At 69.3% G+C, this 56,930-nt stretch carries 50 protein-coding genes, 1 tRNA gene and 2 pseudogenes (1 of these 53 running past the window's edge); 40 read left to right on the forward strand and 13 right to left on the reverse strand.

The window, feature by feature from the left end; translation table 11 throughout:
• From tuf to polA, 33 genes and pseudogenes are all read left to right on the forward strand, one after another.
• Positions 1–135, forward strand: a pseudogene (gene tuf / locus K8556_RS18020) (elongation factor Tu); the annotation flags it as partial.
• Between the two features lie 94 nt (positions 136–229).
• A complete protein-coding gene (gene rpmG, locus K8556_RS18025; protein ID WP_002617522.1) occupies positions 230–394 on the forward strand; it encodes a 50S ribosomal protein L33 in 165 nt (54 codons plus the stop codon).
• Positions 395–416: 22 nt separating this feature from the next.
• Positions 417–492, forward strand: a tRNA-Trp gene (locus tag K8556_RS18030).
• A gap of 88 nt (positions 493–580) precedes the next feature.
• Complete coding sequence (secE, locus tag K8556_RS18035; RefSeq protein WP_223741317.1) at positions 581–1,024, forward strand: preprotein translocase subunit SecE; 444 nt, start codon at positions 581–583, stop codon at positions 1,022–1,024.
• Positions 1,024–1,572, forward strand: coding sequence for a transcription termination/antitermination protein NusG (gene nusG, locus K8556_RS18040; protein ID WP_014397772.1), 549 nt, complete (start codon positions 1,024–1,026; stop codon positions 1,570–1,572). Before secE ends, nusG begins: the two co-directional genes overlap by 1 nt.
• A gap of 108 nt (positions 1,573–1,680) precedes the next feature.
• Positions 1,681–2,127: a 50S ribosomal protein L11 gene (rplK, locus tag K8556_RS18045; protein ID WP_120596209.1), complete on the forward strand. Its 447-nt coding sequence runs from the start codon at positions 1,681–1,683 to the stop codon at positions 2,125–2,127.
• Positions 2,128–2,155: 28 nt separating this feature from the next.
• The gene (gene rplA / locus K8556_RS18050; RefSeq protein WP_223741318.1) at positions 2,156–2,869 is read left to right on the forward strand and encodes a 50S ribosomal protein L1; all 714 of its coding nucleotides are present in this window, start codon (positions 2,156–2,158) and stop codon (positions 2,867–2,869) included.
• Positions 2,870–3,266: 397 nt separating this feature from the next.
• On the forward strand, positions 3,267–3,788 hold the full coding sequence (gene rplJ / locus K8556_RS18055) for a 50S ribosomal protein L10 (protein WP_206793013.1): 522 nt from the start codon (positions 3,267–3,269) through the stop codon (positions 3,786–3,788).
• A gap of 89 nt (positions 3,789–3,877) precedes the next feature.
• Positions 3,878–4,249: a 50S ribosomal protein L7/L12 gene (gene rplL / locus K8556_RS18060; RefSeq protein ID WP_120587545.1), complete on the forward strand. Its 372-nt coding sequence runs from the start codon at positions 3,878–3,880 to the stop codon at positions 4,247–4,249.
• Between the two features lie 181 nt (positions 4,250–4,430).
• Positions 4,431–8,657: a DNA-directed RNA polymerase subunit beta gene (gene rpoB, locus K8556_RS18065; protein ID WP_223741319.1), complete on the forward strand. Its 4,227-nt coding sequence runs from the start codon at positions 4,431–4,433 to the stop codon at positions 8,655–8,657.
• A gap of 139 nt (positions 8,658–8,796) precedes the next feature.
• Positions 8,797–13,008 carry a DNA-directed RNA polymerase subunit beta' gene (gene rpoC / locus K8556_RS18070; RefSeq protein WP_223741320.1) on the forward strand — a complete coding sequence of 1,404 codons (4,212 nt, stop codon included), beginning with the start codon at positions 8,797–8,799 and terminating at the stop codon, positions 13,006–13,008.
• A 178-nt stretch (positions 13,009–13,186) separates the two neighbouring features.
• Positions 13,187–13,648, forward strand: a complete 462-nt coding sequence (locus K8556_RS18075) for a hypothetical protein (RefSeq protein ID WP_223741321.1) — start codon at positions 13,187–13,189, stop codon at positions 13,646–13,648.
• Positions 13,649–13,752: 104 nt separating this feature from the next.
• Positions 13,753–14,103 carry a phasin family protein gene (locus K8556_RS18080; RefSeq protein WP_223741322.1) on the forward strand — a complete coding sequence of 117 codons (351 nt, stop codon included), beginning with the start codon at positions 13,753–13,755 and terminating at the stop codon, positions 14,101–14,103.
• Complete coding sequence (locus tag K8556_RS18085) at positions 14,100–14,861, forward strand: lytic transglycosylase domain-containing protein (RefSeq protein ID WP_223741323.1); 762 nt, start codon at positions 14,100–14,102, stop codon at positions 14,859–14,861. Before K8556_RS18080 ends, K8556_RS18085 begins: the two co-directional genes overlap by 4 nt.
• A gap of 161 nt (positions 14,862–15,022) precedes the next feature.
• Positions 15,023–15,706 (forward strand): hypothetical protein, encoded by a 684-nt coding sequence (locus tag K8556_RS18090; RefSeq protein WP_223741324.1) that lies wholly within the window; start codon positions 15,023–15,025, stop codon positions 15,704–15,706.
• A 23-nt stretch (positions 15,707–15,729) separates the two neighbouring features.
• Entirely contained in the window at positions 15,730–16,194 is a 465-nt protein-coding gene (locus K8556_RS18095; RefSeq protein ID WP_171413696.1) for a social motility and stimulation tgl protein, read from the forward strand.
• Between the two features lie 23 nt (positions 16,195–16,217).
• On the forward strand, positions 16,218–16,976 hold the full coding sequence (tgl, locus tag K8556_RS18100) for a social motility TPR repeat lipoprotein Tgl (protein WP_223741325.1): 759 nt from the start codon (positions 16,218–16,220) through the stop codon (positions 16,974–16,976).
• Positions 16,977–16,997: 21 nt separating this feature from the next.
• Positions 16,998–17,384, forward strand: coding sequence for a helix-turn-helix transcriptional regulator (locus K8556_RS18105; protein WP_223741326.1), 387 nt, complete (start codon positions 16,998–17,000; stop codon positions 17,382–17,384).
• A gap of 9 nt (positions 17,385–17,393) precedes the next feature.
• A complete protein-coding gene (recO, locus tag K8556_RS18110; protein WP_120587552.1) occupies positions 17,394–18,128 on the forward strand; it encodes a DNA repair protein RecO in 735 nt (244 codons plus the stop codon).
• A 32-nt stretch (positions 18,129–18,160) separates the two neighbouring features.
• Positions 18,161–19,165: a carbohydrate kinase gene (locus tag K8556_RS18115; RefSeq protein WP_223741327.1), complete on the forward strand. Its 1,005-nt coding sequence runs from the start codon at positions 18,161–18,163 to the stop codon at positions 19,163–19,165.
• Between the two features lie 78 nt (positions 19,166–19,243).
• A complete protein-coding gene (locus K8556_RS18120; RefSeq protein WP_223741328.1) occupies positions 19,244–20,533 on the forward strand; it encodes a DNA polymerase beta superfamily protein in 1,290 nt (429 codons plus the stop codon).
• Positions 20,530–21,318, forward strand: a complete 789-nt coding sequence (locus K8556_RS18125; RefSeq protein WP_223741329.1) for a DNA polymerase beta superfamily protein — start codon at positions 20,530–20,532, stop codon at positions 21,316–21,318. Before K8556_RS18120 ends, K8556_RS18125 begins: the two co-directional genes overlap by 4 nt.
• A 96-nt stretch (positions 21,319–21,414) precedes the next feature.
• Entirely contained in the window at positions 21,415–23,685 is a 2,271-nt protein-coding gene (locus tag K8556_RS18130; protein ID WP_223741330.1) for a serine/threonine-protein kinase, read from the forward strand.
• An 89-nt stretch (positions 23,686–23,774) separates the two neighbouring features.
• Positions 23,775–24,767, forward strand: a complete 993-nt coding sequence (glyQ, locus tag K8556_RS18135; protein ID WP_223741331.1) for a glycine--tRNA ligase subunit alpha — start codon at positions 23,775–23,777, stop codon at positions 24,765–24,767.
• On the forward strand, positions 24,757–26,856 hold the full coding sequence (glyS, locus tag K8556_RS18140) for a glycine--tRNA ligase subunit beta (protein WP_223741332.1): 2,100 nt from the start codon (positions 24,757–24,759) through the stop codon (positions 26,854–26,856). Before glyQ ends, glyS begins: the two co-directional genes overlap by 11 nt.
• Positions 26,857–27,023: 167 nt before the next feature.
• Positions 27,024–28,553 (forward strand): YncE family protein, encoded by a 1,530-nt coding sequence (locus tag K8556_RS18145; protein ID WP_223741333.1) that lies wholly within the window; start codon positions 27,024–27,026, stop codon positions 28,551–28,553.
• Between the two features lie 2 nt (positions 28,554–28,555).
• Positions 28,556–30,784, forward strand: coding sequence for a hypothetical protein (locus K8556_RS18150; RefSeq protein ID WP_223741334.1), 2,229 nt, complete (start codon positions 28,556–28,558; stop codon positions 30,782–30,784).
• A gap of 63 nt (positions 30,785–30,847) precedes the next feature.
• Positions 30,848–31,705 carry an FHA domain-containing protein gene (locus K8556_RS18155; RefSeq protein WP_223741335.1) on the forward strand — a complete coding sequence of 286 codons (858 nt, stop codon included), beginning with the start codon at positions 30,848–30,850 and terminating at the stop codon, positions 31,703–31,705.
• 112 nt (positions 31,706–31,817) lie between these two features.
• Positions 31,818–32,354, forward strand: a complete 537-nt coding sequence (locus tag K8556_RS18160) for a prepilin peptidase (protein WP_223741336.1) — start codon at positions 31,818–31,820, stop codon at positions 32,352–32,354.
• A gap of 46 nt (positions 32,355–32,400) precedes the next feature.
• Positions 32,401–33,849 (forward strand): type II and III secretion system protein family protein, encoded by a 1,449-nt coding sequence (locus K8556_RS18165; protein ID WP_014397747.1) that lies wholly within the window; start codon positions 32,401–32,403, stop codon positions 33,847–33,849.
• Between the two features lie 149 nt (positions 33,850–33,998).
• Entirely contained in the window at positions 33,999–35,750 is a 1,752-nt protein-coding gene (locus K8556_RS18170) for an ATPase, T2SS/T4P/T4SS family (protein WP_223741337.1), read from the forward strand.
• 7 nt (positions 35,751–35,757) lie between these two features.
• Positions 35,758–37,980 (forward strand): FHA domain-containing protein, encoded by a 2,223-nt coding sequence (locus tag K8556_RS18175; protein WP_223741338.1) that lies wholly within the window; start codon positions 35,758–35,760, stop codon positions 37,978–37,980.
• 59 nt (positions 37,981–38,039) lie between these two features.
• Positions 38,040–40,745, forward strand: a complete 2,706-nt coding sequence (gene polA / locus K8556_RS18180; RefSeq protein WP_223741339.1) for a DNA polymerase I — start codon at positions 38,040–38,042, stop codon at positions 40,743–40,745.
• A gap of 297 nt (positions 40,746–41,042) precedes the next feature.
• Here the strand turns inward: polA and K8556_RS18185 are convergent, their stop codons facing one another.
• From K8556_RS18185 to K8556_RS18205, 5 genes are all read right to left on the reverse strand, one after another.
• On the reverse strand, positions 41,043–41,585 hold the full coding sequence (locus K8556_RS18185) for a hypothetical protein (RefSeq protein ID WP_223741340.1): 543 nt from the start codon (positions 41,583–41,585) through the stop codon (positions 41,043–41,045).
• A gap of 182 nt (positions 41,586–41,767) precedes the next feature.
• Positions 41,768–43,051 carry a hypothetical protein gene (locus K8556_RS18190; RefSeq protein WP_223741341.1) on the reverse strand — a complete coding sequence of 428 codons (1,284 nt, stop codon included), beginning with the start codon at positions 43,049–43,051 and terminating at the stop codon, positions 41,768–41,770.
• 8 nt (positions 43,052–43,059) lie between these two features.
• Entirely contained in the window at positions 43,060–43,359 is a 300-nt protein-coding gene (locus K8556_RS18195; protein WP_223741342.1) for a DUF167 domain-containing protein, read from the reverse strand.
• Positions 43,360–43,369: 10 nt separating this feature from the next.
• A complete protein-coding gene (locus K8556_RS18200) occupies positions 43,370–43,897 on the reverse strand; it encodes a DivIVA domain-containing protein (RefSeq protein WP_014397740.1) in 528 nt (175 codons plus the stop codon).
• Between the two features lie 88 nt (positions 43,898–43,985).
• Complete coding sequence (locus K8556_RS18205; protein ID WP_223741343.1) at positions 43,986–44,555, reverse strand: HEAT repeat domain-containing protein; 570 nt, start codon at positions 44,553–44,555, stop codon at positions 43,986–43,988.
• Positions 44,556–44,701: 146 nt separating this feature from the next.
• On the opposite strand from K8556_RS18205, the gene K8556_RS18210 reads away from it, so the two are divergent.
• Positions 44,702–45,217, forward strand: a complete 516-nt coding sequence (locus K8556_RS18210) for a J domain-containing protein (RefSeq protein ID WP_223741344.1) — start codon at positions 44,702–44,704, stop codon at positions 45,215–45,217.
• On the opposite strand, the gene K8556_RS18215 is transcribed toward K8556_RS18210, so the two are convergent.
• Positions 45,133–46,143 carry a stage II sporulation protein M gene (locus K8556_RS18215; protein ID WP_223741345.1) on the reverse strand — a complete coding sequence of 337 codons (1,011 nt, stop codon included), beginning with the start codon at positions 46,141–46,143 and terminating at the stop codon, positions 45,133–45,135. The two genes, K8556_RS18210 and K8556_RS18215, sit on opposite strands and share 85 nt — an antisense overlap.
• A gap of 1 nt (position 46,144) precedes the next feature.
• Positions 46,145–46,909 (reverse strand): RDD family protein, encoded by a 765-nt coding sequence (locus tag K8556_RS18220; RefSeq protein WP_223741346.1) that lies wholly within the window; start codon positions 46,907–46,909, stop codon positions 46,145–46,147.
• A gap of 484 nt (positions 46,910–47,393) precedes the next feature.
• On the opposite strand from K8556_RS18220, the pseudogene fruA reads away from it, so the two are divergent.
• A pseudogene (fruA, locus tag K8556_RS18225) lies at positions 47,394–48,079 on the forward strand (response regulator transcription factor FruA).
• 61 nt (positions 48,080–48,140) lie between these two features.
• On the opposite strand, the gene K8556_RS18230 reads toward fruA, so the two are convergent.
• Positions 48,141–48,368 (reverse strand): MbtH family protein, encoded by a 228-nt coding sequence (locus K8556_RS18230; RefSeq protein ID WP_014397734.1) that lies wholly within the window; start codon positions 48,366–48,368, stop codon positions 48,141–48,143.
• Between the two features lie 189 nt (positions 48,369–48,557).
• Here K8556_RS18230 and K8556_RS18235 point away from each other — a divergent pair, with 189 nt between their 5' ends.
• On the forward strand, positions 48,558–49,565 hold the full coding sequence (locus K8556_RS18235) for a DUF4105 domain-containing protein (protein ID WP_223741347.1): 1,008 nt from the start codon (positions 48,558–48,560) through the stop codon (positions 49,563–49,565).
• A gap of 19 nt (positions 49,566–49,584) precedes the next feature.
• On the opposite strand, the gene K8556_RS18240 is transcribed toward K8556_RS18235, so the two are convergent.
• Positions 49,585–50,334, reverse strand: coding sequence for a hypothetical protein (locus K8556_RS18240; protein WP_223741348.1), 750 nt, complete (start codon positions 50,332–50,334; stop codon positions 49,585–49,587).
• Positions 50,335–50,392: 58 nt separating this feature from the next.
• Here K8556_RS18240 and K8556_RS18245 point away from each other — a divergent pair, with 58 nt between their 5' ends.
• Positions 50,393–51,025, forward strand: a complete 633-nt coding sequence (locus K8556_RS18245; RefSeq protein ID WP_223741349.1) for a YdeI family protein — start codon at positions 50,393–50,395, stop codon at positions 51,023–51,025.
• Between the two features lie 19 nt (positions 51,026–51,044).
• Here the strand turns inward: K8556_RS18245 and K8556_RS18250 are convergent, their stop codons facing one another.
• Complete coding sequence (locus K8556_RS18250; RefSeq protein WP_223741350.1) at positions 51,045–51,713, reverse strand: hypothetical protein; 669 nt, start codon at positions 51,711–51,713, stop codon at positions 51,045–51,047.
• A gap of 58 nt (positions 51,714–51,771) precedes the next feature.
• Here K8556_RS18250 and K8556_RS18255 point away from each other — a divergent pair, with 58 nt between their 5' ends.
• Complete coding sequence (locus K8556_RS18255; protein WP_223741351.1) at positions 51,772–52,245, forward strand: NUDIX hydrolase; 474 nt, start codon at positions 51,772–51,774, stop codon at positions 52,243–52,245.
• 152 nt (positions 52,246–52,397) lie between these two features.
• Positions 52,398–52,772 (forward strand): hypothetical protein, encoded by a 375-nt coding sequence (locus tag K8556_RS18260; protein ID WP_223741528.1) that lies wholly within the window; start codon positions 52,398–52,400, stop codon positions 52,770–52,772.
• Between the two features lie 27 nt (positions 52,773–52,799).
• Here the strand turns inward: K8556_RS18260 and K8556_RS18265 are convergent, their stop codons facing one another.
• On the reverse strand, positions 52,800–53,696 hold the full coding sequence (locus K8556_RS18265) for a cyclic nucleotide-binding domain-containing protein (protein ID WP_223741352.1): 897 nt from the start codon (positions 53,694–53,696) through the stop codon (positions 52,800–52,802).
• Between the two features lie 213 nt (positions 53,697–53,909).
• Between K8556_RS18265 and K8556_RS18270 the strand changes: the two genes are divergently transcribed.
• Entirely contained in the window at positions 53,910–54,905 is a 996-nt protein-coding gene (locus tag K8556_RS18270) for a hypothetical protein (RefSeq protein ID WP_223741353.1), read from the forward strand.
• A gap of 13 nt (positions 54,906–54,918) precedes the next feature.
• Here K8556_RS18270 and K8556_RS18275 read toward each other — a convergent pair whose 3' ends face one another.
• Both K8556_RS18275 and K8556_RS18280 read right to left on the reverse strand, forming a co-directional pair.
• On the reverse strand, positions 54,919–56,088 hold the full coding sequence (locus K8556_RS18275) for a right-handed parallel beta-helix repeat-containing protein (protein WP_223741354.1): 1,170 nt from the start codon (positions 56,086–56,088) through the stop codon (positions 54,919–54,921).
• A gap of 137 nt (positions 56,089–56,225) precedes the next feature.
• Positions 56,226–56,930, reverse strand: the 3' portion of a protein-coding gene (locus K8556_RS18280; protein WP_223741355.1) for an alanine racemase. Its footprint extends 390 nt past the window's final position; the window shows 705 of its 1,095 coding nt (coding positions 391–1,095); its start codon lies off the right edge, out of view — the gene reads right to left on this strand; it ends in the stop codon at positions 56,226–56,228.

The following is a 56,930-nucleotide window of genomic DNA, read 5'->3' on the forward strand; positions in this document are numbered from 1 at the left end:
GTCATGCCGGGCGACAACATCGCCATCGAGGTGGAGCTCATCACCCCGGTCGCGATGGAGAAGGAGCTCCGGTTCGCCGTCCGCGAGGGTGGCCGTACGGTGGGCGCCGGCGTCGTTGCGGAGATCATCGCCTAGTCGGCTTCCCGCCGACCGGCTTTCACGGGCACTGAGTTGCGGAGGGGAGGGCTGCTTTTGTAGCCTTCCCTTCTCGCATCTGGTGAAATGAACCATGCCTAAGGGTAACCGTTCCATCATCTCGCTCGAGTGCACCACGTGCAAAGAGCGGAACTACACGACCACGAAGAACAAGCGGAAGAGCCAGGACAAGCTTGAGCTGAGCAAGTTCTGCCCTCGCTGCCGCAAGCACACGGACCACAAGGAAGGCAAGGTCTAGGTCGTCGGTTTCATGAAGGTTTAGGCCAGTAGCTCCAACGGTAGAGCAGCGGTCTCCAAATCCGCGTGTTGGGGGTTCGAATCCCTCCTGGCCTGCCAGCTTCAGTACAGGGACCCCCGGTACCGAGCGGTGCCGGGGGTCCCTGCCTTTTCGCAGTCCCGCTTCCGCAGTCCCTCGTGAGGCACCATGGCGACGGCATCTGAGGCCAGCCAGCAGGCTAACCGCTCGGGCATCGACCCCAAGCGGCTCGTGGTCATCTTCTATCTCGTCTCCGGCATCGTCCTGGCCCTCTTCCTGGAGCACGTCTTCGGGTTGCTCTGGAGCCGGTTCGGCTGGAGCGACGCGGAGCTCTTCGAGGGCCTCGGCTGGCGCGTGTCGACCCTGGTGGGCTACGCGGCCGGCCTGGCCGTGGTGCTGGCGGCCTACTTCCACCCTCGCACGCACGCCCTCTCCATTGACGTGGCGTCCGAGCTGATGAAGGTCACCTGGCCTACCTGGTCGGAGACCCGCGCATCGACCATGGCCGTGGTCGTCGCCTCGCTGGTGGCGGCCGTTCTTCTCTTTTGCATCGACACCGTCGCCTACAACTTGATGGTGGAGTGGCTGCCTGCGCTGTGGGGGAAGCTGTAATGGCGAAGAAATGGTTCACGGTCCAGACCTACTCGAACTACGAGAACCAGGCGAAGAAGAACCTGGAAGAGCAGGTGCGTCTCAAGGGCCTGCAGGACCAGGATCTGATTGGTGAGATCCTCATCCCCATGGAGCAGGTCGTGGAGATGGTGAACGGCGAGAAGAAGACCACCCGCCGCAAGCTGTTTCCGGGCTACATCTTCGTCCAGATGGAGCTCAGCGACACCACCGTCCACCTGGTGAAGAACACCTCCAAGGTGACGGGGTTCCCGGGCGTCGGCCAGAACGAGCAGCCCCGGCCCATGTCGGACCGCGAGGTCGAGCGCCTCACCGCACAGGTCACCGAGGGCGCCCACAAGGCCAAGCCCAAGGTCCAGTTCGAGACCAGCGACACGGTGCGCGTCATCGACGGCCCGTTCGCCAACTTCAATGGCACCGTGGAAGAGGTCAACCCGGAGAAGGGCCGCGTGCGCGTGCTCGTCAGCATCTTCGGCCGTGCGACCCCCGTGGAGCTCGACTTCATGCAGGTGGAGAAGACCACAGGCTAGTTTCACAAGTCTTCCGCGCCCGGGTGACGGGCGCGGATCAACGGGTGGGAGGGTCGCCCCGTCTGGCGGCCCGTCGGAACCACCCTCTCGAAAGGCAGCAGTCCGCCGATGAAGAAGGTCACAGGTCAGGTCAAGTTGCAGATCCCCGCCGGCAAGGCGAACCCCGCCCCGCCGATTGGTCCCGCGCTCGGTCAGCAGGGCGTGAACATCATGGAGTTCTGCAAGCAGTTCAACGCCAAGACGCAGGCGGAGGCCAAGGAGGGTCTGATCATCCCGGTGATCATCACCGTGTATCAGGACCGCTCCTTCACCTTCATCCTGAAGACCCCTCCCGCCGCCATCCTCATCAAGAAGGCCGCGGGTCTCCACACGGAGAAGAAGAAGGGTTCGGGCGCGAAGAAGCCGGGCAAGGAGAAGGTGGGGCAGATCACTCGCAAGCAGCTCGAGGAGATCGCCAACAAGAAGATCCAGGACACCACCGCCGCGTCCATCGAAGCCTGCATGAACACCATTGCTGGCACCGCGCGCTCCATGGGCATCGACGTCGTCGGCTAGCCCGCCCTCTCTCTCAAGGATTCCTGCAATGGCTAACTCCGGAAAGAAGTTCCGCGCGTCCAACGAGCTGGTGGACCGCAACAAGCGCTACCCCGTCGCCGAGGGTTTCGCGCTGCTGAAGAAGACGGTCGAGGCCCGCGCGACGAAGTACGACCAGACGGTCGACGTCGCCATCAACCTGGGCGTGGACCCGAAGCACGCGGACCAGATGGTCCGCGGCGCCGTGGTGCTCCCGCACGGCACCGGCGCCACCGTGCGCGTGGCCGTGTTCGCCAAGGGTGAGCGCGCCACCGAGGCCGCCAACGCCGGCGCGGACATCGTCGGCGCCGAGGACCTCCAGAAGCGCATCGAGGAGGGCTTCCTCGACTTCGACACCGTCATCGCGACGCCGGACATGATGGGCATCGTCGGCCGCCTCGGTAAGGTGCTCGGTCCCCGCGGCCTCATGCCGAACCCGAAGGTCGGCACCGTGACCATGGACGTCGCCAAGGCCATCCGCGACTCCAAGGGCGGTAAGGTGGACTTCCGCGCGGAGAAGGCGGGCATCGTCCACGCCAAGATGGGCAAGGCCTCCTTCGCCTCGGACAAGCTCGAGGCGAACTTCAACGCGCTGGTGGACCTGGTGATGAAGCTCAAGCCGGCCACCGCCAAGGGCGTGTACCTGAAGGGCATCGCCATCTCGACGACCATGGGGCCGGGCATCAAGCTCGACACCCAGGAAATCCTGGCGCGTCACCGCTAATCGCGGGTGTCAGGACGGGCAGGGAAGGGTGCGCTCCCTCACAGGGAGCGCCAGTCCTGTCGCCCGGAGAACGTCATCCAGATAGAAAGTGCTGGATCTTTGCGAAAGCCGGGGGTATAGGCCCCCGGCTTTTGCAATTGGAGCGCCATGTCGAGAGACGCGGCGTTCCGACCTGGTTCATGACAGCAGGGACCTGGATTGGGGAAGGCGCGTCCGTTGGGAACCGGGCAACCGGTCGGGCCGTCCATCCACTCCTGGTTCAAACGGCCGCAAGGCCAGCCCTGCCGAGACTGGAGGTGCGGTGTGGTGCCTCTCGGAGGCTCCTCTCTCGCTCTGCCACTTTGGCCCAGGCATCACGCCCGACCGTCAAGTCGGGCCATGAAGGAGGTGAGTCAAGGTGCTGAAGAGCGAGAAGGAAGAGATGATCAAGGAGCTTCACGAGAAGTTTTCGCGGACCAAGACCGCGGTGCTCGTGGAGTCCTCCAAGGTGAACGTCGAGACCGTCACCAAGCTGCGTCGCAAGTTCCGCGAGGGCAAGGTCGAGTACAAGGTCATCAAGAACACGCTGGCGCGCCGTGCCGCTCAGGGTACGACCGTCTCCGCGATTTCTGATGACTTCACCGGTCCCGTGGCGCTGTGCATCAGCTACGACGACGAGGTGGCTCCTGCGAAGATCCTGATGGATTTCATCAAGGACATGGAGACCATCAAGGTCCGTAGCGCCGTCGTCGCCGGTAACAAGGTCGACGCCAACGGCGTGAAGGCGCTGGCGAAGCTGCCGGGCCTCAATGAGCTGCGCGGGATGTTGCTCGGCATGCTCAACCAGCCTGCAGGCAAGCTGGTCCGGACCATCGCGGCCCCCGGGTCGCAGCTCGCGCGCGTCATCCAGGCGCACGCGGACAAGGCGCAGGGGCAGTAATCGTCCCGAGAAGTTTTTCTACCGCAACCTCTTCGGCCGAGCCGCCCAAATGGGTCGCCGGCCGTTAGTCAACCAGAAGGAACAGTTCCATGGCCGATTTGAACGCGATTGCTGAAGAACTCTCGAAGCTCACCGTCCTCGAGGCGGGCGAGCTCGTGAAGCTGCTGGAGAACAAGTGGGGCGTTTCCGCCGCCGCGGTGGCCGTTGCCGCCGCCGGCCCCGCCGCCGCCGCCGCTCCTGTCGAGGAGAAGACGGAGTTCAACGTGGTGCTGGCGAACGCCGGCGCCAACAAGATCAACGTCATCAAGGAGATCCGCGCCATCACCGGCCTGGGCCTGAAGGAGGCCAAGGACCTGGTCGAGGGCGCGCCCAAGACGGTCAAGGAAGGCGTCAACAAGGACGACGCCAAGAAGATCAAGGACCAGCTCACCGCGGCTGGCGCCACCGTCGAGATCAAGTAATTCTGTACAGGGGCTGCCCTGTTCTTCCGGGAAATCCCGGGTAGCCGCCTGATCGGATGAGCAGGCCGGCGCTCCCTTTGCTGGGGCGCCGGCTTTGCCCATTTGACATTTGCCAAATTTCCCGGCGCCGCCGCGCGTTACTGAAGTTTGCCCCGCCCGAGCAGCCGTCCCCGGAGACCGAATGCCGACGCAGATCCAGAACAATTTCCGCGTGCGGAAGACCTTCGCGAAAATCGCGAAGATCATCGACATTCCCAATCTCATCAACATCCAGAAGCAGTCCTACGAGAAGTTCCTCCAGGCCGACATCGCCCCGGAGAAGCGTGAGGACCTTGGCCTTCAGGGTGTCTTCAAGTCCGTCTTCCCGATCCGGGACTTCAACGAGACCTCCTCGCTGGAGTTTGTGAGCTATCACCTGGAGAAGCCGAAGTACGACGTCGATGAGTGCCACCAGCGTGGAATGACCTACTCGGCGCCTATCAAGGTCGTCGTGCGCTTGGTCGTCTGGGACAAGGACGAGGAGACCGGCGCCCAGTCCATCCGCGACGTGAAGGAGCAGGAGGTCTACTTCGGCGAAATCCCGCTGATGACCCAGAACGGCACGTTCATCATCAACGGCACCGAGCGCGTCGTGGTGAGCCAGTTGCACCGCAGCCCGGGTGCGTTCTTCGACCACGACAAGGGCAAGAGCCACTCGTCGGGCAAGCTGCTCTACAACGCCCGCATCATCCCGTACCGCGGCTCGTGGATCGACTTCGAGTTCGACCACAAGGACCTGCTGTACGTGCGCATCGACCGGCGCCGCAAGCTGCCGGCCACCGTGCTCATCCGCGCCCTGGGCGCCGTCGGCGACACGGCGAAGAAGAACCCGCTCGACTTCAAGGGTTCCACCGAGGAAATCCTCAACTACTACTACGCCACCGAGACCATCTACCTGCAGAGCGCCGCGGACTTCGAGAAGTCCGTCGAGCTGGAGCTCCTGCCGGGTCAGCGCGCCACGCGCGACATCAAGACCAAGTCCGGTGAGCTGATCGTCAAGAAGAACCGCAAGTTCACCCGCGCCGCCATCAAGAAGCTCGAAGCGGCGAAGATGACCAAGCTGCCCATCGACGCGGACGAGCTCTTCACCAAGGTGTCCGCCTACGACGTGGTGGACGAGAACACCGGTGAGGTCATCCTCGAGTGCAACGAGGAGGTCTCCCAGGAGAAGGTGGACGAGCTCCTCAAGCGCGACATCAAGGAGTTCAAGGTCCTCTTCATCGACAACCTCAACGTGGGTCCGTACCTGCGTGAGACGTTGATGCTGGACAAGATCGAGTCGCCCGAGCAGGCCATCATGGAGATCTACCGGCGCCTGCGCCCGGGCGATCCCCCGACGCCGGAGACGGCGACGAACCTGTTCAGCAACCTGTTCTTCAACCCGGAGCGCTACGACCTGTCCAAGGTCGGCCGCCTCAAGCTGAACTTCAAGTTCAGCCTCGAGGAGCCCCTCGACGGTCAGATCCTGACCAAGCGCGACATCCTGGAGGTCATCCGCTACCTGATCGACCTGAAGAACGGCAAGGGCACGATCGACGACATCGACCACCTGGGCAACCGCCGCGTCCGCGCGGTGGGCGAGCTGCTGGAGAACCAGTACCGCATCGGCCTCGTCCGCATGGAGCGCGCGATCAAGGAGCGCATGAGCCTCCAGGAGATCGAGACGCTCATGCCGCACGACCTGATCAACGCCAAGCCGGTGACGGCGGTGATCAAGGAGTTCTTCGGGTCCAGCCAGTTGTCGCAGTTCATGGACCAGACGAACCCGCTCTCGGAGGTCACGCACAAGCGCCGTCTGTCCGCGCTCGGGCCTGGTGGCCTCACGCGTGAGCGCGCGGGCTTCGAAGTCCGCGACGTGCACCCGACGCACTACGGCCGCATCTGCCCCATCGAGACGCCGGAAGGCCCGAACATCGGCCTCATCGCGTCGCTGTCGACCTACGCGCGCGTCAACGAGTTCGGCTTCGTGGAGACGCCGTACCGCAAGGTGGACGCGGGCAGCGTCACGGGGGACGTGGCCTTCTACTCGGCGCTCGAGGAGGAGAAGCACACCATCGCCCAGGCGAACGCGGAGACGGACAAGAAGGGCAAGTTCGTCAACGCGCTGGTGCAGAGCCGCCGCAGCGGCGAGTTCGTCCAGGTCAAGGCCGAGGACGTGGACCTGATGGACGTGTCCCCGAACCAGTTGGTGTCGGTGGCCGCCTCCCTCATCCCGTTCCTGGAGAACGACGACGCGAACCGCGCGCTCATGGGCTCCAACATGCAGCGCCAGGCCGTGCCGCTCCTGCGCACCGCGGCCCCGCTCGTGGGCACGGGCATCGAGGCCATCGTCGCGCGCGACTCGGGCGTGACGTGCGTGGCCCGCCGTGACGGCATCGTGGAGTCCGTGGACGCCAGCCGCATCGTGGTGAAGGCGGACGCCAACGCGGCCCTGAGCGACGTGTCGAGCGAGGTCGACATCTACAACCTGCTCAAGTACCAGCGCTCCAACCAGAACACGTGCCTCAACCAGAAGCCCATCATCCGCAAGGGTGACCGGGTGAAGAAGGGCGACGTGATCGCGGACGGTCCGGCCACCGAGACCGGTGAGCTGGCGCTGGGGCAGAACGTGGTCGTCGCGTTCATGCCGTGGCAGGGCTACAACTTCGAAGACTCCATCCTGCTCAGCGAGCGCATCCTCAAGGAGGACGTCTTCACGTCCATCCACATCGAGGAGTTCGAGTGCATCGCGCGCGACACCAAGCTGGGCAAGGAGGAGATCACCCGCGACATCCCGAACGTGGGTGAGGAAGCCCTCAAGGACCTGGACGAGAGCGGCATCATCCGCATCGGCGCCGAGGTGAAGCCCGGCGACGTGCTGGTGGGCAAGATCACCCCGAAGGGCGAGACCCAGCTCTCCCCTGAGGAAAAGCTGCTGCGCGCCATCTTCGGTGAGAAGGCCGGCGACGTGCGCGACAGCTCCCTGCGCGTGCCCCCGGGCGTGGTCGGCACCGTCATCAACGCCAAGGTGTTCAGCCGCAAGGGCGTGGAGAAGGACGAGCGCGCCAAGCAGATCGAGTCCATGGAGGAGGCGAAGCTCCTCAAGGACCAGAACGACGAGATCAAGGTCCTCCAGGACTCCGCGTACAGCCGCCTCCGCGGGCTGGTCCGCGGCAAGGAGGTCCAGGGCAAGCTCGTGGACGACAAGGGGAAGATCCTCCTGAAGAAGGGGGACATCCTCAACGACGAGCTGCTGGCCACGGTGCCGTACAAGTACTGGGGCGAGATCTCCGTCGGTGATCCGCTGGACGCGCGCCTGCGCGACATCCTGCGCAACCTGGAGGAGACGAAGGAGGCCGTGAAGCTGGCCTTCGGCGAGAAGATCGCCCGCATCAAGAAGGGCGACGAGCTCCCCCCGGGCGTCATCAAGATGGTGAAGGTGTACGTCGCCATCAAGCGCAAGCTGGCGGTGGGCGACAAGATGGCCGGCCGCCACGGCAACAAGGGCGTCGTGTCCCGCGTCCTCCCCGAGGAGGACATGCCGTACCTGGAGGATGGCCGTCCGGTGGACATCGTCCTCAACCCGCTCGGCGTTCCGTCCCGCATGAACATCGGGCAGATCCTCGAGGTCCACCTGGGCTGGGCCGCGAAGGGCGTGGGCGAGCAGCTCCAGCGCTACATCGAAGAGAACTTCAGCGGCGAGCAGCTCAAGAAGCAGTTGAAGACCGTCTACGACGACAAGGCCTTCGGCGACTTCGTGGACGGCCTGTCCGACCAGGAGGTCCAGGACCTCTGCCGCCGCCTGAAGAAGGGCATCCACGTGGCGACGCCGGTGTTCGACGGCGCTCGCGAGACGGAGCTGCACGCCCTCTTCGACGAGGGCCGGCTGCCGCGCTCCGGTCAGATGGTGCTCTTCGACGGCCGCACGGGTGAGCCGTTCGACCAGAACGTCACCGTGGGCGTGATGTACATGCTCAAGCTGCACCACCTGGTGGACGAGAAGATCCACGCCCGTTCCATCGGGCCCTACTCGCTCGTCACGCAGCAGCCCCTGGGCGGCAAGGCCCAGTTCGGCGGTCAGCGTCTGGGCGAGATGGAAGTCTGGGCGATGGAGGCCTACGGCGCGGCGTACACGCTGCAGGAGTTCCTCACGGTCAAGTCGGACGACGTGGTGGGCCGCACGCGCATGTACGAGGCGATCGTCAAGGGCGACAACGTCCTGGAGTCCGGCCTGCCCGAGTCGTTCAACGTGCTCCTCAAGGAGCTCCAGTCGCTGGCCCTGGACGTGGAGCTGCTGGAGAGCGCGCCCCCGGAGCGGCAGCGCAGCTTCGGCGGTGACTTCCTGGGCGGCGGCGACGGCGAGGACCGGAAGTCGGGGACCGAGGCTTAAGGCCTAGGCCTTTTCAAAGAAGCCGGTGCGCCCGCCTGACCGGCTGGCTGCTCCCTCGTGGAGGGAGCGGCTGGCCGGGCGCAGGGCGGGGGCCCGAAACGTTTGGCGCCTGAGGCGCTCATAAGTTTTCGGAGGCAACGTGAAGGACATTTTCAACTTCTTCGAGAAGCCGAAGGACCCGCTGTCGTTCAACGCCATCCGCATCGCGCTGGCGTCGCCCGACAAGATCCGCCAGTGGTCGCACGGCGAGGTGAAGAAGCCGGAGACGATCAACTACCGCACCTTCAAGCCGGAGCGGGACGGCCTGTTCTGCGCCCGCATCTTCGGGCCGGTGAAGGACTACGAGTGCAACTGCGGCAAGTACAAGCGCATGAAGCACCGTGGCGTCGTGTGCGAGAAGTGCGGCGTGGAGGTCATCCAGTCCAAGGTGCGCCGTGAGCGCCTGGGACACATCACGCTGGCCACGCCCGTGGCCCACATCTGGTTCCTCAAGTCGCTGCCCAGCCGCATCGGCAACCTGCTCGACATCACCCTCAAGGAGATGGAGAAGGTGCTGTACTGCGAGAGCTACATGGTCATCGACCCCAAGGCGACGCCGCTCCAGAGGGGCGAGCTGATCTCCGAGGAGAAGATGCACCGGCTCTTCCAGGAGCACGGTGAGGACTCGTTCAGCGCGGGCATGGGCGGCGAGGCCGTCCGCGAGATGCTCAAGTCCCTGGACGTGGAGAAGCTGTCCGAGGAACTGCGCAAGGACATGCGCGAGACCACCAGCGAGGCGAAGCGGAAGAAGTACGCCAAGCGCCTGAAGGTGGCCGAGGCGTTCCGCTCGTCCGGTAACAAGCCGGAGTGGATGATGCTGGACGTCATCCCGGTCATCCCGCCCGACCTGCGTCCGCTGGTGCCCCTGGACGGCGGCCGCTTCGCGACCTCCGACCTCAACGACCTGTACCGCCGCGTCATCAACCGCAACAACCGCCTCAAGCGGCTGCAGGAGCTGAACGCGCCGGACATCATCATCCGCAACGAGAAGCGGATGCTCCAGGAGGCCGTGGACGCGCTGTTCGACAACGGCCGCCGCGGCAAGACGATCACCGGCCCGAACAAGCGGCCGCTGAAGTCGCTGTCCGACATGCTCAAGGGCAAGCAGGGCCGGTTCCGCCAGAACCTGCTCGGCAAGCGCGTGGACTACTCGGGCCGCTCCGTCATCGTGGTGGGCCCCGAGCTGCGCCTGCACCAGTGCGGCCTGCCGAAGATCATGGCGCTCGAGCTCTTCAAGCCGTTCATCTACAACAAGCTCGAAGAGAAGGGCTACGTCACCACCATCAAGTCCGCGAAGAAGATGGTGGAGAAGGAGCGTCCGGAGGTCTGGGACATCCTCGAGGACGTGATCCGCGAGCACCCGGTGCTCCTCAACCGCGCCCCCACTCTGCACCGCCTGGGCATGCAGGCCTTCGAGCCCGTCCTCATCGAGGGCAAGGCCATCCAGCTCCACCCGCTGGTGTGCGCCGCGTTCAACGCGGACTTCGACGGCGACCAGATGGCCGTGCACGTGCCGCTGTCCATCGAAGCGCAGATGGAAGCGCGCGTGCTGATGATGTCGACGAACAACATCCTCAGCCCCGCGAACGGCAAGCCCATCATCGTCCCGACGCAGGACATGGTGCTCGGCATCTACTACATGACTCGCGCCCGCGAGTTCGCCAACGGCGAAGGCCGCGTGTTCTCGTCTCCGGACGAGGTGCGCGCCGCGTACGACCACGGCGAGGTGCACCTGCAGGCGAAGATCGTCTGCCGCATCGACGGGAAGCGGAAGGAGACCACGGTCGGCCGCGTGCTGCTGTGGGAGGTCGTTCCGCGCCGCGTGGGCTTCGACGCCATCAACAAGGTGCTCGACAAGAAGTCGCTCGGTAACCTCATCGACCTCTGCTACCGCCTCACGGGCGAGAAGGAGACGGTGCTGCTGGCGGACCGCGTCCGCAGCGCGGGCTACTTCCACGCGACCCGCGCCGGTATCTCCATCGCGCTCAAGGACATGATCATCCCTGCGAAGAAGCAGGAGTTCCTGGACTACGCGCGCAAGGAAGTGTCGGAGATCGAGAACCAGTACCTGGAAGGCCTCATCACCGACGGTGAGCGCTACAACAAGGTCATCGATATCTGGGCGGAGATCACCGAGAAGGTCGCCCAGGAGATGATGCAGCAGATCTCCCAGGACGAGGCCAGCGGGGACGTGGACGGCAAGCGCGTGACGCGCAAGCAGCCGTCGTTCAACCCCATCTACATCATGGCCGACTCCGGTGCCCGCGGCAGCGCCCAGCAGATCCGCCAGTTGGCGGGTATGCGCGGCCTCATGGCGAAGCCCTCCGGCGAAATCATCGAGACGCCCATCACGGCCAACTTCCGTGAAGGCCTCTCCGTGCTCCAGTACTTCATCTCCACGCACGGCGCCCGCAAGGGTCTGGCGGACACGGCGCTCAAGACGGCGAACTCCGGTTACCTCACCCGCCGTCTCGTGGACGTGGCGCAGGACGCCATCATCAACGAGTACGACTGCGGCACCATGGACGGTCTGTTCATCGGCGCCCTGGTCGAGGGCGGCGAGATCATCGAGCCGCTGGGTGAGCGCATCCTGGGCCGCGTGGCCCTGGACGACATCCTCGACCCGGTGACGGGCGAGGTGCTGGTGCGCGCCAACGAGGAGATCGACGAGGACCGCGTCCGCCGCATCGAGAACAGCGGTCTGGACAAGGTGAAGATCCGCTCGGTGCTCACCTGCCAGGCCAAGCGCGGCATCTGCGTGGAGTGCTACGGCCGTGACCTGGCGCGTGGTCGCAAGGTGTCCGTGGGCGAGGCCGTGGGCGTCATCGCGGCGCAGTCCATCGGTGAGCCGGGTACGCAGCTCACGATGCGCACCTTCCACATCGGTGGCGCGGCGACCCGTCGCGCGGAGCAGTCCAGCCTGGAGAACCGCTACGCGGGTTCCGTGAAGTTCGCGGGCCTGAACACGGTGCAGAAGGCGGACGGCACGCTGGTGGCCATGAACCGCAACGGCGAGATCGTCATCGTCGACGAGTCGGGCCGCGAGCGCGAGCGCTACCAGATCATCTACGGCGCCCGCATCCTGGTGAAGGAGAACCAGAAGCTGGAGCCGGGCGTGCTCCTGGCCGAGTGGGACCCGTTCGCGATCCCCCTGCTCACGGAAGTGGGCGGTGTCGTGCGCTACGAGGACATCATCGAAGGCGTGACGATGTCCGAGACGCTCGACGAGGTGACGGGCCTGTCGCGCAAGACGGTCATCGAGTCGAAGGACCCGGAGGCGCGTCCGCGCGTCACCATCCGCGACGCGGCCGGCAACGTGAAGGACCTGCCGTCCTCCAAGAACCAGGCGAGCTACTTCCTGCCCCAGGGCGCGATCATCACGGTCAACGACCAGGATGAGATCTCCGCGGGCGAGGTCATCGCCAAGGTGCCGCGCGAGACGACGAAGACCAAGGACATCACGGGCGGTCTGCCCCGCGTGGCCGAGCTCTTCGAGGCGCGCAAGCCCAAGGACGCGGCGGCGATCGCGGAGATCGACGGCGTGGTGTCCTTCGGCAAGGACACCAAGGGCAAGCGCAAGCTCATCATCACCCCCGAGGTGAGCGGCGAGCAGCGCGCGGACCTGGCCAAGGAGTACCTGATCTCCAAGGGCAAGAGCATCAACGTCCACTCCGGCGACCGCGTGAAGGCCGGCGAGGCGATGATGGACGGCGCGGCCAACCCGCACGACATCCTCAAGGTGCTGGGCGAGAAGGAACTCGCGCGCTACCTGGTGGACGAAGTGCAGGAGGTCTACCGACTGCAGGGCGTGAAGATCAACGACAAGCACATCGAGACGATCGTCCGGCAGATGCTGCGCCGGGTGCGCGTCACCGACGTGGGCGACACCAACTTCCTGGTCGACGAGCAGGTCGAGAAGTGGGTGTTCGAAGAGGAGAACGAGAAGGTCATGTCCGAAGGGAAGCGCCCGGCCGTGGGCGAGCCCCTGCTGCTCGGCATCACCAAGGCGTCGCTCTCCACCGAGTCGTTCATCTCCTCGGCGTCGTTCCAGGAGACCACGAAGGTGCTCACCGAGGCCGCCATCAACGGCAAGGTGGACTACCTGCGCGGCCTCAAGGAGAACGTCATCATGGGCCGGCTCATCCCCGCCGGCACGGGCCTGCCGAACTACAAGCACCTCGACATCGAGGTGGAGAGCCCCACGGACGAGGTCAACGAGATGGAGGCCGCCCTGGCCGCCACCCACGGCGACACCGGCCCCCTGGCCCCTCCGCCGTCGCGGCCGGACACCCGGTCCACCGACGTCGCCTAGTGCTTGCGTAGGGAGCGTCCCTGACGCTTCGTGAGTCCGCCGCCGTCCTGGTGTCATGCCGGGGCGGCGGCTTTCTCGTTTTGCACACTTCGTTTCCTGTTCGCTTGACAGCATGTCGCGGTGCGTTATCTTGACGCATCACGTTATGAGACCCGGAACACCCGGGGGGGAGCGCGACATGGCGACGACGACTGAGAAGGCTGACGCGAAGACGGGCGTGACGCAGAACGTGGAGGCCTACCTGAAGGGGCGGTTCTCCGAGGCGCAGAAGCGGTTCCAGGGCCTGGAAGGGGAGGCGAACAAGGCCTTCCGTGCGCTGGAGACGCGGGGCCAGGTGGCGGCGAAGGAGGTCCAGGCCCTCTGGACGAAGGTGCAGGCCGGTGAGCTGCGCGCCGACCCCCGGGTGCAGGAGCTTGGCAAGAAGGTGGACGCCGCGGGCGTGGAGCTGCGCAAGCGGCTGGATGGGCTCCAGACGAAGGTCGTGGAGGCGGTGGGAGTTGCCAGCCAGTCCCAGGTGGAGCAGATCACCCGGGAGCTGGGCCGCCTTTCGAAGAAGCTGGATGTGCTCCTGAAGCCCACCCGTCGTGCCCACCGGACGACCAAGAATTCGGGCAGCGGGGCGTCTTCTCCGCGGGCCTGAGCAGCGTTTTCATCACCCATGGGGTGTGCTTAGGTCGCAAACCCCTTTGAATGCCCAGGGTTCCTTCCACCGGAAGGGCCCGGGGTAACTCCCGGAGCGACTTCATGGACAACAACACCGAGGCCCCCCGAGAGAAGACCTCCGTGGCGGAGGCATTCGAGCGGATCTGGAGCCAGGCGCTCCTGGCGGTGAACACGGCGGAGGAGGAGGCTTCCCGCGCCGTGCAGCGCGTGGCGTCCGTCGCGGGCTGGAGCCAGGACGAGGTGAAGCGCCAGGCCCGTGAGTTCGCGGAGCGGCTGACGGGGCACCGCAAGGACCTGGAGCACAACGTGGAGGAGCGGGTCCGCACGGCCCTGACCCTCCTGAAGCTGCCGCGCCGCGAGGAGCTGCAGGCATTCGGAGCCCGCCTGGAGCGTCTGAGCGAACGCATCCAGGCCCTGGAGCACCGCAAGTGAGTGGACCCGCCGCCTCGGGCGGCAGGTCGTTGGGAACGCGGTTCTTCGCGGGGCTGCATGCCCTGAGCAGCGGGTGCAGCCGGCTCCCGCTGCTCGCGGGCGTGGCGCTCGTGGTGTCCGCGCGGGTGGTGCCCCTCCTGGAGGAGTCCGCCCCCCAGCCCGTGGTCCCCGAGGTGGTGGCGCAGGAGGCCGTCTCCGAGGAGGCGGCCCTCATCGACGCCGTGCTGGCCAAGCGCGCCCCGGACCTGGGGCTCACGCTGCGCCGGCGGCTGGGGCAGGCCATCGACGAGGAGTCGCGCCGCACGGGGTATGACCCGCTGCTGGTGCTGGCCCTCATCGACGTGGAGTCCGACTTCGAGGAGGAGTCCGTCTCCGAGAAGGGCGCCCGGGGCCTGATGCAGATCAAGCCCAGCACGCTGCACTTCCTGGCGGAGAAGGAGGGCCTGCGGCTGTCGCGCGAGGAGGTGGTGGCGGATCCCGCCGTCTGCGTGCGCCTGGGCATCCGCTACCTGCGCAACCTGCAGGGCCGCTTCGGCGGCGACCTGGACCTGGCACTGATGGCCTACAACGCTGGCCCCACGCGCATCCGGGACGCCATGAAGGCCGGGGAGCTGGAGAAGTTCCGCCGCTACCCCCGGGCCGTGCGGCGCGACTTCCGCCGCTTCCGCGAGGGCCATGGCTTGGGCGGGGACTGGGCGCTCGCGCAGCGCGAGCTGCCTCCGCCGGCGCCCGACGAGACGCCGACCGCCGCGCCCTGACGGCCTTCGCGGCTGGACTGGAAGACGGGCCCCCGGGTGAATGTTCGGGGCGGCGGAGCGCTCCAAGGTGGGCCGTCCCCGCCTTGTCCCGCTCCCCCGGGTGCGCTAAGTCGTTCGCAAGCTCCCGGGACTGTTGAGGATTCCCAGGAGGAATGCCCGCCATGCCCCGTCCATCCGCCCGCATCGCCATCACCCTCGCGGCCTCACTCGTCCCCATGCTGGCCCTGGCCGGTTCGGTCTTCCTGAACGGCGTGAAGATCGACGGGGTGACGAACACGCGCTTCGAGAAGGCCACCGTCCGCATCGACGCGGAGGGCAACGTCCACATCGACGCGCCGGGGTACGCCGCCCGCGTGACGACCGTGACGCCCACGCCCCCGCCGCCTTCCACCGCCACGCCTCCGGCCGCCGCGCCCCTGGACGCGGGTGTCGCCGCGCAGGCCCCCGCGCCGGCCGCTCCCGCCGCTTCCGCGACCGCGCCGGGGCGCATCACCCAGCGCTACTGGCTGGTGACGGAGCAGACGACGCCGGGCATGACGGAGTTCGACATCGACGTGTACGTGAACTCGCGCTGGCTGCGCCGTTTGCGCAACAACGAGGACCAGGTGGTGGTGGACATCACCAGCCAGTTGCGTCCCGGCGCGAACGCGGTGACGCTGATTGCCCGCAAGCAGAGCGCGGGCAGCCGCCGGAGCACGTCCCCCGGGAACGTCTTCAAGGTGATCATCGGCGAGGGGAACGAGGGCGGCGGCAACGTGATGATTGACACGCCCCTCATCCGCTTCCAGAAGACGGCTGCGGACTCGCAGGACGCGACCGAGGAGTTCACCCTCACCACCCGTTAGGGTGCGCGGGAAGGGAGACGACGGTGTTCACCATCGACGAGCGCTACCGGGGCCTTCCCGCCAACCGCGACCAGGTGCTCGCGCTGCACCTGTCCCTCAACGCGCCGCACGTGGCCATCCCCGGCAAGCAGGCCGGGCCCGCGCAGGCCTTCGTGGTGGGGCTGCGCGGCGGTCAGGGCGCGGGCGTCTTCGTTTACCTGTACCTCGTGGAGGCGGGGGACTGCGCGGTGTACGTGTCCGGCCGGCGCATCCAGTCCGCGGATGAGCTGCGCGAGGACGAGGACGACGCGCTCGCGTTCGTGGAGTCGCTGGGCTTCATGATGGACAACGCGAACTGGCGGGCCGCGGCCCCCGCGCAGCAGGACGAGTGGCTGAAGACGCTGCCCGTGTTCTTCCGGGAGCCCACGCTCGTGCCCGCCGTGAAGGCCCGCGCCGAAGAGAAGCGCAACGTCGCCACCACCCTGGGCCGCTTCCTGGCCGCGTTCTGACCCTCCACCCCGGATTGGCACCCATGTCCCGCATCACTTCCTCCTGCTTCCTCGCGTTCGCGCTCGCGTCGGCGGGCTGTGCGCACGTCCCCACGGAGAAGGAGCGCCAGAGCTCGGAGATCCACTACGACCTGGGCGTGCAGGCGCAGCAGCTCGGCCACGTGCAGGACGCGCTCGCGGAGTACCAGAAGGCGCTGGAGAAGAACCCGGACAACGCGGAGGCCCACAACGCGGTGGGCCTGCTGCTGCACCTGTCCTTCCGGCGGCTCGACGAGGCGTCGTCCCACTACGAGAAGGCGCTGAAGCTGCGGCCGACCTTCTCCGACGCGCGCACCAACCTGGGCAACCTGCGGCTGGACCAGGGGCGCTACGACGACGCCATCAAGCTGTACGAAGAGTCGCTCAACGACATGCAGTACCGCTACGGCTTCTCCGCGCAGGGGAACATGGGCTGGGCGTTCTACAAGAAGGGCGACACGGCGAACGCGCTGCAGAACATCAAGGCCGCCGTCACCACCAACCCGGACTTCTGCCTGGGCTACAAGAACCTGGGCATCATCTACGACGAGACGGGCAAGACGGAGGACGCGTGCCGGCAGTTCGGGCGCTACCGTGAGAAGTGCCCGGACGTGGCGGACGCCTACCGCCGTGAAGGCGTGTGCCAGGCGAAGCTCGGGCGGGTGGACGAGGCGAAGAAGGCCTTCGCGGACTGCGAGGCCAAGGCCCAATCCAACGAGCAGGAGCTCAAGGAAGACTGCCGCTCACTGCTGGACCACCTCTAGCCGCGGGGGCCCCGAAAGACCGTGGACCACGTCGACTTCGGCAAATACCTCAGCCAGCAGCGCGAGCTTCGCGGCCTGTCGCGCGAGGACGTCTCCCGGGAGACGAAGATTCCCCCCAGCCTCGTCGCGGCGCTGGAGGCGGGGCAGGTGGAGCGGCTGCCCGAGCGCGTGTTCGTGCTGAACTACATCCGCGCGTACGCGCAGGTCATCGGCCTGTCGCCCGAGGAAGCGGCGCTGCGCTACGAGGAGGTGGACCGGGCGGTGCCCGCGCCTTCGCCGGAGCAGCTCGAGAAGGCGCGGCGCAAGCGGGCGTACGTCATCCTGGCCGTGCTGCTGGCGGTCCTGCTCCTGGGCGCGGGGCTGTTCCTGGTGCTGTCCGGGAAGCTGCCGCCCCCCGCCGCGCGTTGAAGAGGGATCATGGAGCGGTACGCCGACGACGCGTTCGTGCTGTCCACGGTCGACTACGGAGAGTCCGACCGGCTGGTGACGCTGCTTACGCGTGAGCACGGCAAGCTGACCGCGTTCGCCGCGGGCGCGCGCAAGAGCAAGCGCCGGTTCGCGGGGGCGTTGGAGCCGTTCATGCGGCTGCGCGTGCAACTCGTGGAGACGCGGGGCAGCACGGTGCGGATCGACTCGGCGGACATCGTCGCGGGCTTCTACGCCGCGCGCGAGGACCTGTCGCTCATCGCCCGGGCGCTCTACGCGGTGGAGCTGTGCCGCGAGCTCACGCGCGAACACGAACCGCACCCGGAGCTGTTCGAGCTGGTGGAGGGCTACCTGCACCGGCTGGACGCGAAGGAGGCCGGGCCCACGTCGCTGCTCGCGTTCGAGCTGGCGGCGCTGGCGCAGGCGGGGTTGATGCCGCGGTTCGACTCCTGCTCGCTGTGTGGCGGTCTGCCCGGCGAGCGGCCCCGGTTCGACCAGGGGCACGGTGGCGCGGTGTGCGAGCCGTGTGGCGGACGCGCGCGCGACTCGGTGCCGGTGCCGGTGGCGCTGCTGGCCGGGCTGCGCTCGCTTCAAGAGGGGCAGCGCACGCCGCTGCCCGCGGACCTGCGCGCGCGGGCGCGGGGGCTGCTCAACGTCTTCATCGCGCACCACGTGGGCCGCAAGCTCAAGAGCGTGGACTTCATGGCGCAGGTGGGCCTGGACTGACAGGCGGCGCGCGGTCCCCAGGGGGAGCTGTCATGCACGAAGCCGGGCCGCTGGACGTGGTGTGTGTCGGCGAGACGCTGGTGGACTTCCTTCCCGTGGCCGGCGGCGCCTCGCGCGTGCGGGACGTGGAGGCCTGGAAGCCCTCGCCGGGTGGCTCCCCGGCCAATGTCTCCGTGGGGCTCGCGCGGTTGGGCCTGCGCTCGGCGATGGTGGGCGTGGTGGGCTCCGACGAGTTCGGCCACTTCCTGCGCGACCGGTTGGCGGCGGACGGCGTGGACGTGAGCCGCCTGCGGCAGGTGGACCACGCGCGCACGGGCCTGTTGTTCGTCTCACTGGATGCGCACGGCGAGCGCAGCTTCACGTACTTCCGCACGCGCTCCGCGGAGTTCCTGCTGGATGACTCCGACGTGGACGGTGGCTTCGTGCGGCGCGCGAAGGCGCTGCACTGCGGCTCCAACTCCCTGCTCCTGCCACCGGCGCGCGAGGCCATGGTGCGCATGCTCACCCTGGCCCGCGAGGCCGGGATGCTGGTGAGCTGTGATCCGAACCTGCGGCTGCACATGTGGACGCAGCCCGAGGAGCTGCGAGCCCTCCTGGGGCGCATGCTCCCGCTGTGCACGGTGGTGAAGCTGTCCGAGGAGGAGATCCACTTCGCGACCGGCGAGCACTCGCCCGAGGCGGCCCTGCACGTCCTGGCCGCGTGGGGCGTGCCGCTGCCCGTGGTGACGCTGGGGCCTCGCGGCGCGGTGTTCCTCTGGCGTGGGGAGGTCCTCTCCGTTCCCGCGCCCCAGGTGACGGTGGTGGACACGACGGGCGCGGGGGATGGCTTCGTGTCCGCCATGTTGAGCGGCCTGGTGCGCGGGTACGGCGACGCGCGCTCGCTGGCGGAGGCGACACGCGAGGAGCTGGTCGCGCTGATGACCTTCGCGGCGGGCGTGGGGGCTCGGGTGGTGACGAGGCTGGGCGCGGTGTCGGCGCTCCCCCTGGCCTCCGAGGTGGAGGGGCTGTTGCCCGCCGTGCGACGCAACGCGCGCTGACGGGAAGCGCCGTGCCGGGTCAGGCTCCCGTGCTTCGCTGCGTCCTGCGTGGCCCACCATCCCATCCAGGAGGGACCGATGAGTGACACCCGCGAAGCTTCTTCCTCCGCTCCGGCGCGCGTCCGGGGGCTGGAGCAGATCGACCGGCTGTCGGTGCCCCTGCCGCATGGCACCGAGGTCACCACCCGCGTGGAGCGCGTGGCGTCCGGGGGGCGCCGCATCCCCCAGGGCGTGGTGGGCCGCGTGGTGCGCGCGCATGACGGCGGCTTCGACGTCCAGATTGTCGGTGTGGGCGAGGTGTGGTTCGCCCGCGACGAGCTGGTGCCCCGGCGCGCGGGACAGGTGCAGTTCGCCCAGCGGCGCGAGGCGGCCTGGAGCGCGCTGCGGCCGTGCGTGGTGCTGGAGACGCGTGTGGGCAGTCACGCCTGGGGGCTCGCGGACGAGCGCTCCGACGTGGACGTGCGCGGGGTGTTCGCGCTGCCGCTCCCGTGGACGCTGGGCCTGGGGCAGCCGCCGCAGGACCTGGTGAGCGCGGATGGCAGCACCACGTACTGGGAGGTCCGCAAGACGGTGGAGCAGGCGCTGCGCGCGGATCCGAACACGCTGGAGACCCTCTTCGTCCGCGGCGCGACGGCGGTGGACGAGCTGGGCACGTGGGTGCTGGAGGCGCGCGAGGCGTTCGTCTCCAAGGCCATCTTCGGCAGCTTCGGGCGCTACGCCATGAGCCAGCTCGACAAGCTCACCCGCAGCCAGCGGCTGGCCGAGCACCGCGACCTGCTCCTCGCGTGGCTGTGCGAGGAGCCCACGCCGGACCTGGACGAGGTGGCCCGCCGCCTGGCCGCCGTGTCCCCCCGCGCCGCGCCCACGCCCGAGGACGCGGTGCTCGCGGCCAAGACGTACGTCAAGCAGCTCTACCGCTCGCTCTGGGACCAGGGGCTGCTCGCGGCGAACGACTTCGCGGCGCTCACGGCGTACGCGCGCGGCGGGGGCCAGCGCCCGCCGTCCGCTCGGGAGCTGCGGCCGAAGAACGCGTACAACCTGCTGCGGCTGGTGGCGCTGGCGACCGGCTGGCTGCGCGACGGCGTGCCGACCTTCGAGGCGACGGGGGCGTTCAAGGCGCGGCTGCTCGACATCAAGGGCGGAGCGGTGCCCCTGGAGGACGTGCTGCGCGACGCCGAGGCCATGGCTCCGGCGCTGGAGGCCGCGCACCGCGAGAGCCGGCTGCCGGAGCATCCGGACTACGCCCGCGCGGACCGGCTGCTGCGGCGTGTGGGAGACGAGGTGGCGCGGCGCTGGGTCTTGAAGACGCCCGGTCCGCTGGGCCGTGACGCGCCGGAGGCTCCGGCGCTGGAAGGAGGGACGGAATGAAGGGCAGGGTGACGGAACATCAGGAGCGCATGGCGGACCGCGTGCTGGACGCGGAGTCCCTCCTGCGCGAGCACCTGGTCATCTCGCTGTCCGGCGCGCATGCGTATGGCTTCCCGTCGCATGACAGCGACCTGGACCTCAAGGCCATCCACATCGCGCCCACCGCCGCGCTGCTAGGCCTCCAGCCCCGGCACGTGCCGGCGGAGCGGCTGGAGGTGCTGGAGGGCGTGGAGGTGGACTACTCCTCCAACGAGCTGCAGCCCGTGCTGCTGGGCATCCTCCAGGGCAACGGCAACTACATCGAGCGGGTGCTGGGCGCCATCACGGTGCGGGCCCTACCGGAGCTGGAGGCGCTGCGGCCCCTGGTGCGGGCCGTGCTGTCACGCCGCATCCACCGGCACTACCGCGGCTTCGCGCAGGGACAGCTCCGTGAATGGGAGAAGAGCGGATTCCGCTCCGTGAAGAAGTTGCTGTACGTACTGCGCACCACCCTCACCGGAACGCATGCGCTGCGCACGGGCGAGGTGGAGACGGACGTCACCGGCCTGCTGGAGCCGTATGGTTCTGGCGAGGCCCGTGCGCTGGTGGAGCGCAAGCGGAGCGGGGAGCGCATCGAGCTGACCGACGCGCTCAGCGAGCAGTGGCGGGGGGAGGTGACGCGCGCCTTCGCCGTGCTCGACGCGGCGGACGCGGCCTCCGTGTTGCCCCTGGAGCCACCCCCGCCGGCCGTGGCCGCGCTCGAGGCCTGGATGCTCGACGTGCGGCGACGGCGGTTCGGCGCCTAAACCGCTTTCTCCGGGCTCCTGGCCCGGGGGGAGCGGCCTGTCTGCAAAGACGGTCATCGACCTGGGAGGGTTCGGCGGGTAACATCCGCCCCCGCCATGAGTACGCAGGGAGTCGCCGGAGACGATCCCGACCGGGGGCGGCGCATTGGAAAGTACGAGATCCTCACCCGACTCTCGATGGGCGGGATGGCGGAGCTGTTCCTCGCGTACACCTCCGGGCCCGGTGGCTTCCGCAAGTTCGTGGCGGTGAAGCAGATCCTCCCCGACATCAAGAAGGACGATCAGTTCGTCAAGATGTTCCTCGACGAGGCGCGCATCACCGCGGCCTTCTCGCACGCGAACATCGGACAGGTGTTCGACCTGGGGGAGGAGGACGGCGAGCTGTACCTCGCCATGGAGTTCCTGCCCGGCCAGAACCTGGAGCAGGTGGTGAAGATGGCGGAGCGGCGCAAGTACGCGCTGCCGCTGGGCTTCAGCGCGCGCGTGATGCGCGACACGTGCCTGGGCCTGCACTACGCCCACCACTTCATGGATCCGTCCGGCCGCCCCGTGGCGGTGGTGCACCGCGACGTGTCCCCGAAGAACGTGATGATCACCTACGACGGCGTCGTGAAGGTGATCGACTTCGGCATCGCCAAGGCGCGCGGCAAGCTGGGCCGCACGCAGGTGGGCACCGTGAAGGGGACCAGCGGGTACATGTCCCCGGAGCAGGTGCGCAACAAGGACCTGGATGGCCGCAGCGACCAGTTCTCCACCGGCGTGATGTTCCACGAGCTGCTGGCCGGACAGCGCCTGTTCAACGCCCCCGGCGAAGCCGCCGTGATGATGCAGATCGTGGACGGGGACATCCCGGCGCCGCGCTCGCTCAACGCGGCCGTGCCGGAGGCCCTGGAAGCGGTGGTGCTCAAGGCGCTGTCGCGCGATGCCACCCAGCGCTTCGGCACCTGCCGGGAGATGGCGCGCGCCATCGAGGCCACGCTGGGCGCCGAGCTGTTCGACGAAGACCAGATGTCCGCCGTGATGGGCGAGCTCTTCGAGGAGAAGCGCCAGAAGACGCGCACGCTCCTGGAGCTGGCCAGCCGCGCCGAGGACGCCCGCGTCAGCGAGGCCGCCGGTGCGCTCCAGGTGGAGGAGGGGGGGGACCAGGCCTCCGCCGCGGCCACCGCGCAGGTGAAGTCGCCGCACGCGGAGGCCCCTGCCGCGGACGCCGCGGCGTCCTTCAAGCCCACGCCCGTCCGCCGCGCCGCGGCCGAGTCCGCGACGCCCGCCCCCCGCGCGACCCCGCGTCCCGCGAACGAGGCCGTGGAGGCCCGCGCCTCTCGCGTCAACACGCCCACCGTGACGCCGCGAGCGCAGCGGCCCTCGGGCTCGGACGCGGCGCCCGTTCCCCGGGTCATCCGTCCTCCCGCTGACGCCGCGCGGCCGCCCGCAAGGGCTCGTCCCAGCGCGCGGCCCGAGCCCACCGAGCCGCCCTCCGACGGGCTGATGGATCCGCCCAGCGAGCTCCAGACCCAGCGCTTCAAGGCCCGTCCGGTGCGCGGCACCTCGCGGCCTCCGCGCCAGGTGGAGGAGGCGGAGTCCGTTGAAGCGCCCCCCGTGGCCCCGCCCCGGCGCGAGGGCTCCGGCTGGGGCATGCGGTTGTTCCTGCTCCTCCTGCTGGGGGGCGTGGCGTACCTGGCGACGCTCGAACCCGTGCGCCGGCTGTTCATGCCGGCGTTCGATTCCGCGAAGCAGTGGGTGAAGGCGGAGCTGGACCCGGCTCCCCCCGTGGACCCCGCCGCGAACGGACAGTGGCCGCCGAAGCCCTCCGGTCCTCCGCCGGGCTTCGTCCAGAAGACCACCCCTGAGCCCGAGCCCGAGCCCGAGCCGGCGCCCGTGGAGGCGCCGCCCACGCCCGAGCCGGTGGTGGACGCGGCGCCCGCCGACACGAAGAAGACCCCCGCCGCCAAGGGCGGACGCAAGACGAAGCCGGCCGCCACGCCGGAAGCGCCCGTGGTGGCGAAGGTGGAGCCGCGCCCCGCGAAGCCCGAGCCCGCGGCGCAGGTCCCGGAGCCGGTCACCACCGTCACGCAGACGGAGGCCCCGGAGGTGCTCGACACGACCACCTCGAAGGGCGCGGCGAAGGCGGGCCTGGGCTGGCTGACGCTCTACACGGTGCCGAAGAACGCGGCCGTGTTCGACGGCGCCACGCAACTGGGCACGTCCCCGTTGATCAAGTTCCCCCTGCCCATCGGGACGTACCGTCTGCGCGTGGTGGACCCGCAGGACCCCGGCGGTACGAGCAAGCTGTTGTCCGCTCCCATCCGTCCCGGAGAGGTGACGAAGCTGCAGATTCGACTGGCCGACCTCCCGGCCTACTCGAACTGACCGCCGTCCTTGACGCTCCTGGACCCCCTCACTAGGGTCCGCCGCGTTCCGCCTTCGCCTTCGACGCACTGCGAGAAGGACTCGCCATCATGTATTTCCAGGACCTCATCCTCACGCTCCAGAAGCACTGGGCCGACCAGGGATGCATCGTCACCCAGTCGTACGACACGGAAGTCGGCGCGGGCACGATGGCCCCGTACACGTTCCTGCGCGTGCTCGGTCCCGAGCCGTGGAACGTCGCCTACGTGCAGCCCTCGCGGCGCCCCGCTGACGGCCGCTTCGGTGAGAACCCGAACCGCCTGTTCCAGCACCACCAGTTCCAGGTCATCCTCAAGCCCGCGCCGAAGAACGTCCAGGAGCTGTACCTGGAGTCGCTGCGGAAGATTGGAATGGATCCGCTGGAGCACGACATCCGCTTCGTCGAGGACGACTGGGAGTCCCCCACGCTGGGCGCCTGGGGCCTGGGCTGGGAGGTGTGGTGCGACGGGATGGAGGTGACGCAGTTCACCTACTTCCAGCAGTGCGGCGGCTTCGACTGCCGCCCCGTGTCCGCGGAGCTGACGTACGGGCTCGAGCGCCTGATGATGAACCTGCAGAACGTGGAGAACGTCTACGACATCGAGTGGGTCAAGGGCGTGAAGTACCGCGAGGTGTTCCACGCGAACGAAGTGGAGATGAGCAAGTACGCCCTCCACGAGTCCGACCCGCAGATGCTCTTCTCGATGTTCGACGCGTACGAGAAGGAGTGCAAGCGGCTCATCGAGCGCCACCTGCCAATCCCCGCGTACGACTACGCGCTGAAGTGCTCGCACACGTTCAACCTGTTGGACGCGCGCGGCGCCATCTCCGTCACCGAGCGCGCCAACTTCATCAAGCGCGTGCGTGACAACGCGCGCCTGTGCGCCGAGGGCTACCTGCAGATGCGCGAGCGGCTGGGCTACCCGCTGACGAAGACGCCGTGGACCGTGGGTGAGCAGCCGCCGGTGCTGGAGGGCAAGCCCGCCAGCGACTACTGGAAGACGGTGCAGCTCAACAAGCCGGTGGAGAAGAAGGAGAAGGCGGAGGTGTCCCGTGGCGCGTGATCTGCTCCTGGAGGTCGGTGCCGAGGAACTCCCGGCCTCGTTCATCGTCCCCGCGCTGGAGGACCTGAAGCGCGTGCTCACCGAGCGCATGGCCGACGCCCGCCTGAAGCATGGCGAGGTGCGCACGTTCGGCACGCCGCGCCGGCTGGCCGTCCAGGTTCGCGACGTGGCGGACGCGGGCGAGGACATCACGAAGGAGGTGCTGGGGCCCAGCGCCAAGGCCGCCTTCGACGCGCAGGGCAAGCCCACCAAGGCGGCGGAGAAGTTCGCAGAGAGCCTCAAGCTGTCCGTGGACGCGCTCGGACGCACCACCACGGCCAAGGGCGAGTACCTCTCCGCTCGCGTGGAGGAGAAGGGCCGTCCGGCGGAGGCCATCCTCCAGGACGCGCTGCACGCGGCGGTGCACGGCATCAGCTTCAAGAAGTCCATGCGCTGGGGTGACGTGGACACGGCCTTCGCGCGCCCGGTGCAGTGGCTGGTGGCGCTCCTGGGCGACACGGAGCTGCCGGTGGTGCTGGGCGATGTGAAGGCGGGCCGCACGACCTACGGCCACCGCTTCCTCGCGCCGGGCGCCATCACGCTGAAGGCGCCCTCGGACTACGAGGCCGCGCTGGAGAAGGCGCACGTGGTGGCGGACATCGCGAAGCGCCGCGCGGAGCTGCTGCGCAAGGTGAACGCCGCCGCCGCTTCGGCGGGCGCCCGGCTGCTGGAGGACGAGAGCCTGGTGGACCAGGTGACGAACCTGGTGGAGTTGCCGAGCCCCGTGGTGGGCAGCTTCGAGGAGCGCCACCTGGACCTGCCGCCGGAGGTGCTGGTGCAGGAGATGAAGAGCCACCAGCGCTACTTCTCGCTGACGGACGCGAAGGGGAAGCTGCTGCCGCGCTTCATCGCCGTGTCCAACACCCCGGTGCGCGACGAGCAGTTGTCCCTGCGCGGCTACCAGCGCGTGCTGGCGGCGCGGCTCGCGGACGGGCGCTTCTTCTTCGACGAGGACCGCCGCACGCCGCTGGCCGACCGCGTGGAGAAGCTGGGCCGCGTGGTGTGGCAGGGCCAGTTGGGCACGTACCTGGAGAAGGTGGAGCGCTTCCGCGCGCTGGCGGGCTGGCTGGCCCAGGCGACGGGCAGGGCAGGGGAGGCGGCCACGGTGGAGCGCGCCGCCACGCTGTCCAAGGCGGACCTCGTCACCGGCATGGTGGGCGAGTTCCCGGAGCTCCAGGGCGTGATGGGCCGCGAGTACGCGAAGGCGGGCGGCGAGCCCGACGCGGTGGCGCTGGCCATCTTCGAGCACTACCTGCCCCGCGGCGCCGAGGACGCGCTGCCGTCTCAGGACGCGGGCGCGCTCATCGGCCTGGCGGACCGGCTGGACTCGCTGTGCGGCATCTTCGCCATCGGCAAGGCGCCGTCCGGCGCGGCGGATCCGTTCGCGCTGCGCCGCGCGTGCCTGTCCATCATCCGCATCGTGCTGGGGCGCGGCTACCGCTTCAGTCTGTCAGCGGCGGTGGATGAGGCGCTGCGCCTCTTGGCCCCCAAGCTGGCCAACGTGAAGCGCAAGCCGGGTGAGGCCGCCCCGCGCGAGCAGGTGCTGGAGTTCTTCCGCGGCCGCCTCAAGGCGCTGTGGGGCGAGCAGCACCGCACGGACGTCGTGGAGGCGGTGCTGGCCGTGGGCTTCGACGACCTCGTCGCGGCGCAGAAGCGCCTGGAGGCCCTGAGCCGGCTCGTGGGCCACTCGGACTTCCAGCCGCTCGCGGCGGCGTTCAAGCGCGTGGTCAACATCGTGGAGAAGCAGGGCAGGGACGTGGCCGGCGGGCAGACCAACCCGCAGCGCTTCACCGACGAGCCGGAGAAGAACCTCCACACCGCCTTCACCCAGGCGCGCGACAAGGTGGGCGAGCGCGTGCGCGCGGACGACTTCGCCGGCGCGCTCAAGGAGATCACCGGCCTGAAGCCCGCCGTGGACACCTTCTTCGACAAGGTGATGGTGATGGCCGAGGACAAGGACCTGCGGGAGAACCGCATCCGGTTCCTCACGGAGATTGGCGCCCTGTTCAACCAGGTGGCGGACTTTTCCAAGATCCAGGCCGAGGCCTGAGCCCCCCGTCACCGCGCCACGGACGGAGCGTGCCCGTTCCCCCACCAGGGGAGCGGCGCACGCCCTCCGGGCGGGGGCGGATGTCGGCGGGCGGGCGGCCGGGAATAGCGACAGCCCTATTCAGTTGCCCGGGGCAGGGCCGCGTTCCTACACTCCGCCCCCCTCTGATGCGCCTCTACTTCCTGACCCCCGCGCTGCTGCTCCTCGGGGCGTGTTCGCTTGAATCCGAACCGAACCCGCCCCCGTCCACCCGCTTCGTGTACCCCAGCGGGGTGGCGTTCTGGCGCCCTCCGGCGGCGGGAGGCCCCTCGGCGAGCAACGGCTACCTCTTCGTCGCGAACGCCAACTTCGACAACTGCTACGACTCCGGTTCGGTGGTGGCGCTGAACCTGGACACGCTGAGCACGCAGGTGGACGGGCAGGCCGTCATGGTCCCCCACCTGGGCGGCGCGCTCCCGGACGCCGCGCTCTCCTTCGAGGACCTGAGCTCCGCGGACGAGTCTCTGGTGCAGATCCGCAGCTTCGCGGGCGAGCTGGGCCTGTGGGTGAACCCGGCCACGGGGCTGCCGCGCCTGTTCGTCCCCTCGCGCGCGGAGGGCAACAACCTGAACGCGGTGGACGTGAGCGTGGAGGCCAACGGCGCTCCGGTGCTCACCTGCGTGCAGGGCGGCGTGGACTGCCGCGACGGCGCGCTGTCGCTCACCGACGACATCCCGTCGTCCCTCAGTGACGAGGGACGCGCGGGCCTGCCCCGCGCCCCGTCGCCCATCGGCGTGACGGTGGATGAGGCGAGCGGCAACCTGTACGTGACGCACTCGGAGGCGGCGGACTCGCCCGCGAAGTCCAGCAGCAACTTCGAGAACTACCTGGCCACGGTGAAGCTGGACAACCCCACGCGCGACACGCTGGGCTTCATCTCGCTGTCCCCCTCGGGCTACGCCTACGGCGGCTCGGATTCGGTGACGGTGGGCGCGGGCTTCCTCTACGTGACGGGCCGCAACTTCGTGGCCGGCATCAGCGGCACCGTGCCCGGCAACTTCGTGCTGCGGCTGGTGGACAAGAACGACCCCGGCACCATCCTGGAGCCCTCGCTGCAGGCGAGTTTCCGCATCCGCGAGGCGCGCGCGGCGCGCGTGGTGCCCCGCCCGGTGACGGCGGAGGAGCTGGCGGCGCGCCCGAACTTCGTGCGCGAGCGGCTGTACATGCTGGCGCGCGGCCCGGACACCCTGCTCACCATCGACTTCGAGTACGACGCGGTCCCGGGAGGGGCGTCCACCCAGCCCTTCTTCCGGGTGGTCTCCGCGGTGCCCATGCCCGACGGCGTGAGCGACATGCAGGTCATCTCGCGGACGCCGGGCGTGCCCAACGCGGACACCCACATCATCGCGGTGACGAGCACCGGCGACAGCGCGGTGTCCCTCTACGACGAGGCGCTCGGGCAGGTCGTGGCGCAGGTGCCGCTCGTCAACAACCAGAACCAGACCAGCAACCCGTCGCAGGCCTTCGGGCTGACGGTGGACAACCCCGCCGGGACGAACGCGGCGCGGCTGTTCGTGACCAATTTCGGTGACGGACAGGTGGCCATCGTGGACATCCCCGACCTCGGGCGTCCCCAGGACGCGCGGGTGGTGGCGAAGCTGGGCACGCAGCAGCAGCGTGATCCGAACCAGGGCACCAGCGTGTGCCAGGAGAACTGACCTTGAAGCGCGGCTTTCTTGCTGCCCTGTTGCTGAGCGGCGCGAGCCTCGCGCTCGCCTGCTCCGACACCACCTCCACGGCGGGCGCCGCCGGCCTGTCCGGCACGTACGACGTGGTGCTCGCCAACCAGCTCGTCTTCGTCACCTCGCAGGACCGGGATGAGCTGCGCGTGCTGGACCTGACGCGCTCGCCGCGTGAGTTCATCCCCGCGCCCAACCCGCTGGAGCCCCTGGCCATCCCCGTCATCGCGCGGCCGGACTCACTCACCCGCGACGTGGGCTACGACGCCGCGGGCAAGGACGTGTCCGGCCCGTACATCTACGCGCGCAGCTCCGGCGGCCGCGGCATCTCCGTGGTGGCCGCGGACCGCGCGCGCCTCAACGAGGTGACGCGCCTGGCGACCGGCCAGCTCATCACCGCCTTCGCCGCGCACGCCCCGGTGGCGGAGGGCGCGCCGAGCGTCCTGTACTACGCGCTCCAGACCCGCCCGGAGGCCGCCGAGCAGCTCTGCGGTCCCTTCGGCGGCGGGGTCGTGATGCGCCAGGACCTGCCCGGCCCGGAGGGCTTCGACGCGAGCGCGCTGCCTCCGGCGCTGCCCGTCTTCTGCCTCAAGCCGGCGGACACGGTGCTGTCCATGGTCACGCTGCCCGCGCGGGCCGACGCGGCGGACTCGCTGGTGGTCGCCATCCGGAACGTGTCCGGCACCAGCCGGCTGGTGCGCGTCGTCGCGGACGGGGCGTCCGTGGAGGTCGCGTACAAGCGGCCGCGTCCGGCGCCCTACGCGGTGCCTGACTACGCGGACCTGGTGGACATCCCGGCGCGGCTCGTGGCCACGCACCCCAGCTACGAGGTGCAGAAGCCCAAGCTCGACAATGGGACCTGCCCGGCGGGCAGCGAGGAGAAGAGCCGGGAGGACGGGACCACGTTCTGCAGCGAGTCCTGGCCCGCGGGCCGCTTCGTGTTCGCGGTGCTGGACGAGCTGACGTGCAACTCGTCTGACTGCGAGGGCGTCATCGCGCTCGACAACGGGCCGGACCCGGTGGCGGCTCCGTCCCCGGCGCCGGTGCTCGCCCGCGACATCACCGGCGCGCCCATGCTGACCCTGCGGCCCACCGCGGGGCTGCCCACCGGCCTCACGCTGCGCACGGGCCTGGAGGTCCGCGAGCTGCTGGCGGACGGCGTGGGCTACACCACCGGTATCCCGCTCCTGGGCATCATGCCGTCGTCCGACGGGAAGATTACCCTCTTCCGCGCGGACGAGCGGCGCGCGTTCAACCTGGACCGCGGCTCCGACAACGTTCCCCTGGACGCGTCCGTGTCCGCGGAGCTGCGCGACAGCAACGAGCTGACGCGCGCGGATCAGTTCCCGGGCATCCTCGTGGAGCAGCCCGGCTGTCCCCAGGTGCAGAACACGACCAACGTGACCGCGTTCCTCTGCAACGGCTCGGTGCCCAACGGGACGTACCGCTTCGTCTTCCAGGGCGTGCTGCCCGGACTGGTGGGCCTCTCGCGCGACCTGACCCAGGACGACCCCGCGCTCCTCGTGGAGACGTCCGTGGCGACGGCCCGCGGCGTGATCCCGGGAGACTCCATCATCCTGGCGAACAACGCGGGCGCCTGCCCGGCGGTCATCCCCATCCTGCGCCTGGAGGACCAGGGCAACGGCCTCACCCGGCTCTACCCGAACCTGTCCGACCCGGCGGTCGCCGCCGCGGCGGAGCCCTGCGCGTCGTTCCCGTCGTTCTCCGTGCGCGCGGGCCCTAAAGTGAAGCCCTTCGTGCTCTATGCCGGCGCGGAGACCCGCGACAGCTACCTGCAGCGCCTGGACGTCAACGAGGCGTACACGGTCTCCACGTTCCTGGACTACTACTACCACGCGGACGGCTTCGACCTGGGGCTGGACCCGCCCCGCTCGCCGACCACCTTCGCGCCCGCGCCGTTGACGCTCAAGATCACGCCCACCATCGGCGTGGAGAGCCGGCTCAACGCCGGTGACCGCTACCTGGTGACGCTGCTGCCGCGCTTCCGCCGCTACGTCTTCGGCGTGGACACCACCTCGGCGAGCAACCTGGCGGTCTACACCCTGCCTTCCTCCGTGGTGGCCACGGACGTGGACGGCTCCAGCCTGGCCTACGTCGCGTACCCCTCGGCGGACGGCGTGCTCCAGGTGGCCCTGGAGTCGATCACCGACAACCTGGACAACCTCACGTATCTCCGGGCGTTCCAGTAACTGGGCGCGCCCGAGCGGCTCTGCTATCGTCCCTCACGTCCAGCATTTCCCGAGCCAAGACCGATGATCGATCAGAACTCCCGTCCCGCACGCAAGGTCGGCATCGCCGAGCACCTGTGGGAGACGTACGAAGAGATGGCCCAGCAGATGGGCTCGGATCGCGACGCGCTCATCAACCAGGCGCTGTTCATGTTCGCGCGCCTCAACGGCTTCATCGACGTGAGGACGAAGGGCGAGCCCGCCGTGGCGGCGGTGCCGTCCGCCGCGCCCGCGCCGGCGGCGCGTCCGGCCGCTTCCACGCCCCCGGCCTCCGCGGCCAAGGGCGCTCCCCCGGTCCTGGCCCCCGCGCCGGCCGCGCGCCCCGCCGCGCGCAACGCGGAGGAGCGGCCCTCCTCCAACGGGCTGGACAATGATCCGGTCCGCCGCGAGGTCGCCGAGCGCGTCCTGGAGACGGCCGCCGAGCTGGAGCGGCTCATCAAGGGCAAGAACGAGCCGCCCCCGCCCTCCGCGGACGACATGATCGAGGACGAGGAGGAGCCCCTGCCCGAGCAGGAGGAGCCGCCGCTCGACGACATGCAGGACGAGCCTCCCGAGGAGGCCGAGGAAGAAGAGCCCATGGAGGAGCCGGACGAGGAGGAGGGCGCCGCGCTCTACCTCGTCACGGAGTCCGGCGAGCAGGAGAAGATCGTCAAGGACCGCTACGTCATCGGCCGCGGCAAGCACTGCGACTTCGTCATCAACTCCGGCAAGGTGTCGCGCGAGCACGCCGTCATCGCCCGCGACGGCGGCGACTTCTACATCGAGGACCTCGGCTCCTCGAACGGGACCTGGTTCAACAAGCAGCGCATCAAGCGCCGCAAGGTCGAGGACGGGGACGAGTACTTCATCTGCAGCGAGAAGATCCGCCTCGTCATCCACTGATGCCGGGATGACGCGGGGCCCCACGGTGCGATGGCCTTGTTCAGGAATTGACGGGCTGAGGGCCTCCATTGTTTGATGGGGGTCGCCTGCTCCCCATGGGAGCAGGTGCCGAATGACACCTGTTCAGCTCGCGCTGTGGACGATTCTGGGAGTGGCCCTGGTGATTGCGGTGGTGACCGACGTGCTGCGCCGGCTCATCCCGAACGCCGTGACCTATCCGCTCATCGTGCTGGGGCTCGGGGTGCGCGGTGTGTCCGAAGGGGTGGGCGGGCTGGAGTCGGGGCTGGTGAGCGGGCTTCTGGCGGGCGCGGGACTCGCGCTGCTGCTGGTGCCGGGTGCGCTGCGCGGGCGCATGGGGTGGGGTGACGTCAAGCTGATGGCGGGCGTGGGCTGCGTGCTGGGCTTTCCCACGGTGCTCGCCGCGGCGGCCTTCATCTCGCTCACGGGTGCGCTGCAGGCCCTCGTCACGCTGCTGTGGCAGGGGGCCGTCTGGGACACGCTGGCGGCGGTGGCCCGCCGCTGGGCGGTGCGGATGAAATGGATGCGCGAGGAAACCTCGCCCGCTCCGGTGCGACACATCCCCTACGGCGTCTCCATCGCGCTCGGGACTTTCTGGGCCATGTGGTGGCAGCAACAACATCTGGGATAGCGCGCCGTCAGGCCGGGCGCGCGCACGCAAGAAGGGGACTCACACGATGTTCACTCGCTTCACGCAAGCCCTGGCGCTCGGCGCCGTCGTCACGGTGGTGGCCAGCGCCCCTGCCCAGGCCCAGGAGGGCAGCTCCGTCAGCCTGGGCGTGGGTACCCAGAAGGTGCTCACCATTCCCGGCCTCAGCCGCGTCGCGCTGGGTGATCCATCCATCGCCGAGGTGAAGACGCTCGGCACCGGCCAGTTGCTCGTCACCGGTAACGCGGAAGGCAAGACGACGCTGCTCGTCTGGAAGTCCTCCGGTCAGCGCATCAGCTACCTGGTGACGGTCCGCAAGCAGGACCCCAACGAGGTCATCTCCGAGATCAAGCGCCTGCTCGGCGAAATCGAAGGCGTGTCCGTGCGCATGGTGGGTGACCGCATCTACCTGGACGGTCAGGCCTACACCACGCAGGACGCGGACCGCATCGAGCAGGTGGTGAGCCTGTACCCGAACGTGAAGTCGTTCGTGAAGATCGCCCCCAACGCCAAGAAGCTGGTGGCGCAGAACCTGAACGCGGCCTTCCAGAAGGCGGGCCTGAAGAACGTGCAGGCCAACGTGGTGGGCGCGACCATCTTCCTGGAGGGCTCCGTGGAGAGCCAGCAGGACCTCCAGAAGGCGGAGCTCATCACCAAGGCCATCGGCGAGAAGGTGGAGAACCTGCTCGTGGTCGGCATCAAGCGGATGATCCTCTCCGAGGTCCAGTTCGTCGAGATCCGCCGCAACAGCCGCGACCGCTACGGCATCAAGTACCCCACGGACATCACCGGCACGCTGACGGCCACCGCCACGCTGAACAAGGCGCTCATCCCGTCTGGCGACGCCATCTCCAACCTGGTGATGGGCGCGACGGGCGGCTCCGACCTGAGCATCGGCTTCCAGGCCAACGACGGTTACGGCCGCCTGCTGGCGCAGCCCAAGCTGGTGTGCGCCAGCGGTGAGAAGGCGGAGTTCCTCGCCGGCGGCGAGGTGCCCATCCCCCTCATCACCAACACGCAGTTCACGGTGGAGTACAAGCCCTACGGCGTCATCCTGAACATCCGCCCCACCGCGGACCGCAACGGCAACATCCAGACGGAGGTGGAGGCCGAGGCCTCTGAAATCGACACCTCCGTGTCCGTGTCCTTCGGTGGTTCGTCCGCCATCCCCGGCTTCCGCACCCGCAAGGTGAAGACGAACGTCACCGTGCGCCACGGCGAGACCATCGTGCTGTCCGGCGTGTTCAGCCACGACGAGCAGAAGGCCGTCGCGAAGCTGCCCGGCCTGGGTCACATCCCCATCGTGGGCGAGCTGTTCAAGAACCGCGCGTTCGACTCCACCAAGCGCGAGCTGGTGATCTTCGTCACCCCGCGCATCGTGAACCCGGACTCGGACAAGGTCCGCAGCATCATCGAGGACGTGAAGACCCGCTACAAGCAGGCCCGCTCCGAGGTGAACTTCAACATCTTCGACTGACGGCCTTTCGCGCCGCCACGTCGGATCCGGGCCGGCCCCATCCCTGCTTCAGAGGGGGCGGGTGCCGGCTCGTTCGTTTCCGGGCAGCAGGCGGGCGAGCGTCTCAGGAGTCTTTGAGGTCGTAGGAGGGCTTGGTAGCATCCCGACCCATGTTTCTCATCACGCTGACGGAGAAGGGCGGCGGCTCGGAGCAGCGGGAGTACCCCAAGAACGAGATCACGATCGGCCGGATTGCTGGCAACGACATCGTGCTCGCCAAGGGGAACGTCTCCAAGACCCACTCCCGCATCGTCGAAAAGGACGGCCGCTTCATCATCGTGGACATGAAGTCCACGAACGGCACCTTCGTGAACGGCAAGAAGATCGCCGGGCCCATGGTGCTCAAGCCGACTGACCAGGTCTCCATCGGCGACTACATCCTCAACGTCGAGCCGCTGGAAGAAGAGCCCGCCGACGAGGGCTACGACGAGGAGCAGGGCGAGGAGGCCTACGAGGAAGAGGCCTACGAGGAGGAGGAGCCCTACGAGGAGGAGCCGCCTCCGCCCGCCCCCGCGGCGCCCAGCCGCATGCCCGCGTCCATGGCCGCGGCCATGGCGAAGAACAAGCGCAAGGTGGACCCCCGGCTGGAGCGCTACTCGCGGCTCCAGAAGGAGATCCACGACCGGCTCATCGAGTACCTGGACCTGCGCCGCATGGACATGGACCGGCTCGGGGACGAGGAGCTCTGGCGCCGCACGGAAAAGGCCATCCGGGACATCATCGACCAGATGGAGGCGGACCAGGAGCTTCCCGGGGACGTGGACCGGGAGGAGCTGCTCACCGACGTCATCAACGAGGCGCTGGGCCTGGGGCCCCTGGAGGCGTTCCTCGCGTCGGAAGAGATCAGCGAGATCATGGTGAACCACGCCAACCAGATCTACATCGAGCGCAAGGGCAAGCTGACCCTGTCGGAGAAGACGTTCTCCTCCAACCAGGCGGTGCTCGGCGTCATCGAGCGCATCGTGGCGCCCATCGGCCGCCGCATCGACGAGTCCAGCCCGCTGGTGGACGCGCGCCTCAAGGACGGCAGCCGCGTGAACGCCATCATCCCGCCGCTGGCGCTCAAGGGCCCCTGCATCACCATCCGCAAGTTCAAGAAGGACGCGCTGAAGATCCAGGACCTCATCAAGTACAAGACCATCACCGCGCAGATGGCCGAGTTCCTGGAGATGTGCGTGACGGCCCGGCGCAACATCGTCATCTCCGGCGGCACGGGCTCCGGGAAGACGACGACGCTGAACATCATCAGCTCGTTCATCCCGGAGGGTGAGCGCATCATCACGGTGGAGGACGCGGCGGAGCTCCAACTGCCGCAGGACCACTGGGTGCAGTTGGAGAGCCGCCCGCCCAACCTGGAAGGCAAGGGCGCCATCACCATCCGCGAGCTGGTGAAGAACTGCCTGCGCATGCGGCCGGACCGCATCGTGGTGGGCGAGTGCCGCTCCGGTGAGACGCTGGACATGCTCCAGGCCATGAACACCGGCCACGACGGTTCGCTCACCACGCTGCACGCGAACACGCCGCGCGACGCCATCGCCCGGCTGGAGACCATGGTGCTCATGTCCGGCATGGAGCTGCCGGTGAAGGCCATCCGCGAGCAGATCGCCAGCGCCGTGCACCTCATCGTGCAGCAGACGCGCTTCTCCGACGGGACGCGCAAGATCTGCTTCGTCACGGAGGTGTCCGGCATGGAGGTCGACATCGTGACCCTCCAGGACATCTTCTATTACAAGCAGGACGGCTTCACGGAGGACCACAAGGTGCGCGGGCGCTTCGTGGCTTCGGGCTTCGTGCCGAAGTTCTACGACGAGCTCCAGCGCAAGGGCATCCCCGTGAACATGAGCATCTTCCGCGAGGACTGACGCGTCCATGCCTACCCTGGTCGTCCGTCACCCTGACGGCACTGAGCACGAGCACGAGATCGCGGGCGAGCTGAAGATCGGCCGCCAGCAGGGCAATGACCTGGTCCTCACGGAAGGCGGGGTGTCGCGGCAGCACGCGCGCGTCTACGTGGAGGGCGGCGCCGTCTACATCGAGGACGGGGGCAGCCAGAACGGCACCTTCGTGGACGGCGAGCGCATCGAGGGGCCCACGGCGCTGACGCCGGCCTCGCAGGTGCTGCTGGGCGACTACGAGCTGAAGCTCAAGGGCAGCGCCCGGAGCACCAGCGGCCGCCGCGCGGCGACGCCTCCTCCCGGCGATCCCGCGACGCTCGCGGACGCGCCCGTGAAGGGCACGCGCGCCATGCCCAGCATCCGCGCCAAGGCCACGCAGAACGGGGCCGCGAAGCCCGAGGGCGCGCTGGCGAAGCGGCCGGCGCGCTCGACGTCCGCGGGCGCGGGGGCCGCTGCCGCGGCGGCGGCGGGCGCGAGCTCGGGGCCGGTGCTCAAGGGCATGACGGGGCCGTGGGCGGGCAAGTCCTATCCCATCAACGGCACGGTGCTGGTGGGCCGGGCGCCTCCGGCGGCGGTCGTCCTGGATGACGACTCCGTGAGCCGGAAGCACGCGGAGGTGAAGCGCGAGGGCTCTGGCGTCATCGCGCGCGACCTGGGCAGCGCCAACGGCACCCTGCTCAACGGCGAGCTGCTGGGCGAGGAGTTCGTCGACCTGCAGCCCGGGGACGTCCTCCAGTTCGGCGTGGTGGAGATGACCTACGAGTCCGCCGACACGCCCTCGCGCCGTCCCGGTGCGGGTGCGGCGCCGGCCCGTCGCGGCGGCCGGGCGGCTCCCGAGGCGGACAAGAAGCGCAAGCTGCTGGTGGTCGCGGGCGGAGTGATCGCGCTGCTGGCGGTGGCGGCGGTGGTGAAGACCTCCATCGGGGCGCCGCAGAAGGCGCAGAAGACGGGGCCCGCCGCGCCGCTGGATCCCGCGGCGCAGGTGCAGGAGTTCCTCAGCGAGTGCCGCTCGTACTCCTCCAACGAGATGGGGGCTCCCGACTGGGACCGCGCCGAGAAGGCGTGCGAGCAGGCCCTGGACATGGACCCCATCAACGCCGAGGCGAACACCCTCGTGCGGCGCATCAAGCTGGAGAAGGAGGCCTTCGGCAACTTCGAGGCCGCGAAGAAGGCCATCGAGCTCAACCGCGAGAAGGACGCGCTGGAGTATCTGCGCAAGATTCCGAAGGAGAGCGAGTACTTCCGCCGCGCCCGCTCCAAGGCGAAGGAGACGGCCGAGCAGTTCGTGGAGCGCGCGAAGTTCGACTGCAATCGCTACCTGAACAACTCGCAGTGGGGGCCCGCGGTCCAGCGCTGCCAGCAGTACATGGAAGTGTGGTGCCAGAAGCAGAGCAAGGAGGACCTGGAGCCGCCCATCGGTCAGACGCTCCGCCTGGAGGGCGGCCTGCGCAAGAACGAGTGGCGCCCCAAGGACGCCATGTTCGTGAAGTTCCTGGTGGCCCGCAACCGCGTGGACCGCAACGCCCAGCCGTGGACGTGCCCGGTGTCCGACATCCTTCAGGAGGACGGGCTGGGCGTGGATCAGGCCAGCGAGGTGCGCGCCATGTTCGCCAAGCGCTACGCCCCGAAGCTCGTCCAGGCGGCGATGATGGACTACTGGAACGGCCGCGGCAGCGAGGCCATGGCGACGCTGCAGAAGCTGCGCTCGAAGGAGGACCAGGCGCAGTACCACCAGTTGGCGGACGACCTCATCCGCGACGTGTCCAACGTGGATCAGCTCTTCAAGACGGGCGAGAGCTCCATCACCAACGACGACCCCGAGCGCGCGGTGGCGCCGTTCAAGGACGCGCTGGCGACGGACAAGCGCATCATGGCGGAGCTGGCGGAGTCGCACCTGTCCTTCTACCGGAAGAACATGTTCCAGGACCTGGCGGCCTCCGCCTACCTGCGCGGCAAGCACTTCGCCGACCGCGAGGACCGCCGCCGTGGCTGCCGCATCTGGAAGATGGGCTTCGACTTCTACAAGGGCAACACGAACCTGAACCGCGTGGTGGCCTTCTGCTCCACGCAGGCGCAGAACGCGTTGAACAACGTGGGCGGTTGCTCGGACTTCCAGGCGGTGGAGGACTACGCCGTGCCGGGTGACGGCATCGCCGAGCAGATGGCCGCGAAGAAGGCCGAGCTGAAGTGCCGCTGAGCGGCGCTCCGGTGTGGGGCTTCGTGGACAGACAGCGGGAGGCGCGCTAGGGACGGGGGATGGCCGACACCAGCCCCCCGCGCTCCGAGCGCCGTCTGGCGCTCTTCGACGCCTCTGGCTTCATCTTCCGCGCCTATCACGCCATCCCCCCGCTCACGACGAGCAAGGGGGTGCCCACCAACGCGGTGCTGGGCTTCACCCGCATGGTGCTCAAGGCCCTGCAGGAGCTGAAGCCCACGCACGTGGCGCTGGCGTTCGACAAGTCCGGCCGCGTGGAGCGTCAGAAGATCGACCCCACGTACAAGGCGAACCGCAAGGCGCCGCCGGAGGACCTGACGCCCCAGTTCCCGCTCATCCGCAAGGTGGGTGACGTGCTGAACCTGCCCTCGCTGGACGCGGAGGGCTGGGAGGCGGACGACGTCATCGGCACGCTGGCGATGCAGGCGAAGGCGGAGGGCTTCCAGGTCCTGGTCATCACCAGCGACAAGGACTTCATGCAGATCGTCGACGAGGACATCACCCTCTTCGACCCCGCGAAGAACAAGCGCATCGGCGTCGCGGACGTGCAGGAGAAGATGGGCATCCTGCCCGGGCAGGTGCGCGACTTCCTGGCCCTGGTGGGCGACGCGGTGGACAACGTCGCCAAGGTGCCCGGCGTGGGCGACAAGACGGCGGTGGAGTTGCTCCACCAGTTCGGCGACGTGGAGACGCTGCTCGCGCGCGTGGAGGAGGTGAAGAAGCCGAAGATCCGCGCGGCGCTGGAGTCCCACCGCGAGAGCCTGGCGCGCGCCAAGCAGCTCGTCACGTTCAACACCGGGCTGGCGCTCAACGTGAAGCTGGACGACCTGGTCCGCCGCGCGCCGGACGCCACGCGCGCCAGGGACCTGTTCACGGAGCTGGAGTTCTACGCGCTCCTGCGCGACCTGCCCGCGGAGGAGGCCCCGGCCCGGCCGGACGTGGCGCCGCTCGCCACCACCACCACGCTGGTCACCACCGAGGCGGAGCTGAAGGCGCTGGCGGACGCGGCGAAGGCGGCCGGGGCCCTCACGCTGGTGCCCGCCTTCGAGGGCATGCCCTTCGCGGCGCCCCTGGTGGGCCTGGGCGTGGCGCTGCCGGACGGCTCCACGCGCTACGTGCCGCTGCGGCACCAGCAACTGGGCGCCACCCAGGTGCCGGTGGCGGCCTTCACCGCGGTGATGAAGGACGTCGTGGCGGACGCGGCGGTGAAGAAGGGCGGACATGACCTCAAGGCGCTCACGCTGGTGCTGGCCAATGAGGGGCTGACGCTGGAGGGCGCGCACGACGACGTGGAGCTCTTGAGCTACCTGCTCAACCCGTCGCGCCGGGAGCACGCGCTGGCGGACCTGGCGCGGGAGCGGCTGCGCTCGGAGCTGCCCGCGCTGCCCGCGTCGGTGGAGGGCAAGAAGGGGCGGCCGCTGGCGGACCACGGGCCGGAGGAGGTGGCCGCGGCGTACGCGGTGCGCGCGGACGCGGCGCGCAGGCTGGCGCCGGAGCTGTGGAAGGAGCTGGAGCTGGGCGGGCTCGCGGAGCTGGCGCGCACGCTGGAGCTGCCGCTGTTGCCCGTGCTCGCGCGCATGGAGCGCGAGGGCGTGAAGCTGGACGTGGCGGAGCTGGGCCGCACGTCCGAGCGCGTGGACGTGGAGGTGAAGGCGAAGGAGGCCGAGTGCCACCAAGCCGCGGGCCACGCCTTCAACCTGGGCTCCAACCCGCAACTGGCGCAGGTGCTCTACGAGGAGCAGAAGCTGCCCATCCTCAAGCGCGGCAAGACGGGCCCGTCCACGGACCAGGAGGTGCTGGAGAAGCTGGCGGAGGAGCACCACAGCGTGCTCGCGCGCGCGCTGATCGAATACCGGGGCCTGTCCAAGCTCAAGAGCACCTACCTGGACACGCTGCCCACGCTGGTGGCGAAGGACGGGCGCATCCACACCACGTACCACCAGGCGGCCACCGCCACCGGCCGGTTGTCCTCGTCCGACCCGAACCTCCAGAACATCCCCATCCGCACGGAGCTGGGGCGGGAGATCCGCCGCGCCTTCGTGGCGGACGCGGGGCACCAACTGGTGAGCGCGGACTACTCGCAGATTGAACTGCGGCTGTTGGCGCACATCGCGGAGGACCCGGTGCTCATCGAGGCCTTCCGCAACGACGAGGACATCCACAGCCGCACGGCGGCGGAGATCTTCGGCGTGGACCCCAAGGACGTGGACCGCGAGCAGCGCCGCGTGGCGAAGACGGTGAACTTCGGCATCGCCTACGGCCTGTCCGCGCACGGCCTGTCCACGCGCCTGGGCATCTCCCAGGAGAACGCGCGCGACGTCATCGAGCGGTACTTCACCCGGTACGCGGGCATCCGCCAGTACCTGGAGGACACCGTGGAGAAGGCGCGCAAGGTGGGCTACGTGGAGACGCTCTACGGCCGCCGCCGCCTGATGGGGGACCTGCTCTCCAAGAACCGGGCGGTGGCCCAGGCCGCCGAGCGCGCCGCCATCAACATGCCCATCCAGGGCACCGCCGCGGACCTGATGAAGAAGGCCATGCTGGCCGTGGACGCCGCGCTCAAGGAGCAGAAGCTGAAGACGCGCGTGCTCCTGCAGGTGCACGACGAACTGCTCTTCGAGGCGCCGGACGCGGAGGTGGAGGCCGTGAAGGCCCTGGCCGTGAAGAGCATGGCCTCCGTCGCCGAGCTGAAGGTGCCGCTCAAGGTGGAGGTGGGCGCGGGGAAGAGCTGGGCGGACGCGCACTGAGCACGAAAAAACGCGGGAGAGCGCCCACCCCCGTAGGCGCCCTCCCGCTGCCCCATCCCCAATCCCCCCGACAAAACATGCCGATCCGTCCGACCGGCGGAGCGCGCGGACCCCCATCCACGCGTTCCGGCGTTCGACTGTGTGCGGCTCACCGCTCCCCCGAGCAGGAACTCGCACCCTCAAGGCGCGTCACGGACCCCCATCCATGACAGCGCTCCCTCCCGCCAGCCCCCGGACCCTTCCTCAATGAGGAGTGTCAAGCCGGACGGATCGGCAAACCTTTACAACCCAATCCTCTCAATGCATGGCGGACCGCTCGTCGCGGCGGCCCATGGGGGCCCGGCGCGCGTGGGACGGCCGCTCGAAGTACTCCACCACCAGACCGCCGAACGGCACCCGGGGCCCATCCGCCTTCGGGTCCGCCATCCGCTGGAGCAGCGCCACCGCGCTGTCCACGGCCTCGTCGAGCGCGCTGTTGATGCGCTGGCGCTCCGCGTCTCCACCGCCCAGCACCTCCAGGGCGTCCACCAGGCACCGCCGCAGCAGTGCGAACTCGTCATGCAGGGCGCGCGCGCCACGCTCCGGCGCCAGGCGCAGCACCGCGCGGGTGCGGCTCCAGGGGCTGGACTCCACGCCCTCCAGCGTCAGCCCCAGCTCCCGGACGAAGGGCTCCACCAGTCCGTCCAGCAGGCTGGGGCCCGGAACGCCCTGGCCCTCGTGCGCCGCCAGCCGCATCCGCCGCCACAGGGCCGCGATGCGCTCCGGCTGCTTGCTGAAGACCCGGGCCGCCCCGGCCTTCTTCCGTCCCCGCTCCGCCGCCATGTCCGTTGTCGTCCGCATCGCGAGCAAAGACATAGCAAGGGCTTTGCCAACGCCAGACGGTTGCCGGTCCCCAGTGAAATCGCCCACTTGGGCAATGGGGCTGCCCTGAAGGGTGGCCGGAGGACGTAAATCCTACGGGGCGGGTGTTGAAAGGCGGGGGGCAGGGGAAGAACCTTCCCTGCCTGGGAACGCCGCGCCTCTCAGTGGAGCGTCGGCTTGGGCGGGCGGCCCGACGGGGCCTCGCCGTCCAGCTCGTACTCGCCGCTGGGGGACTCCAGCTCCTCGTCATCTCCGTCCATCTCGTCCGGGCCCTCCGGGTGGCCCGCGCCCGACTCCAACGTCTCCGGCGCGCCCTCCAGGGCCTCCGGCTGGCTGGGCGCGGACGGATTGGGCGGGGCGGCGGGCGGGGTGGCGGCGGGCCACTCCGGCCAGGGGAGGGCGGGGGACAGCGGCTCGGCGCCGTCCACGGGGACGGGCCCCGCGGCGCGGGCGGCGGCGAGCAGGCGCAGCGCGGCGTCCTCGGCGGCGTCCTCCGCGGCCAGCTCCGTCATGCGGGCGGCCTTCTGGCGCATGCGGCGCGCGAAGGCGGCCACGCACAGGATGGAGGCCGTGAGCCACAGGAGCGCGGAGCTGGTGGTGAGCGGCAGCCAGCCGTAGCGGGCCGCGAGCCCCTCGCGCCAGTCCTGCTCCTCCAGCAGCAGCGACGTGCGGAAGGCCTTGCCGAAGGCCTGCTCGAAGGGCTCACCCGCGCGCACGCCGTCCACCAGCAGGCCCATGGCGTGCGCGCCGTGCTTGCCGGTGAGGAACGCCACGAAGGCGGCGCTCTGGGCGTAGGCGATCTCCACGTCCGCGGGCACGTCCGGCCACTCGTCGGACAGGTCCTCGAAGTGGAAGACGCGCTCCTGGGTCACCGCGCGGAAGAGGGCGCTGTAGTGGGCGACGGAGAAGCGCTCGTCGGTGAGGTTCTGCGCCACGCCCTCCTGGAACCAGCGCGGCCAGTCCTTCGCGAGCTGGCCCAGCGCCACGTGCGCCAGCTCGTGCCGCAGCGTGGTGGGGCCCTCCGAGTCGCTCAGGCTGAGCGCGTCCAGCAGGATGATCTGATGTCCGGGGTAGGCGAGCGCCACGGCCCAGCCCGGAGGCTTGCCACCGGGGAGCGCCAGCGCCTCGAACTCCTGGCGGCCCACGCCCAGGCGGATTTCAGTGGTGCCCGGCCAGTCGCGCCCCAGCATCGCGCCGAAGGCGTCCCGCACGCCTTCAATCTGCCCGGCCAGGGCCCGGGCCGCGCCCGCCGCCTTCGCGGTGTGGAGGATGACGAAGCGCTGCGTCTTCAGCTCCCCCGCGACGATGGCCGGGCGGGCGTGGGGCACGAGCGCGGCGTCCGTGACGACGGCCTCCGTGGCGTGGATGCCCCGGGGGCCTTCCTCCTGCGCGAACACGCCCGGCGAGGCCAGCAGCATCATCAAGAAGGCGAACAGGCGGAGCATGCGTGGCCTCACGGTCCACCAGAGATAACAGCCTCGGCCGCCGCCGCATCAACCCCTTCCACCCTCAATCGCTTACGGCGCGACGTGTCACCCGCCACGAGTGTCACCTGGCGACGCGGCACGCCCAGCGTTTTGGCGATGAATTCCACCAGGGCCGCATTCGCTTCACCATCCACGGGCGGCGCGGCGAGCTGGATTTTGAGCTGGCCGTCATGCTCGCCCACCACCTTGGTGCGGGACGCGCGCGGCTGGACGAGCACCGTCAGCTCCACCCCGGCGGGTATGGCCTTGATCCAGGGGGCGGGCATGCGCGCGACGCTAGTCGTTGGAGGTGGCCTTCTTCTGCGACAGGAACGCGACGTTGTCCTCCACGCGCGCGTAGTCGCGGTCCGCGAAGGTGGGCGCGGCGAACGTCTCCAGCAGCTTGCGGTGGGCCTCCACCACGGAGCGCACCTGCGACTCGAACTGGGTGCGCTGGCGCTTGAGCTCGTTGATGTCCTCCACCACCTGCACCAGCCGCTGGTGGGCGCCGTGGACGATCTTCTCCGCCTGGTGCTCCGCGTCCGCGATGATGATCTCCGCTTCCTTCTTCGCGGCGTCCTTCAGGTCCTCGCTGATGCGCTGGGCGGTGACCATCGTCTCCTGGAGGGTGCGCTCGCGCTCCTGATGCTGCTCGAGCCGCGCCTGCGTGCGCTTCAGCTCCTCCTTGAGCGCGATGTTCTCCTTCACCACCTCCTCGAACTCGCCGGCGATCAGCTCCAGGTACGCGCCCACTTCGGGACGCGCGAAGCCGCGCATCACCGTCTCGAAGCGCTTCTGCCGGATGTCGAGGGGGGTGATCTTCATGCGCCCCAGTCTAACCCATACACGCGCGCACTCCAGGAATCGGCCCGGGCGGGGCGTCAGGCCTGGAGGGCAGACAGGCAGGCGTGTTTCAGGGCGCGGCGGCCGGGGCGGCCTCCCACTGCGACGCCACCGAGCGCGCGGCGTTCTGCACCGCGTAGCCCACGCGGCTGTCCGCGGCCACGTCCTGCACCACCCGGCGTGCGGTCTGCGTGCGCTGGTAGAGCAGCCCGCTCAGCGCCTGAATCTTCAGGGCGTCCGGCAGGCGCGGGTGGCGCACGACGTTGCCCAGGATCTCCTCCGCGCGGCGGTGCTGGAAGAGGGCCACCGCGCGCAGCGCGGCCTGCTGGATGCGCGGGTTCGGGTCCCAGATGAACGCGGCCAGCGGGTCCAGGGCGCGCGGGTCGCCCAGGAGCGCCAGGTCCTCGATGGCGAGCGCGCGGATCTCCTCCGGCGCGGGCTCCGCCGCCCACAGCAGACCCCTCAGGAGGGAGACGTCGGCGGCGCCGGCATCCACCGGGGGCCGCGCGGGGGCGGCGCGCTCCGCGGGGGCCTTGTCGGCCTTCGGGGCGGCCTTGGGCGCCGCGGCCGGGGAGGCCGACGGGGCCTGGGCGTGCGCGGCGGCGGTCAGGAGCAGGGCGGCGGCGAGGAGCGGTCGCATGGGGCTCGTTCTACCCGAAACCCGGGAAGCCCGGCAGCGCACCGGGGCCACCCCCCGGGTCGTGCGCGACATTTTCTTGACGGGATCCGCCGCTGTGGGAGTTTGCCGGTGCTACAGGCGTGTTGCGAACGGAGGTCGAAGTCACCATGGGTGCGGCGGTCGCGAGCTGGCAGACACTGGAGAACGTCACGGTGGAGTGCACTCACTGCGGCGTGATGATGACACTCCAGCCCGGAACCCGGGTGAAGTACTACCGGTGCGGTTCGTGCCACCGCTGGGTGTCCAGCACCTACAGCGAGGTGTTCCGCGCGGACGCGAAGATGCGCACGCACCCGGTGAAGGACACCTCGGACGCGGACGCGCGCTTCGTGGAGGTGAAGGACCGGCTGGACAAGTGGCTCTCCGCCGTCCAGGAGCAGTGCCCGTACCAGACGCTGGGCGTGTCGCCGCTGGATTCGCCGGACGTGATTCGCGCGCGCTTCCACGCGCTGGCCCTGGAGCGGCACCCGGACCGGGGCGGCTCCGCGGAGCAGATGCGCGAGGTCAACGACGCCTACGAGCGCATCCTCAAGCACCGTCAGCGCAAGCGGCTGGAGGCCATGGCGTCCGGCACGTCCTCGCGCGCCACACCCGCGTCCGTCCTGCCCGCGCGCAACAGGTAGAGCCAGAAGAGGGCTCCCAGCGACAGGCCCAGCCCCACCTTGGCCCAGGTGGGGAACAGGTGGCCCGGGGAGATGAAGCCCTCCACGAAGCCGATGCCGGCCAGGAAGGGCGCGCAGCCCACCACCAGCTTCACGGCTTCACGCCCGCGCGCCTGGAGCGCCTGCGCGCGCGGCAGCTCGCCGGGGTCGATGAGCGCCTGGCCCACCATCAGCCCCGCGCCGCCCGCGATGACGATGATGGACAGCTCCACGGGCCCGTGCGCGGCGATGAAGTCCAGGAAGCCCGCGGCCATGCCCTCGCGGAAGCACAGCGCCCCCACCGCGCCAATGAGCACGCCGTTGTTCACGAGCGTGAAGATGGGCCCCACGCCCAGCAGGATGCCGGACGCGAACGCGAACAGCGTCACGGTGAGGTTGTTGGTCGCGATGCCGGAGGCCACGGCGTTGGGCGGCGCCACGGACAGCAGGTCATCCGTCCACATGCGCCCCTGCGCCACGTAGCGCCGCACGCCCTCCGGCACCAGCAGCTCCGCGCCGCGCGGCTCCAGCGTCACCACCAGCGCGCCCAATAGCAGCCCCAGCACCAGCAGGCCCGCGCTCACGCCCACGAAGCGCGCCTCGCGGCGCAGGGTGGCGGGGAAGTCCCGGCGGAAGAAGTCGCGCGTGGAGGCCCAGCGCTCGCGCGGCGGCTGGTAGATGGCGCCATACGCCCGCGCGCACAGTTGGTTGAGGAAGCGGTGCGCGTCCGTGCCCGGATAGAACGTCTGCGCCCGCGCCAGGTCCGCGGCCGCGCGCCGGTACAGCGTGTCCAGCGTGCGCAGCTCCGCCAGGCTCAAGCGGCCCGCGCGCTGGCGCGTCAGCAGCGCCTGGAGCGCGTCCCAGTCCGGCCGGCGCCGCGTGACGAACGTGGGCAGGGGCGCGGCCATGTCAGTGGACCGCCTTCGCGCGCGTGCGCAGGAAGGCCTCCGTGGCCTCCGGCGACTGGAGCACCCGCGCGCGCTCCTCGTCCGTCAGGGACGCGCCCACGCGGTCCACCAGCCGCGCGCCCAGCCGCCGCCGCACCTCCGGCTCCAGGCCGGGCGCGCGCGACAGGAACGCCAGCACCAGCTCCACGTCCTCCGCGTCCAGGGGGCGGTGCGCGCCCGCGTCTGGCGCGTCCACCGCGGGCGCCTGCGTGTACTTGTCCAGGTCGATGGCCTCCTCGCGCACCAGCACGGTTCCGGCGAGCATGTCTCCCAACCGGCGGTGGCGTGAGTCCAGCAGCATGGTGATGCAGCCGGTGGCGTAGAGCACCGGCAGGAAGTCCACGGCACGGCAGAGGTTCCTCACCGCGCTTTCGAAGAAGCCCACCGGCGAGCCATCCTCTCGCACCACGCGGATGCGCAGCACCCGCTTGCCGGGTGTCTGTCCATGGAAGAAGACCTCCGCCAGCGTCCAGTACAGCCATTGCGTGGCGAAGAGGCCCACCGCGAGCAGTGTCTGCGTGAGCCCCGACAGCGCCTGGAAGGCCCCCAGCACGTCGGACACCAGCAGGGTGATGACGAAGTAGAGCGCCACCCAGAAGAAGAACAGCAGGCTCGCGTCCACCAGCCACGCGAGACAGCGGTAGCCGATGCCGGCCACGGGCAGGGACAGGGCCACCCGCTCGGGCGTGGCGACGTCGACATGGGGTGCGGGGGCGGAGGGAGTCATGCGCGCGGGACGCACAGCATACGCCCTTGCCATCCAGGACGCGCCATCTCCATGCATGCCGGGGCCTCGCCCGGGCATGGGACGAAACACCGATGAAAACATCCGAATCTGGACGCGGGACGTATGTCCCTGGGCTGACAGCGATCACGACCTGACGGACGAGGCCCTGGATTTCCATGCGTTCCGTGCGCAATTGACAGTCCTGCTCGGGTCCGTTCGCAAGAGGCCTTGGATGATGTTAGGGTCTCGGTTGGCTGGATTTGCTTGAAACGAAAAAGGAGGTTCGGCCCGGACGGGCCAGTTCGGCAGTCGCAGACGCAGTCCGCAGGGCAGCAGTCACAGGACCCCCGGATGGAGTTGAAGCGCGGTTCTCGCACGCTCAGCACAGGCGGAAGTTCCGCCGCGGTTCCACCGACTCCGGGGCAGGTTGAAGTCGACAGGTAGCATTGAAAGCAATTCGCCACGACGGCTGGGGGGCCATCGCATGGCAGCGAATCAATCGGCAGTTCGAATTTCGATTCTCGAAGGACCGTGGGCGGCCTGGCAGGGCCTTTCCGACGGGCTTCGGGGTGAGGGTCATTCCACTTCGGTGACGCGCGACGTGCGCGGCTTCCTGGACGGGCTCGGGACGGATCCACCGCAGGTGGCCATCCTGGACGTGGAGAGCGACGGCGAGGCCGCCATCGGGTGCTCCGTGACGGAGGGGCTCAACCTGCTGCGCGAGGCCCGCAAGCGCCGGCTGGAAGTGCGCATGCTGCTGCTGTCCGCGGTGAGCACGCCGGAGGTCATCTCCCAGTGCTTCGACGAAGGGGCCTCCGGGTATCTCTTCCGCGCGGGGCTGGGCGTGAACGCGGTGTCCTCCGCGGTCCAATCGCTGGTGCGGGGGGAGCGCCTCTTCCCGGTGCAGCTCCTGCGCAACGACTTCGAGCACCCGCCGGTGACGTCACCCACGGCGAGCGTCCTGTTGCTGCTCACGCAGCGCGAGCGCGAGGTGCTCCAGTACGTGGCGGGCGGGGCGGACAACCTGAAGATCGCCGCGCACCTGCAAATCGCGGAGCGCACGGTGAAGTCACACGTCACGCAGCTCTACCGCAAGCTGGGCGCGGAGAACCGCACCCAGCTCGCCTGCGCGCCTGCCACCTGGGCGTCAGGCCTCCGCCGGACCTCTAGCGGGGCCGGCCCACCCTCCCCGTTGAAGCGGGGAGGGCGTGGTGGGAAGCGCACGAGGCCTTCAGTTCTTGTTGCGGGCCGCGTCCTCTTCCATCTTCTTGCGGAGGCTCAGGGGACGCATGTCCGTCCAGACCTCCTTGATGTACTCCAGGCACTCGGCCTTCAGGCCCTGCTTGCCGGCGTCCTTCCAGCCCAGCGCGTTCTCACGGTCCGCGGGCCAGATGGAGTACTGCTCTTCGTGGTTCACGACGACCTTGTAAACGGTCGTGTCTTCGCGCTCGTCGCTCATGGGGTGTGACTCCTGGAAGCTGGGGACCCCCCTTTCGTCGCACACCCGGGGAAAAGCGGTCAAGGTAGGCGGTTGCGACAAATCCCGGTCCTTCCCGGGAGGGGGGATCCGCGCCCGGCCGCCCGCCGGGACCGCCCCCGGAAGCCGCCTCCGTGACACGAGCGGCACGGGGCGCGGATACTCGGCCGCATGCGCATCTGGAAGAACGCCGTGTCGGGGCTCGTGCTCCTCCTGGGGGGCGCCTGGGCCTCGCTGGCCCTGGCCCTGACGGGGACGGGGCCGGAGGGGCCGCACGGGGCCCGGAGCCTCGTGGCGGGGGCCCTGGTGGCCCTGGCGGTGGCGGCCTGGCGGTGGCGTTCGCGGCGCTGGGGCGTGGCGGTGATGCTCCTGGGCTGCCTGTCCGTGTACGGGTGGGTGCGGACGTTCCAGCCCTCCAACACGCGGGACTGGGCGCCGGACCTGTCGCGGGCGCCGTGGGCGGAGGTGGCCGGGACGCGGGTGACGCTCCACGACGTGCGCGACTTCCGCTACCGCGGCACCACGGACTGGGACCCCGCCTGGTACACGGCCACCTACGACACGGACGCGCTCACGGACGCGTCGTTCATCGTGGAGCCGTTCTCCGGCTTCTATGGCGCCGCGCACACGATGGTGAGCTTCGGCTTCCAGGACGGCCGCCACGTGGTGTTCTCCGTGGAGGTGCGGCGCGAGCAGGGGGAGACCTTCTCCGCGCTGGGGGGCCTGTTCCGCCGCTTCGAGCTCACCTACGTCGTGGGCGACGAGCGGGACCTGGTGCAACTGCGCTCCAACTTCCGCCATGACGACGTGTATGTGTATCCAGTGAACGCGTCGAAGGAGCGCATCACCGCGTTCTTCATGGACATGGTGCGGCGGATGAACGGGCTGCACACGCAGCCGGAGTTCTACGACACGCTCACCAGCAACTGCACCACCAACCTGGTGCACCACTTCGAGAAGGTGGCCACGAAGGACGTACCGTACGACCACCGCACGTTGATGCCGGCGTTCTCGGACGCGCTCGCGTACGAGCTGGGCATCATCGACACGGACGTGCCGCTGGAGCAGGTCCGCCAGCGCTACCACATCAACGCGCGAGCGCTGGCCGCGCAGGGGCGGGACGACTTCTCCGCCCGCATCCGCGCGCCGCTGGAGACCGCCGCCGCGCCGGTGCCCTGAGCCCTGGCGCCGGCTGGCTTCAGGTGCCCGTCGCGGCCCGGGGCTGCTCGGGCATGGGGCCGCGCTTCAGGTGCTTGTCGTAGTGGGCCTCCAGCGCGGTGAAGTAGCCGCGCTCGTCCCACATCTCCTGGAGGAGCCGGTCCGTGAGGGACCGCACCTCCGCGCGCTCGTCCTTCGGGTCGGGCACGCGGGCGCCGCCGCGCTTCGGATCCAGGAAGGCGCGGGTGGCCTCGGCCATCAGCACCCGGCTGCCGCGGAAGAGCCGGCGCAGGGCCTGGTTGATGGGGCGGGCGTCCATCTCCGAGCAGGCGGCGACGATGGCGGCCTGCACCCTGCGGGGCGCGTCCCCCTGGAGCGAGGCCGCGTCCAGGTCGCCTCGCTCCAGCGCGTGGTGCAGCAGGTAGCCGTGGTGCAGGCACACGCTCGTCAGGTCCACGCAGTCCTTCACCCAGAGGACGAAGAAGACCTTGCGGAACACCTTTCGCACGGGGAAGAGGGCCACGGCCTTGAGGTAGGACACCAGCCGTCCGCCCAGGCCGCGCGCTTCGTATGAGCCGGCGAGCACCGCCACGGCCTTGTCCGGGGCCTTCAGGCCCTTGTCCTTGAGCTGGTCGCGCACGGACTGCTCGCGCACCTGGCGCAGGGCGTAGTCGTCCAGGAAGGGCACGGGGATGAGCGGGGTGAGCCCGGCCGCCACGGCGTGGAAGGCCACGCGGGCGAGCGAGGGCGGCACGGCGTTCGGCGGACGGGCGTGGGTGGAATCATCCATGGCGTGGTTCATAACCGCTTCCGCCCGGGCCGCCTTCCGCCGGTAGAGTGGGATTGTCATGAACCCGGCGCGAGCCAGGGGGCAGGGAAAGGTGTTGGACCGCATGAAGGCGAAGGCGAAGCAGGAGCTCCCCGTCGTGCCCTTCGCGTCGGAGAAGGCGTGGGAGAAGTGGCTGGAGAAGAACCACGTCGACTCGCCGGGGGTCTGGGTGAAGCTCGCCAAGTTGGAGTCCGGCATCCCGTCCGTGACGTACGCGCAGGCGCTGGAGGTGGCGCTCTGCTACGGCTGGATCGACGGGCAGAAGGGCGCGCTCGACTCGGAGTACTGGCTCCAGCGCTTCACGCCGCGCAAGCCGCGCAGCAAGTGGTCGAAGATCAACTGCGGCAAGGTGGAGACCCTGGTCGCCGCCGGACGCATGAAGCCCGCGGGCCTGCGCGAGGTGGAGGCCGCGCGCGCGGATGGCCGCTGGGAGGCGGCGTACGCGGGGCAGAAGACCATGGAGGTGCCGGAGGACCTGACGCTCGCGCTGGAGAAGAACCCGAAGGCGAAGGCGGCCTTCGCCACGCTCAAGGGCGCCAACCGTTTCGCCATCCTCTTCCGGCTCCACGACGCGAAGAAGCCGGAGACGCGCGCGCGGCGGCTGGAGAAGTTCATCGCGATGCTGGAGGCCGGGGAGCTGATCCACGGCTGATGCAGGTCGCGATGACTGGCTAAGGCAGGATGCGCTGCAGGAGCGCGCTGCCCGCGATGAGGTGCGCGCGGGTCTCGCCGCTCATCAGCGACGCCGCCATGCTTACCCCCAGCGGCTGCTGCCGGAAGAACGCGGTCTCGCGCATCGCGAACTCCCAGATGTTGGAGGGCGTCGCGGGCCGGTTGAGCAGCTCGCGGTTCGCCTCGTAGAAGTCACCCACCTGGCCCGCCGCCGCCTCGCGTCCCGCGGCCTGTCCCGCGCGTGCCTGCTCCTGCATCCGCTGGAGCAGGTGGGGGGCCATCTGGGACTGGGCCATGCCCTCCACGCCCAGGGCCGCCGCGCCCGGCGCAGCACCTGCCGCGTAGCCCACCGCGCCCATCGCCTGCATCGCGCCGGACAGCAGCGGGCGGATGGCCGCGCCCACCGACCCCGGGGGCGCCTGCCGCACCACCGCCAGCGCCCGCTCGCGCTGCCCCATCGGCGCCGGACCGCCCGCGCCCGTCAGGTTCACCGGGGCCGGAGCGCGGGGGCCCTCGAAGCCATCCTGTTGCAGCGCCACCTGCCGTGGCGTGCGTGCGGGCGCGGCCGGAGCCGTGGAGGCGGCTGGAGCCGCCGGACGGGCCTCCGTCACCGGGTTGGACACCGGGAGCGAGACACTCCGGTTGCCGACTGGACCTATGTTTCCCATGTCTTCCACTTTAACACGGGTTCCTCCGGCCCTGCCGTGGCCAGGTAGCCTCGGCGGCATGAGCACCCCGATTGATTCCGTCATGCGCGTGGCCTACCGCGGCGCCTATCACCTGGCGCTCGCGTGGTGGTTCGTGCGCCGCCCGCGCACGGAGGGCACGCTCGTGGGGGTGTGGCGGGGGCGTGAGGTGTTGCTGCTGCAGAACTCCTACAAGCAGGCCTTCTCGTTGCCGGGCGGCGGCCGGCACCGCGGCGAGTCTCCGGAAGAGACGGGCGCCCGGGAGCTGCGCGAGGAGGTGGGGCTGCACGTGCCGGCCTCGAGTCTGCGCGTCGTGTGCGAGCTGCGTCACACGGACGAGTTCAAGCGGGACCTGTGCCACTTCGTCGAGCTGGAGTTCGCCGCGGAGCCCCGGCTCGTGCTCGACCAGCGCGAGGTGGTGTGGGCCGGGTGGCTCGACGTGGAGACCGCGCTGCGCCTGCCGCTCATGCCCGTGGTGCGCGCCTACCTGGAGGATGCCGCGCGGCGGAGGTGATTCGTGCCCTCTCGCCCGTCCCCCTGGCGTGGAGGCGGCCTCACCCCTGTCTTGCACCCGCCAGTTCGCCACCCCACCTTTCGGTGATTGGGATTGAACCGGGACGGAGGCGGACCGTGCTTCAGGAAGCCAGGACGACACCTTTGCAGAACGTGGGGCGCGGCGTGTTGGGCTCGTTCATGGTCGGGGCCGGCGCGGGGCATCTCTCCTTCGCGCGCGGACCATTCCAGGCGCAGGTGCCGGACTGGGTGCCCATGGACAAGGACCTCGTCGTCCTGCTCTCCGGCGTGGTGGAGATCGGCCTCGGGCTGTCGCTGCTCTTCGACAAGCGCCACCGGGTTCCCCTGGGGCTGGGACTGGCGGCCTTCTTCGCGGCGGTCTTCCCCGGCAACCTGCACCAGTACGACAAGCGCCTCTCCGCGTTCGGTCTGGATACGGACCGCAAGCGCCTGGCGCGGCTGTTCTTCCAGCCCGTGCTGATGGCCTGGGCGCTCTGGTCCACCGGTGCCCGGAAGGCGTTGCGGTAAAGACAGACGCTCGCGGAGGACGGCGGACTACTTCGCTTCGCCCATGACTTCCATGGTGTGCTTGAGCCGCTCCAGGCCCAGGCGCACCAGCGCGCCGCGCAGGTCGGGCTGGCCCAGGAAGGCCTTCCTGAACACCTCGCGCTCCAGCTTGAGCAGCGTGCAGGGCGTCACGGTGCGCACGGTGGCGGTGGCCAGCCGGCTGCGCAGCAGGGAGATCTCCCCGAACAGGGCGCCTTCCTCCAGCTTGGGATAGGCGGACTGGCGGCCGTCGCTGTGCGTGTGGAAGACCTCGCACTGGCCCCGGATGAGGACGTAGAGCGCGTCCCCTGGCTGGCCTCGGGTGAGCAGCGTCTCACCGGCGGGGACGGTGCAGGGGACGAACGAGTCTCCCAGCTCGTGCTGCACCTCCGGGGGCAGGGCGGCGATGAGCGGGTTGCTGCGCAGCGCGTCCGCGAGCAGGCGCTCCCGGGCGGCGACCTGCATCTGTTCGCCCTTCACGCCGTAGTCCTTGCCCAGCTCCCGGACGCCGGCCTGGGTGAGCTCCAGCAGCACGGCGTCCTCCACCGTCACGATGGTCGCGGTGCGCTGCGTGCCGGTGAGCAGCGCCAGCTCCCCGAAGAACTCGCCGGCCCCCAGGCGGCCGACCTCCGTGTTGCCGCCGGGTTCGCCGCCGCGAAGCACCGCGACGCGGCCCTCCAGCACCACGAACATGGAGTGTCCCGGGTCGCCCTCGCGCACCACCACCTGGCCCGCGGGCAGGTAGCGTGTGCAGACGGGCGGCGGCGCGGGGGCGCCTTCCGCCTCCGCCTGGGCGCCGGTCGCCACCGGGTGCGCCGAGGAGGCCGCGGGCGACTGCCCGGCCGCCGGAGCCGGGGCGGACGGGTGGGCGGACAGCAGGGCCTGCAGGCGCGCGAACAGGGACATGGTGCGCGAATGCTACCGGCCCGTCCTCGCGGAAACTGTGAAGCGCTTCACAGGCGGCGTGGAGGCGGCCTGAAAGACAGCCAGGCGGCCAGGAGGAGTCATTGAACAGGGATTGACGGACGTTCGCCACGTCTGTGTTCATCCCACCCGCCACGGCGGGGTGGACGCCGGGGATGGCGTGGCCGGACCGGTACGCCCTACAGTCCCGGGTCCATGGGAGACACGCTGGACGTCGTGGTGGACCTGGGGGACGTGGGAGAGACGGCCGCGGACGCCGTGCTGCTGAAGTACGCGCAGGGCTTCCACGGGGCGGACGGCGCGGTGGCGCGCAGGCTGGAGGCAGCGGGCGTGGCCATGGACGCCTTCGACCTGCTCCCGGGGGACCACCGCTTCATCGAGTCGCGCCGGACCCTGGGCGCCCCGTGGGTGCTCTTCCTGGGCACGGTGCGCCTGAGACAGTTCGGCTACCACGAGATCCGCCAGTTCGCCGTGCGCGCGCTCCAACTGCTGGAGCCCCGGCATGAGGTGCGTCACCTCGCGTGCACGGTGCACGGTCCCAACTACGGGCTGGACGAGGACGAGGCCGTGCTGGCCCTGGTGGGTGGCTTCGTGGACGCGTTCCAGCGGGGCAGCGGCCCTCGCGACCTGGAGCGCATCACGGTGGTGGAGCTGAACCCCAAGCGGGTGGAGCGGCTGCGAAAGGCATTGGCGCTGGGGCTGGGGCTCACGCCGGGCGTGGAGCCGCTGATGGGGGCCACGGGCTTCCGCGTGCGGCGGACGTCGCGCTTCGTCCAGGCGCCGTCCATGGCTTCCGCGGGCGCGAACTCCCAAGAGAAGCCCCATGCGTTCGTGGCGATGCCCTTCGCGCAGGAGCTGGAGGACACCTACCACTACGGCATCCTGAACCCCGTGAAGGCGGCGGGGCTCCTGTGCGAGCGGGTGGACCAGGCCGTCTTCGACGGGCCCATCATCCAGCGCATCCGGGACCGCATCGACACCGCGAAGGTCGTCATCGCGGACCTGTCGCTGGCGAACCCCAATGTCTATCTGGAGGTGGGCTATGCCTGGGGACGCGGCAAGCCCACCCTGATGCTGGTGCGCGACGTGAAGGAATTGCGCTTCGACGTGTCCAGCTACCGGTGCCTCGTCTACCGGAACATCCGGCACCTGGAGGAGCTGCTCACGCAGGAGCTGAAGCGCATCCCCTGAGCGTGTGGCGCGGTCAGTAGGGGGCGCAGGTGACGCCCTCGCAGTTGCCGGCGCCGTTGTTCCGCGCGACGTTGCCGCCCCCGTCGAAGGCGGTAGGCGCGTGGATGCCCCAGCCCGTGTTGCCCAGGGCCACGTTGCCCAGCACCGTGGGCGTGCTGGCCGGGAGGACGCGGAGGCCGTCACCGTTGTTCCGGAGGAACCGGTTGGCGCGGACGATGCCGGTCTGCGGGAGGCTGACGATGGGCGTGTCTTCCAGGGTCAGTCCGCCCGCATTGTCCCAGAAGGTGTTGCCCTGGATGTAGACCTGGAATGAGCCGGCTGTCAGCCCATTGTCATTGCCCACGATCCAGTTGTTGATCATGTCGAGCTGGACCACGTTCCAGATGGGCGTCTCCGTGGGGGCGAACGACGCGTTGTTCGCGATGAGCGTGTTCTCGAAGCGGAACCGTTCGCAGATATCCCGGCCCCCGATGGGCACGGTCGTGGAAGCGACGGCATCATTTCGCGCGAAGACGCTCGACCGGACGCGGGCACTGCCGGCGAAGCAGTAGATGCCGACTTCGTTCCCCGTGAAGGTCGAATCGAGGACGTCGGCCGCATGGGTATCCAGGTAGATGCCGAGGCGGTTGTTCTCGAAGTGGCTCGACCTCACGTCGAACGAACCGAGGGACGCGTCGATCTCGCTTCCGAGCCCGACGTCATTGCCGATGAACCGCGAATTCGTGACGAGGAAGGAAGTGGTGGAGAAGAAGTTGTAGATGGCAGTGCCGTTGCCGGCGAACGTGAGCTTGTGCACCCGCAGGGAGTCGACTCCCTCGGTCTGGATGCCTCTTGCGAACCCCCGAATCGTGCCGTTGCGCACCATGCTGGTGCCGGTGACCACGATGCCCAGGGTGTCTTGCTGGACCGGACTCGAGCGGCGCACGGTGTGGCCACCCAGGTCGAGGACGATGCCATTCCCCTCGATGCGGAGGGCGGGCTCGTCCGTGCCCGGACAGGACAGGTCATGCGTGAGCTTCGTGTGCTGGGTGATGACGTCGCCACACCGGACGGCGCATTCGGCCGGCTTCGCTTTCTGGAACAGGGTGTCGAGCGCCGCCCTGTCCGACGCGAGCGCCGCGGGTGCTCCCAGGAACAGTGCGGCGATGGCCGCCGTGACGGAAAAGCCCCTTGCCTTATCCATGCCGCCTCCCCGCCGGAAGTCGTTCCGGCGACCGGCGAAATGCTAGACACGGCACCGTCAGAGGCATCCCCACTGCCAGTGGCAGCGCGTGGACCAGTGGATGACAACCTGGCTGCACGCTGGGGCGGCACGGCCTGTCACCAGCCGCGCGCCGTGACCTCCCACGTCGCGACGCTCACGTCACCCCGCACGACGTGCAGCCGCGGATGTTGGGGGACGGAAACACAGACATGGTTGGGCACCACGCGCACCCGCTCGCCGATGCGCGGGCGCCACGTCGTGCCGGACACGTCCAAGAGGCCGTGCTCCTCCGACAGGTTCTTCACCACGACCTCCGGCCGGTCCAGCACGACGCCATAGCCCGGCGCCAGTCCTTCCTCCTTCACCAGCGCCTTGGCCCCCGCGTCGATGACCACCTGGCCCGGCACGGCCGTGCTCACGACGGTGGCCAGCACGGAGTAGGCGCACTCCGTCCAATCACACGCGCCGATGACCGCGGCGTTGCGGTCGTTCAGCGCGTTGAGGCCGGGGCGGATCTCCGTGAGGCCCTTCACCGTATGGGATTGCCAGAGCGTCGGCGTGGAGCCGCCACTGACCACCTCCGGCGGCAGACCGGCGGCCTTCAACGCGTCCACGAACGTCGTGACCGCATCCGACTGGGCCTGCATCATGGCGGGCAGCTCCGCCTGCGGGACGCGGATGTGGCCCGCGTAGAAGGTCAGTCCGCGAAACGCAACCCCAGACATGGACGCCGCCGCGCGCGCCAGGGCCAAGGCTTCATCCGGCGTGCGCAGTCCCACGCGGCGCATGCCCAGGTCCACCTCCACGAGCACGCCCACGGT

The organism is Corallococcus sp. AS-1-12, from assembly GCF_020036995.1.
Lineage (GTDB): Bacteria > Myxococcota > Myxococcia > Myxococcales > Myxococcaceae > Corallococcus.

What these genes read in the sequence shown, in the direction of transcription:
- rpmG (WP_002617522.1), top strand. Translation starts at nt 230, where the DNA reads ATGCCTAAGGGTAACCGTTCCATCATCTCGCTCGAGTGCACCACGTGC.
- secE (WP_223741317.1), top strand. Translation starts at nt 581, where the DNA reads ATGGCGACGGCATCTGAGGCCAGCCAGCAGGCTAACCGCTCGGGCATC.
- nusG (WP_014397772.1), top strand. Translation starts at nt 1,024, where the DNA reads ATGGCGAAGAAATGGTTCACGGTCCAGACCTACTCGAACTACGAGAAC.
- rplK (WP_120596209.1), top strand. Translation starts at nt 1,681, where the DNA reads ATGAAGAAGGTCACAGGTCAGGTCAAGTTGCAGATCCCCGCCGGCAAG.
- rplA (WP_223741318.1), top strand. Translation starts at nt 2,156, where the DNA reads ATGGCTAACTCCGGAAAGAAGTTCCGCGCGTCCAACGAGCTGGTGGAC.
- rplL (WP_120587545.1), top strand. Translation starts at nt 3,878, where the DNA reads ATGGCCGATTTGAACGCGATTGCTGAAGAACTCTCGAAGCTCACCGTC.
- rpoB (WP_223741319.1), top strand. Translation starts at nt 4,431, where the DNA reads ATGCCGACGCAGATCCAGAACAATTTCCGCGTGCGGAAGACCTTCGCG.
- K8556_RS18075 (WP_223741321.1), top strand. Translation starts at nt 13,187, where the DNA reads ATGGCGACGACGACTGAGAAGGCTGACGCGAAGACGGGCGTGACGCAG.
- K8556_RS18080 (WP_223741322.1), top strand. Translation starts at nt 13,753, where the DNA reads ATGGACAACAACACCGAGGCCCCCCGAGAGAAGACCTCCGTGGCGGAG.
- K8556_RS18090 (WP_223741324.1), top strand. Translation starts at nt 15,023, where the DNA reads ATGCCCCGTCCATCCGCCCGCATCGCCATCACCCTCGCGGCCTCACTC.
- tgl (WP_223741325.1), top strand. Translation starts at nt 16,218, where the DNA reads ATGTCCCGCATCACTTCCTCCTGCTTCCTCGCGTTCGCGCTCGCGTCG.
- recO (WP_120587552.1), top strand. Translation starts at nt 17,394, where the DNA reads ATGGAGCGGTACGCCGACGACGCGTTCGTGCTGTCCACGGTCGACTAC.
- K8556_RS18115 (WP_223741327.1), top strand. Translation starts at nt 18,161, where the DNA reads ATGCACGAAGCCGGGCCGCTGGACGTGGTGTGTGTCGGCGAGACGCTG.
- K8556_RS18120 (WP_223741328.1), top strand. Translation starts at nt 19,244, where the DNA reads ATGAGTGACACCCGCGAAGCTTCTTCCTCCGCTCCGGCGCGCGTCCGG.
- K8556_RS18125 (WP_223741329.1), top strand. Translation starts at nt 20,530, where the DNA reads ATGAAGGGCAGGGTGACGGAACATCAGGAGCGCATGGCGGACCGCGTG.
- K8556_RS18130 (WP_223741330.1), top strand. Translation starts at nt 21,415, where the DNA reads ATGAGTACGCAGGGAGTCGCCGGAGACGATCCCGACCGGGGGCGGCGC.
- glyQ (WP_223741331.1), top strand. Translation starts at nt 23,775, where the DNA reads ATGTATTTCCAGGACCTCATCCTCACGCTCCAGAAGCACTGGGCCGAC.
- K8556_RS18145 (WP_223741333.1), top strand. Translation starts at nt 27,024, where the DNA reads ATGCGCCTCTACTTCCTGACCCCCGCGCTGCTGCTCCTCGGGGCGTGT.
- K8556_RS18155 (WP_223741335.1), top strand. Translation starts at nt 30,848, where the DNA reads ATGATCGATCAGAACTCCCGTCCCGCACGCAAGGTCGGCATCGCCGAG.
- K8556_RS18160 (WP_223741336.1), top strand. Translation starts at nt 31,818, where the DNA reads ATGACACCTGTTCAGCTCGCGCTGTGGACGATTCTGGGAGTGGCCCTG.
- K8556_RS18165 (WP_014397747.1), top strand. Translation starts at nt 32,401, where the DNA reads ATGTTCACTCGCTTCACGCAAGCCCTGGCGCTCGGCGCCGTCGTCACG.
- K8556_RS18170 (WP_223741337.1), top strand. Translation starts at nt 33,999, where the DNA reads ATGTTTCTCATCACGCTGACGGAGAAGGGCGGCGGCTCGGAGCAGCGG.
- K8556_RS18175 (WP_223741338.1), top strand. Translation starts at nt 35,758, where the DNA reads ATGCCTACCCTGGTCGTCCGTCACCCTGACGGCACTGAGCACGAGCAC.
- polA (WP_223741339.1), top strand. Translation starts at nt 38,040, where the DNA reads ATGGCCGACACCAGCCCCCCGCGCTCCGAGCGCCGTCTGGCGCTCTTC.
- K8556_RS18185 (WP_223741340.1), bottom strand. Translation starts at nt 41,585, where the DNA reads ATGCGGACGACAACGGACATGGCGGCGGAGCGGGGACGGAAGAAGGCC.
- K8556_RS18190 (WP_223741341.1), bottom strand. Translation starts at nt 43,051, where the DNA reads ATGCTCCGCCTGTTCGCCTTCTTGATGATGCTGCTGGCCTCGCCGGGC.
- K8556_RS18195 (WP_223741342.1), bottom strand. Translation starts at nt 43,359, where the DNA reads ATGCCCGCCCCCTGGATCAAGGCCATACCCGCCGGGGTGGAGCTGACG.
- K8556_RS18200 (WP_014397740.1), bottom strand. Translation starts at nt 43,897, where the DNA reads ATGAAGATCACCCCCCTCGACATCCGGCAGAAGCGCTTCGAGACGGTG.
- K8556_RS18205 (WP_223741343.1), bottom strand. Translation starts at nt 44,555, where the DNA reads ATGCGACCGCTCCTCGCCGCCGCCCTGCTCCTGACCGCCGCCGCGCAC.
- K8556_RS18210 (WP_223741344.1), top strand. Translation starts at nt 44,702, where the DNA reads ATGGGTGCGGCGGTCGCGAGCTGGCAGACACTGGAGAACGTCACGGTG.
- K8556_RS18215 (WP_223741345.1), bottom strand. Translation starts at nt 46,143, where the DNA reads ATGGCCGCGCCCCTGCCCACGTTCGTCACGCGGCGCCGGCCGGACTGG.
- K8556_RS18220 (WP_223741346.1), bottom strand. Translation starts at nt 46,909, where the DNA reads ATGACTCCCTCCGCCCCCGCACCCCATGTCGACGTCGCCACGCCCGAG.
- K8556_RS18230 (WP_014397734.1), bottom strand. Translation starts at nt 48,368, where the DNA reads ATGAGCGACGAGCGCGAAGACACGACCGTTTACAAGGTCGTCGTGAAC.
- K8556_RS18235 (WP_223741347.1), top strand. Translation starts at nt 48,558, where the DNA reads ATGCGCATCTGGAAGAACGCCGTGTCGGGGCTCGTGCTCCTCCTGGGG.
- K8556_RS18240 (WP_223741348.1), bottom strand. Translation starts at nt 50,334, where the DNA reads ATGGATGATTCCACCCACGCCCGTCCGCCGAACGCCGTGCCGCCCTCG.
- K8556_RS18245 (WP_223741349.1), top strand. Translation starts at nt 50,393, where the DNA reads ATGAACCCGGCGCGAGCCAGGGGGCAGGGAAAGGTGTTGGACCGCATG.
- K8556_RS18250 (WP_223741350.1), bottom strand. Translation starts at nt 51,713, where the DNA reads ATGGGAAACATAGGTCCAGTCGGCAACCGGAGTGTCTCGCTCCCGGTG.
- K8556_RS18255 (WP_223741351.1), top strand. Translation starts at nt 51,772, where the DNA reads ATGAGCACCCCGATTGATTCCGTCATGCGCGTGGCCTACCGCGGCGCC.
- K8556_RS18265 (WP_223741352.1), bottom strand. Translation starts at nt 53,696, where the DNA reads ATGTCCCTGTTCGCGCGCCTGCAGGCCCTGCTGTCCGCCCACCCGTCC.
- K8556_RS18270 (WP_223741353.1), top strand. Translation starts at nt 53,910, where the DNA reads ATGGGAGACACGCTGGACGTCGTGGTGGACCTGGGGGACGTGGGAGAG.
- K8556_RS18275 (WP_223741354.1), bottom strand. Translation starts at nt 56,088, where the DNA reads ATGGATAAGGCAAGGGGCTTTTCCGTCACGGCGGCCATCGCCGCACTG.